This is a genomic window from Elusimicrobiota bacterium, assembly GCA_026388095.1.
In the GTDB taxonomy this organism is placed as follows: Bacteria; Elusimicrobiota; Elusimicrobia; order UBA1565; family UBA9628; genus UBA9628.
This window is the reverse complement of the sequence record JAPLKL010000052.1, coordinates 1-54,769: the sequence shown is the minus strand read 5'-3', so window position 1 is coordinate 54,769 and position 54,769 is coordinate 1. Positions and strand designations below refer to the sequence as shown.

58 protein-coding genes and 1 tRNA gene (1 of these 59 cut by a window edge) are annotated in these 54,769 nt (G+C 66.6%); 41 read left to right on the top strand and 18 right to left on the bottom strand.

What is annotated here, in order from left to right:
- The 3 genes in view from NTY77_14320 to NTY77_14310 are tightly spaced (each overlapping or abutting the next) and all read right to left on the bottom strand, a layout consistent with a single transcriptional unit that may run on beyond the window.
- Positions 1-53, bottom strand: the start of a protein-coding gene (locus NTY77_14320) for a succinate dehydrogenase/fumarate reductase iron-sulfur subunit (GenBank protein MCX5796665.1). It extends 751 nt beyond the left edge of the window; only the first 53 of its 804 coding nucleotides appear in the window; it begins with the start codon at positions 51-53; its stop codon lies off the left edge, out of view.
- On the bottom strand, positions 50-1,969 hold the full coding sequence (locus NTY77_14315) for a fumarate reductase/succinate dehydrogenase flavoprotein subunit (GenBank protein MCX5796664.1): 1,920 nt from the start codon (positions 1,967-1,969) through the stop codon (positions 50-52). Before NTY77_14315 ends, NTY77_14320 begins: the two co-directional genes overlap by 4 nt.
- A complete protein-coding gene (locus NTY77_14310; GenBank protein ID MCX5796663.1) occupies positions 1,966-2,622 on the bottom strand; it encodes a succinate dehydrogenase cytochrome b subunit in 657 nt (218 codons plus the stop codon). The genes NTY77_14315 and NTY77_14310 overlap by 4 nt, the downstream gene beginning before the upstream one ends.
- Positions 2,623-2,874: 252 nt before the next feature.
- Here NTY77_14310 and NTY77_14305 point away from each other — a divergent pair, with 252 nt between their 5' ends.
- The 3 genes from NTY77_14305 to nth are packed head-to-tail and all read left to right on the top strand — an operon-like array spanning position 2,875 to position 6,571.
- On the top strand, positions 2,875-4,407 hold the full coding sequence (locus tag NTY77_14305) for a hypothetical protein (GenBank protein MCX5796662.1): 1,533 nt from the start codon (positions 2,875-2,877) through the stop codon (positions 4,405-4,407).
- Positions 4,408-4,456: 49 nt separating this feature from the next.
- Positions 4,457-5,935, top strand: coding sequence for an MFS transporter (locus tag NTY77_14300; GenBank protein ID MCX5796661.1), 1,479 nt, complete (start codon positions 4,457-4,459; stop codon positions 5,933-5,935).
- A 3-nt stretch (positions 5,936-5,938) separates the two neighbouring features.
- A complete protein-coding gene (gene nth, locus NTY77_14295) occupies positions 5,939-6,571 on the top strand; it encodes an endonuclease III (protein ID MCX5796660.1) in 633 nt (210 codons plus the stop codon).
- Between the two features lie 6 nt (positions 6,572-6,577).
- Here the strand turns inward: nth and NTY77_14290 are convergent, their stop codons facing one another.
- Positions 6,578-7,150, bottom strand: a complete 573-nt coding sequence (locus tag NTY77_14290; protein MCX5796659.1) for a hypothetical protein — start codon at positions 7,148-7,150, stop codon at positions 6,578-6,580.
- A gap of 278 nt (positions 7,151-7,428) precedes the next feature.
- Here NTY77_14290 and NTY77_14285 point away from each other — a divergent pair, with 278 nt between their 5' ends.
- The 5 genes from NTY77_14285 to NTY77_14265 all read left to right on the top strand — a co-directional run bounded on the left by NTY77_14285 (position 7,429) and on the right by NTY77_14265 (position 11,221).
- Complete coding sequence (locus NTY77_14285; GenBank protein MCX5796658.1) at positions 7,429-8,118, top strand: hypothetical protein; 690 nt, start codon at positions 7,429-7,431, stop codon at positions 8,116-8,118.
- A 77-nt stretch (positions 8,119-8,195) separates the two neighbouring features.
- A complete protein-coding gene (locus tag NTY77_14280) occupies positions 8,196-8,909 on the top strand; it encodes a DUF3047 domain-containing protein (GenBank protein MCX5796657.1) in 714 nt (237 codons plus the stop codon).
- A gap of 72 nt (positions 8,910-8,981) precedes the next feature.
- Entirely contained in the window at positions 8,982-10,301 is a 1,320-nt protein-coding gene (locus NTY77_14275) for an NCS2 family nucleobase:cation symporter (protein MCX5796656.1), read from the top strand.
- A complete protein-coding gene (locus NTY77_14270; protein MCX5796655.1) occupies positions 10,294-10,731 on the top strand; it encodes a cyclic nucleotide-binding domain-containing protein in 438 nt (145 codons plus the stop codon). The genes NTY77_14275 and NTY77_14270 overlap by 8 nt, the downstream gene beginning before the upstream one ends.
- A 55-nt stretch (positions 10,732-10,786) precedes the next feature.
- Complete coding sequence (locus tag NTY77_14265; protein ID MCX5796654.1) at positions 10,787-11,221, top strand: cyclic nucleotide-binding domain-containing protein; 435 nt, start codon at positions 10,787-10,789, stop codon at positions 11,219-11,221.
- A gap of 43 nt (positions 11,222-11,264) precedes the next feature.
- Here the strand turns inward: NTY77_14265 and NTY77_14260 are convergent, their stop codons facing one another.
- The 8 genes from NTY77_14260 to NTY77_14225 form a co-directional block, all read right to left on the bottom strand.
- Positions 11,265-12,176 carry a HEAT repeat domain-containing protein gene (locus NTY77_14260; protein MCX5796653.1) on the bottom strand — a complete coding sequence of 304 codons (912 nt, stop codon included), beginning with the start codon at positions 12,174-12,176 and terminating at the stop codon, positions 11,265-11,267.
- A gap of 11 nt (positions 12,177-12,187) precedes the next feature.
- The gene (locus NTY77_14255; GenBank protein MCX5796652.1) at positions 12,188-12,802 is read right to left on the bottom strand and encodes a hypothetical protein; all 615 of its coding nucleotides are present in this window, start codon (positions 12,800-12,802) and stop codon (positions 12,188-12,190) included.
- Between the two features lie 93 nt (positions 12,803-12,895).
- A complete protein-coding gene (locus NTY77_14250; protein ID MCX5796651.1) occupies positions 12,896-13,621 on the bottom strand; it encodes a 4'-phosphopantetheinyl transferase superfamily protein in 726 nt (241 codons plus the stop codon).
- Positions 13,622-13,652: 31 nt separating this feature from the next.
- Positions 13,653-14,447, bottom strand: a complete 795-nt coding sequence (locus NTY77_14245; GenBank protein ID MCX5796650.1) for an alpha/beta hydrolase — start codon at positions 14,445-14,447, stop codon at positions 13,653-13,655.
- Positions 14,444-14,854, bottom strand: a complete 411-nt coding sequence (locus NTY77_14240; GenBank protein MCX5796649.1) for a secondary thiamine-phosphate synthase enzyme YjbQ — start codon at positions 14,852-14,854, stop codon at positions 14,444-14,446. Before NTY77_14240 ends, NTY77_14245 begins: the two co-directional genes overlap by 4 nt.
- Positions 14,855-14,856: 2 nt before the next feature.
- Positions 14,857-16,842 carry an N-acetylmuramoyl-L-alanine amidase gene (locus tag NTY77_14235; GenBank protein ID MCX5796648.1) on the bottom strand — a complete coding sequence of 662 codons (1,986 nt, stop codon included), beginning with the start codon at positions 16,840-16,842 and terminating at the stop codon, positions 14,857-14,859.
- A gap of 12 nt (positions 16,843-16,854) precedes the next feature.
- Complete coding sequence (locus tag NTY77_14230; GenBank protein MCX5796647.1) at positions 16,855-18,768, bottom strand: C39 family peptidase; 1,914 nt, start codon at positions 18,766-18,768, stop codon at positions 16,855-16,857.
- Positions 18,765-19,079 carry a ferredoxin family protein gene (locus NTY77_14225; protein ID MCX5796646.1) on the bottom strand — a complete coding sequence of 105 codons (315 nt, stop codon included), beginning with the start codon at positions 19,077-19,079 and terminating at the stop codon, positions 18,765-18,767. Before NTY77_14225 ends, NTY77_14230 begins: the two co-directional genes overlap by 4 nt.
- Positions 19,080-19,219: 140 nt before the next feature.
- Between NTY77_14225 and NTY77_14220 the strand changes: the two genes are divergently transcribed.
- Positions 19,220-19,432: a hypothetical protein gene (locus tag NTY77_14220; protein MCX5796645.1), complete on the top strand. Its 213-nt coding sequence runs from the start codon at positions 19,220-19,222 to the stop codon at positions 19,430-19,432.
- 84 nt (positions 19,433-19,516) lie between these two features.
- On the opposite strand, the gene NTY77_14215 is transcribed toward NTY77_14220, so the two are convergent.
- Entirely contained in the window at positions 19,517-20,359 is an 843-nt protein-coding gene (locus NTY77_14215; protein ID MCX5796644.1) for a hypothetical protein, read from the bottom strand.
- 83 nt (positions 20,360-20,442) lie between these two features.
- On the opposite strand from NTY77_14215, the gene gcvT reads away from it, so the two are divergent.
- The 12 genes from gcvT to NTY77_14155 all read left to right on the top strand — a co-directional run bounded on the left by gcvT (position 20,443) and on the right by NTY77_14155 (position 31,197).
- The gene (gcvT, locus tag NTY77_14210; protein MCX5796643.1) at positions 20,443-21,567 is read left to right on the top strand and encodes a glycine cleavage system aminomethyltransferase GcvT; all 1,125 of its coding nucleotides are present in this window, start codon (positions 20,443-20,445) and stop codon (positions 21,565-21,567) included.
- Positions 21,554-21,955: a glycine cleavage system protein GcvH gene (gcvH, locus tag NTY77_14205; protein MCX5796642.1), complete on the top strand. Its 402-nt coding sequence runs from the start codon at positions 21,554-21,556 to the stop codon at positions 21,953-21,955. The genes gcvT and gcvH overlap by 14 nt, the downstream gene beginning before the upstream one ends.
- On the top strand, positions 21,942-24,809 hold the full coding sequence (gene gcvP / locus NTY77_14200) for an aminomethyl-transferring glycine dehydrogenase (GenBank protein MCX5796641.1): 2,868 nt from the start codon (positions 21,942-21,944) through the stop codon (positions 24,807-24,809). Before gcvH ends, gcvP begins: the two co-directional genes overlap by 14 nt.
- Positions 24,810-24,835: 26 nt before the next feature.
- Positions 24,836-25,453: a hypothetical protein gene (locus NTY77_14195; protein ID MCX5796640.1), complete on the top strand. Its 618-nt coding sequence runs from the start codon at positions 24,836-24,838 to the stop codon at positions 25,451-25,453.
- Position 25,454: 1 nt separating this feature from the next.
- Positions 25,455-25,685 (top strand): Lrp/AsnC ligand binding domain-containing protein, encoded by a 231-nt coding sequence (locus NTY77_14190; protein ID MCX5796639.1) that lies wholly within the window; start codon positions 25,455-25,457, stop codon positions 25,683-25,685.
- Positions 25,685-26,929, top strand: coding sequence for a hypothetical protein (locus tag NTY77_14185; protein MCX5796638.1), 1,245 nt, complete (start codon positions 25,685-25,687; stop codon positions 26,927-26,929). Before NTY77_14190 ends, NTY77_14185 begins: the two co-directional genes overlap by 1 nt.
- Before the next feature lie 4 nt (positions 26,930-26,933).
- Positions 26,934-28,445, top strand: a complete 1,512-nt coding sequence (locus tag NTY77_14180; GenBank protein ID MCX5796637.1) for a glycosyltransferase family 39 protein — start codon at positions 26,934-26,936, stop codon at positions 28,443-28,445.
- Positions 28,446-28,515: 70 nt separating this feature from the next.
- Entirely contained in the window at positions 28,516-28,953 is a 438-nt protein-coding gene (locus NTY77_14175; protein MCX5796636.1) for a response regulator, read from the top strand.
- A gap of 1 nt (position 28,954) precedes the next feature.
- On the top strand, positions 28,955-29,425 hold the full coding sequence (locus tag NTY77_14170; GenBank protein MCX5796635.1) for a response regulator: 471 nt from the start codon (positions 28,955-28,957) through the stop codon (positions 29,423-29,425).
- The gene (locus NTY77_14165; GenBank protein MCX5796634.1) at positions 29,415-29,876 is read left to right on the top strand and encodes a hypothetical protein; all 462 of its coding nucleotides are present in this window, start codon (positions 29,415-29,417) and stop codon (positions 29,874-29,876) included. Before NTY77_14170 ends, NTY77_14165 begins: the two co-directional genes overlap by 11 nt.
- Entirely contained in the window at positions 29,873-30,610 is a 738-nt protein-coding gene (locus tag NTY77_14160; protein MCX5796633.1) for a hypothetical protein, read from the top strand. The genes NTY77_14165 and NTY77_14160 overlap by 4 nt, the downstream gene beginning before the upstream one ends.
- Complete coding sequence (locus NTY77_14155; GenBank protein ID MCX5796632.1) at positions 30,607-31,197, top strand: hypothetical protein; 591 nt, start codon at positions 30,607-30,609, stop codon at positions 31,195-31,197. The genes NTY77_14160 and NTY77_14155 overlap by 4 nt, the downstream gene beginning before the upstream one ends.
- A 4-nt stretch (positions 31,198-31,201) precedes the next feature.
- Here the strand turns inward: NTY77_14155 and NTY77_14150 are convergent, their stop codons facing one another.
- Together NTY77_14150 and NTY77_14145 are read right to left on the bottom strand one after the other, a co-directional pair.
- On the bottom strand, positions 31,202-31,822 hold the full coding sequence (locus NTY77_14150) for a hypothetical protein (GenBank protein ID MCX5796631.1): 621 nt from the start codon (positions 31,820-31,822) through the stop codon (positions 31,202-31,204).
- A gap of 52 nt (positions 31,823-31,874) precedes the next feature.
- Positions 31,875-32,522: a hypothetical protein gene (locus NTY77_14145; protein ID MCX5796630.1), complete on the bottom strand. Its 648-nt coding sequence runs from the start codon at positions 32,520-32,522 to the stop codon at positions 31,875-31,877.
- Between the two features lie 111 nt (positions 32,523-32,633).
- Here NTY77_14145 and NTY77_14140 point away from each other — a divergent pair, with 111 nt between their 5' ends.
- Genes NTY77_14140 through purB form a run of 4 tightly spaced genes read left to right on the top strand, consistent with a single transcriptional unit; the run spans position 32,634 to position 38,106 of the window.
- Positions 32,634-34,922: an AsmA family protein gene (locus NTY77_14140; protein ID MCX5796629.1), complete on the top strand. Its 2,289-nt coding sequence runs from the start codon at positions 32,634-32,636 to the stop codon at positions 34,920-34,922.
- A gap of 16 nt (positions 34,923-34,938) precedes the next feature.
- Entirely contained in the window at positions 34,939-35,538 is a 600-nt protein-coding gene (gene pyrE, locus NTY77_14135; protein ID MCX5796628.1) for an orotate phosphoribosyltransferase, read from the top strand.
- Between the two features lie 16 nt (positions 35,539-35,554).
- Entirely contained in the window at positions 35,555-36,799 is a 1,245-nt protein-coding gene (locus NTY77_14130) for an MFS transporter (GenBank protein ID MCX5796627.1), read from the top strand.
- Positions 36,796-38,106, top strand: a complete 1,311-nt coding sequence (gene purB / locus NTY77_14125; protein MCX5796626.1) for an adenylosuccinate lyase — start codon at positions 36,796-36,798, stop codon at positions 38,104-38,106. Before NTY77_14130 ends, purB begins: the two co-directional genes overlap by 4 nt.
- An 86-nt stretch (positions 38,107-38,192) precedes the next feature.
- Here purB and NTY77_14120 read toward each other — a convergent pair whose 3' ends face one another.
- On the bottom strand, positions 38,193-39,257 hold the full coding sequence (locus tag NTY77_14120; protein ID MCX5796625.1) for an OmpA family protein: 1,065 nt from the start codon (positions 39,255-39,257) through the stop codon (positions 38,193-38,195).
- A gap of 217 nt (positions 39,258-39,474) precedes the next feature.
- On the opposite strand from NTY77_14120, the gene NTY77_14115 reads away from it, so the two are divergent.
- From NTY77_14115 to NTY77_14105, 3 genes are read left to right on the top strand one after another with little or no spacing between them, the layout of a single operon-like run.
- Positions 39,475-40,296 (top strand): SAM-dependent chlorinase/fluorinase, encoded by an 822-nt coding sequence (locus NTY77_14115; protein ID MCX5796624.1) that lies wholly within the window; start codon positions 39,475-39,477, stop codon positions 40,294-40,296.
- Entirely contained in the window at positions 40,283-41,479 is a 1,197-nt protein-coding gene (locus NTY77_14110) for a class I SAM-dependent rRNA methyltransferase (GenBank protein ID MCX5796623.1), read from the top strand. Before NTY77_14115 ends, NTY77_14110 begins: the two co-directional genes overlap by 14 nt.
- Position 41,480: 1 nt before the next feature.
- Positions 41,481-42,809, top strand: a complete 1,329-nt coding sequence (locus tag NTY77_14105; GenBank protein MCX5796622.1) for a PD-(D/E)XK nuclease family protein — start codon at positions 41,481-41,483, stop codon at positions 42,807-42,809.
- Positions 42,810-42,812: 3 nt separating this feature from the next.
- Here the strand turns inward: NTY77_14105 and NTY77_14100 are convergent, their stop codons facing one another.
- On the bottom strand, positions 42,813-43,019 hold the full coding sequence (locus tag NTY77_14100) for a hypothetical protein (GenBank protein ID MCX5796621.1): 207 nt from the start codon (positions 43,017-43,019) through the stop codon (positions 42,813-42,815).
- A gap of 354 nt (positions 43,020-43,373) precedes the next feature.
- Here NTY77_14100 and NTY77_14095 point away from each other — a divergent pair, with 354 nt between their 5' ends.
- Positions 43,374-44,723, top strand: a complete 1,350-nt coding sequence (locus NTY77_14095; GenBank protein ID MCX5796620.1) for a S8 family peptidase — start codon at positions 43,374-43,376, stop codon at positions 44,721-44,723.
- Positions 44,724-44,787: 64 nt separating this feature from the next.
- On the opposite strand, the gene NTY77_14090 is transcribed toward NTY77_14095, so the two are convergent.
- Positions 44,788-44,863, bottom strand: a tRNA-Phe gene (locus tag NTY77_14090).
- Between the two features lie 66 nt (positions 44,864-44,929).
- Here NTY77_14090 and NTY77_14085 point away from each other — a divergent pair.
- From NTY77_14085 to NTY77_14030, 12 genes are all read left to right on the top strand, one after another.
- The gene (locus tag NTY77_14085; GenBank protein MCX5796619.1) at positions 44,930-45,532 is read left to right on the top strand and encodes an ATP-dependent Clp protease proteolytic subunit; all 603 of its coding nucleotides are present in this window, start codon (positions 44,930-44,932) and stop codon (positions 45,530-45,532) included.
- A gap of 112 nt (positions 45,533-45,644) precedes the next feature.
- A complete protein-coding gene (hrcA, locus tag NTY77_14080) occupies positions 45,645-46,748 on the top strand; it encodes a heat-inducible transcriptional repressor HrcA (protein ID MCX5796618.1) in 1,104 nt (367 codons plus the stop codon).
- Complete coding sequence (locus NTY77_14075) at positions 46,741-47,289, top strand: nucleotide exchange factor GrpE (protein ID MCX5796617.1); 549 nt, start codon at positions 46,741-46,743, stop codon at positions 47,287-47,289. Before hrcA ends, NTY77_14075 begins: the two co-directional genes overlap by 8 nt.
- A 9-nt stretch (positions 47,290-47,298) precedes the next feature.
- The gene (gene dnaK / locus NTY77_14070; GenBank protein MCX5796616.1) at positions 47,299-49,170 is read left to right on the top strand and encodes a molecular chaperone DnaK; all 1,872 of its coding nucleotides are present in this window, start codon (positions 47,299-47,301) and stop codon (positions 49,168-49,170) included.
- A 9-nt stretch (positions 49,171-49,179) separates the two neighbouring features.
- Positions 49,180-50,325 carry a molecular chaperone DnaJ gene (gene dnaJ / locus NTY77_14065; protein MCX5796615.1) on the top strand — a complete coding sequence of 382 codons (1,146 nt, stop codon included), beginning with the start codon at positions 49,180-49,182 and terminating at the stop codon, positions 50,323-50,325.
- 65 nt (positions 50,326-50,390) lie between these two features.
- Positions 50,391-51,194 (top strand): 16S rRNA (uracil(1498)-N(3))-methyltransferase, encoded by an 804-nt coding sequence (locus tag NTY77_14060; GenBank protein ID MCX5796614.1) that lies wholly within the window; start codon positions 50,391-50,393, stop codon positions 51,192-51,194.
- Between the two features lie 242 nt (positions 51,195-51,436).
- A complete protein-coding gene (locus NTY77_14055; protein MCX5796613.1) occupies positions 51,437-52,048 on the top strand; it encodes a hypothetical protein in 612 nt (203 codons plus the stop codon).
- Complete coding sequence (locus NTY77_14050) at positions 52,045-52,521, top strand: hypothetical protein (protein ID MCX5796612.1); 477 nt, start codon at positions 52,045-52,047, stop codon at positions 52,519-52,521. The genes NTY77_14055 and NTY77_14050 overlap by 4 nt, the downstream gene beginning before the upstream one ends.
- Positions 52,518-53,723 (top strand): radical SAM protein, encoded by a 1,206-nt coding sequence (locus NTY77_14045; GenBank protein MCX5796611.1) that lies wholly within the window; start codon positions 52,518-52,520, stop codon positions 53,721-53,723. The genes NTY77_14050 and NTY77_14045 overlap by 4 nt, the downstream gene beginning before the upstream one ends.
- Before the next feature lie 34 nt (positions 53,724-53,757).
- Positions 53,758-54,099 carry a histidine triad nucleotide-binding protein gene (locus NTY77_14040; protein ID MCX5796610.1) on the top strand — a complete coding sequence of 114 codons (342 nt, stop codon included), beginning with the start codon at positions 53,758-53,760 and terminating at the stop codon, positions 54,097-54,099.
- Between the two features lie 33 nt (positions 54,100-54,132).
- Positions 54,133-54,333 (top strand): 30S ribosomal protein S21, encoded by a 201-nt coding sequence (gene rpsU / locus NTY77_14035; protein ID MCX5796609.1) that lies wholly within the window; start codon positions 54,133-54,135, stop codon positions 54,331-54,333.
- A gap of 109 nt (positions 54,334-54,442) precedes the next feature.
- On the top strand, positions 54,443-54,769 hold a 327-nt coding region (locus tag NTY77_14030; GenBank protein ID MCX5796608.1), incomplete at its 3' end, for a CHC2 zinc finger domain-containing protein.

The window sequence follows — 54,769 nt, the reverse complement described above, 5'->3', positions numbered from 1 at the left end:
TTCTGGCGCCAGACCTTTAAGGTCACATCCATGGTGGTCTCTTGAGTGGTCATGCGTAGTTCCTCTGGGACGGCACGATGTCCTTGAATTCGAGCTTCTCCCGGTTCTGGACCGGCGGCTGGCCCTCGCCCGCGTACTCCCAGACCGCCGCGTGGCTGAAGTCGGCGTCGTCGCGCCTGGCCTCGCCCTCCGGGGTCTGCGACTCCTCCCGGAAATGGCCGCCGCAGGATTCGCGGCGCTCCAGCGCGTCGCGCACCAGGAGCTCCGAGAACTCCAGGTAGACGGCCACTCGGTTGGCCCGCTCGTAAGTCTGGTTGAAGTCCTCTCCCGAGCCGGTCACGATGACGTTCTTCCAGAACTCCTCGCGGATAGCCGGGATCTTGGCCAGGGCCTCCTTCAGGCCCTTCTCGTTGCGGGCCATGCCGCAATTGTTCCACATCAGTTTCCCGAGTTCCTTATGGAAACTGACCGCGGTGCGCTTGCCCTTGATGGAGAGGAGCTTCTTCTGGCGCTCCTGGGCGGCCTGCTCCGCGTCGCGGAAGGCCTGGTGGCTGGTGTCCACCTTCGGGAGCTTGGTCGAGCCGAGGAAGCCTCCCAAGGTGTAGGGGATGATGAAGTAGCCGTCGGCCAGGCCTTGCATCAGGGCCGAGGCGCCCAAGCGGTTGGCCCCGTGGTCCGAGAAGTTCGCCTCCCCCAGGCAGAACAGGCCCGGGACCGTGGTCATCAGGTTGTAGTCCACCCACAAGCCGCCCATCGCATAGTGCACGGCGGGATAGATGCGCATGGGGACCTGGTAGGGATTCTCCGCCGTGAGGTGGTGGTACATGTCGAAGAGGTTCCCGTACTTCTCCGCGATCTTGGGCTGGCCCTGGCGCTTGATGGCGTCGGCGAAGTCCAGGTAGACCGCCAGGCCGGTGCGGCCCACGCCGCGGCCGTCGTCGATCATCTGCTTGGCCGCGCGCGAGGCCACGTCCCTGGGCACCAGGTTGCCGAAGGTCGGGTACTTGCGCTCCAGGTAGTAGTCGCGCTCGTCCTCCGGGATCTGGCCGGGAGCCCGGTTGTCGCCCTTCTTCTTGGGCACCCAGACCCGGCCGTCGTTGCGCAGGCTCTCGCTCATGAGGGTCAGCTTGGACTGGTGCTCGCCGGACTGCGGGATGCAGGTCGGGTGGATCTGCGTGAAGCACGGATTGGCGAAGCCCGCGCCTTTCTTATAGGCGGTCCAAGCCGCGCCCACGTTGCAGGAGTTGGCGTTGGTGGAGAGGTAGAAGGTGTTGCCGTAGCCGCCCGTGCACAGGAGCACCGCGTGGCCGGCGTAGGACTCGAATTTGCCGTTGAGCAGGTTGCGGACCACGATGCCGCGCGCCACGCCGTCGACGACGACCAGCTCCACCATCTCGCGCCGCGGGAACATCTTGACCTGGCCCTTGCCCACCTGGCGCATGAGCGCGGAGTAGGCTCCCAGCAGGAGCTGCTGGCCGGTCTGGCCTCGGGCGTAGAACGTCCGGGAGACCTGGGCCCCGCCGAAGGAGCGGTTGTCCAAGGACCCGCCGTAGTCGCGCGCGAAGGGCACGCCCTGGGCCACGCACTGGTCGATGATGGAATTCGAGACCTGGGCCAGGCGGTAGACATTGGCCTCGCGGGCGCGGTAGTCGCCGCCTTTGACCGTGTCGTAGAAGAGCCGCCAGACCGAGTCGCCGTCGTTGGGGTAGTTCTTGGCCGCGTTGATGCCGCCCTGGGCGGCGATGGAATGGGCGCGCCGGGGGCTGTCCTGGATGCAGAACACCTTGACGTTGTAGCCCATCTCGGCCAAGGAGGCGGCGGCCGAGGCCCCGGCCAGGCCGGTGCCGACCACCAGGACGTCGAACTTGCGCTTGTTGGCCGGGTTGACGAGCTTGAGGTCGAAGCGGTATTTGTCCCACTTCTGGGCGACCGGCCCGTCCGGGATCCTGGCGTCGAGTTTGAGGCTCATCGTGCACCTCCGAGGAAACAGGCCCATATCGGTATGGCGGCGAAGGCTCCCGCGACCACGATGGCGAAGAGGACCCCGACGATCTTGATCAAGGGCGTGTACTTGGGATGGTCGAGGCCCAAGGTCTGGAAGGCGCTCCAGAAGCCGTGGCTGAGGTGCAGGCCCAGCCCGGCCAGGGCCAGCACGTAGAAGGCCGCCATCCAGGGATTGGCGAAGAACTCCATGACGCGCTGGAAGAGCTCCTCGTCCCGGAAGGCGCTGCGCCAGCCGTACTTGAAGGTGGCCACATGGACGATCAGGAAGAGCGCGACCATGATGGCCGTGTAGAGCATGGTGATGGAGCCGATGGTGCGGCCGCCCTTGGACACGCTCATCTCATAGGCCACGGGGCGGGCCTGCCAGTTCTGCCAGCGCGCGTAGAGGGTCACGATGGCGTGGACCAGGCCGATGGCCAGCAGTCCCAGCTCGGCCAGGGGTGTGAGCGGGTTGGTCTGCAGGAAATGGGCATAGGCGTTGAACTGCGGCATGCCCCAGAACAGGATGAGGTTGCCGCAGAGGTGCGGGACCAGGAAGCCGACCAGGCAGAGTCCGGCCAAGCCGACCGTGACCTTCTTGCCCATGGACGAGTTGAGGAAGTCGAAGAGCCAGCGCATCGCGTTTTGTTCTCCTTGCCGCCCACCGGGCGGCACATGATTCTATAAAGTGCCGTGTCCGTCCGCCGTGACCGACGTCATCATCCGCGTCCGACCTGCGTCTTGTCTTCGGATTCTATAATTATTAGAAACTCTAATACAATCACCCCCGGCCGGGGCGGGAAAAGACCCAGACGGGCTAGGCCCAATACCTTCTCGGGAAATGCCTTTTAGACCTAGGCTTTTCCCCAGGGGAGAGCTAGACTAGTGGCGATGAACCTCGTTGCTCGGCGCCTCGGGCCGGCGGCTCTCGCCTTGGTCCTGGCTTTGCCGGCCTCGGCCGTGCAGGTCGAGATGCACATCGCCCCCCGCGCGGCCGGCTATGGAGTCTACGCTCTTCCCGCCCTGTCTCCGAGCCTGAGCGCTCCGTCCTTGAGCTTGGCCGCGCCTTCCTTGCTCCCGCCTTCGGCTGCGGCCTTGGCCCCGACCCCGATCCCGGTCTTGACGCCCGCGATCGTCGCGCTGGCGCCGGCCGCGGCCCCGGCTGTCGCCGCGCCCGCCACTCTGACCGAGACCCTGCAGCAGGGGCTGGACCAGTACGGCAAGGCGCAGGCGGCGGACCCGTCCGGCGCCGCCGGAGCCTCCGTCATCCAGGGGCTCTACGAAGGCCGGAACGATTCCCAGGGGCTGAAGTCCCTGGACAGCGGAGTCCTGGTCAACGACGAAGGCGTGGGCGTCTTCGGCAAGGCCGCGGCTTACTATAAAGAGATCCAGCGCACCGTTGAGAAGCTCAAGGGCCGGGTGGAGCTGGGCGAGAGCCTGGACGTGATGGACGACGCCTACGGAGACGTCTGGTCCAAGCTCAAGGCCGTGGAGGCCATCGCCCAGAGCCGCAACGTGGAGGAGCATAACACCCACCTCGATGAGAGCCTGGTCTGGGTGGACGGGGTCATGAGGGACCACGGCCGCAACGTGGCCATCCAGACGCACCGGGTCTATTTCCACCACAGCGCCAACCCGCAGTCGGAGATCGCCGAGGGCACCCGCCGGGTGGACAAGTACCTCGACGACGCCCTCAAGCAGTTCTCCAGCCACGGCCGGGCCGAGAAGGCCATGGGGGTCTTCGACGAGGTGATCCTGGCCTTCGACACGCGGGGCTACCAGGAGATCAAGGAGCATCTGCAGCGCCGCGAGGCCGAAGTGGCCAAGGCTTCGGGCGGGCGCTACCGCTTCGTGTATCTCGACGACCTGGTCAAGCCCCCGGCGAGCCCCGAGGCCATGCGCGCGGACCTCAACGTCCTCACCGAGAAGTACCGCGGCAAGGGCCTCGACAAGATCATCGAAGGCGTCATCTACAGCCGCTACGTGGGCCTGCTCTTGGAGCTGAAGACCTTGGAGCATTACCTCGACGCAGGCTATAAGATCCTGCAGAGCGGCCGGGAGCTCTTCGACGAGCGGGGAATGTACGTGACCGAGCTCGACGCGGTGGTCCAGGGGCCGGACGGCAAGGTCTCGGTGGTGGAGGCCAAGTCCGCCCGGGTCGCGCTTTCTCCCGAGGACGTGCTGCGGGAGAAGGTGCTCGCCAAGCTCGACTGCTACACGAAGAACCGGGCCCTGCTCGAGAAGTTCGTCGGCTCCAAGTTCGACGAGGTGGTCTTCTCATTCGACGTGGGGCGCCAGCCCTACCTTGCCGAGTACCTGAAGGGCCGTGAGGCCGAGCTGTCCAAGAGATACGGCGTCGCGGTGCGGTTCCTGTTCCTGCAGACCGGCCCGGCGCAGGGCGCCAAGGGCAAGCACCGCAAGTAGCGAAAATTGCTAACATCCCCTTCGTCGTGAACCACGCGAAGGGGGTCTGATGGCTGAACCGCAAGGCGCTCCCACGTCCTTCCTCGGCAAGTTCCTGGTCCTCAAGGGCGCGGTCCGCGAGCTCTGGATCATATTCGGCGCCAAGGTCCTGGCCATCCTCGCCTACGGCATCATGAACTCCACCTTGGTGCTGTGGCTCTCCTCGGACCTGGGCTACTCCGACACCAACGCGGGCTTCATCGTCACCGCCTGGTCCACGGCCATGACCCTGTTCACGGTGATGGTGGGCTCGCTGGTGGACGCCATCGGCCTGCGCAAGGCCTTCCTGCTGGGCTTTGTCGTGTGCATCCTGTCGCGCGGCACCATGACCTTCATGACGGCCCGGCACGCCGTGCTCATCCTGGGCCTCCTGCCTCTGGCTTTGGGCGAGGCCCTGATGACCCCGGTGATGGTGGCCGCGGTGCGGCGCTACTCCACCACGGCCCAGCGCTCCATCTCATTCTCCGTCTTCTACGCCATGATGAACGTGGGCTTCCTCATCGGCAGCCTGCTCTTCGATTACCTGCGCAAGGGCCTGGGAGAATACGGGACCTACCTGGTGCCCGTGCTGGGCGCGCATCTGAGCACCTACCGTACGCTTTTCTTGATCAGCTTCCTGATGACCATCCCGAACCTGCTCATCATGTACTTCGGATTGCGCGAGGGGGTGGAAGCCACGGACGAGGGGGTCAAGATCACCCCGGACCAGCCGCGGTATCCGGGCGAGAACGTGTTCAAGGCCCTCGGCCTGATGGCCCGCGACGCTTTCCGCGACACGGTGCGCATATTCGCCGGGCTCTGGAAGCAGCCCGCCTTCTACCAGTTCCTGGCCTTCATATCCCTGGTCGTGGGCGTGCGCCTGGTCCTGCTGCACATGTACTACACCTATCCCAAGTTCGGCATCCGCGAGTTGGGCGCGGGCGCGCCCATCGGCCGTCTGTGGGCGCTGAACTCCATCGTGGTCATCATCCTGGTGCCCATCGTGGGCGCCTTGAGCCAGAGGATCTCGGCCTACCGCATGGTGCTCTTCGGCACCGCGCTGACCGCAAGTTCCGTCTTCCTGATGGCCATGCCCCCCGTCTGGTGGCAGCCCTTGGCGGACGGCCTGCCCGGGCACCTCATCGCGCAGAGCTGGCTGGGCGTGCCGGGGCCGGTGAACCCTTACTACGTCATGATCTTCGTCTACGTGATCATCTATTCCGTGGGCGAGGTGTTCTGGACCCCGCGGCTCTACGAGTACACGGCCGCCATCGCGCCCAAGGGGCAGGAAGCCTCGTACATGTCGCTCTCCTTCCTGCCTTTCTTTCTGGCCAAGCTGCTGGCCGGCTCGCTCTCCGGCATCCTGCTGACGCGCTATTGCCCGGCGACCGGACCGCGGCACTCGGAGACCCTGTGGCTCATCATCGCCCTCATGGCCGTGATCACCCCCATCGGGCTGGTGGTCCTGCGCCGCTTCATCCAGGTCCACGAAGCGGGCCGGGACGAATAGGCGATGAAGCCGAGCGAGTGCGTGTCGGCCGTCATCAAGGGCCTGCGCCGGCTCTATCCGGACGCGCACTGCGAGCTGGACCACAAGACTCCCTTGGAGCTGTTGGTCGCGACCATCCTCTCCGCCCAGTGCACGGACAAGCGGGTCAATGTGGTGACCAAGACCCTTTTCAAGAAGTACCGCACGGCGGCGGATTACGCGCGGGCCGACACCGTTGAATTGGAGGGGCTCGTCCGATCCACGGGCTTCTTCCGCTCCAAGGCCAAGTCCATCCAGGAGACGGCGAAGATCCTCGTGGCCGAGCACGGCGGCAAGGTTCCGGACACCATGGAAGAGCTGCTGCAACTGCGCGGTGTGGCGCGCAAGACGGCCAACGTGATCCTGGGCACTGCCTACGGGCGAGCCTGCGGCATCGTGGTGGACACGCACATGAAGCGCGTCTCGTTCCGGCTGGGTCTGACCGATGAGACCGACCCGGAGAAGGTCGAGCAGGATCTCATGAAGCTCGTTCCTAAGAAGGACTGGATCTTCTTCAGCCAAGCCATGGTCTGGCACGGCCGCCGGGTGTGCTTCGCGCGCAACCCGGACTGCCCGGGCTGCGCCCTGAACGTCCTCTGCCCCAGACGCGGGGTCTGAAGCGGCCTACTTCGGAGCGACGGCCCTCAGGATCCCTTTGATGTGCTCTTCCATCAGTGCCGTGGTCACGAACCTCTTGGGCTCCTTGACGAACGCGTAGCACCCGAACTCCCGGATGCTGGCATGCGATTCCACGGCCAAAGCGTAGCCCATCGCATACCGGGAGCCCTCATCGTCTCTCTTGACCGATATGCTTTCACCCGCTCGCAGGAGGAACTGCTGTCCCCCGGAGCCCTGATCCTTCTTGATCGCGAGCTCGCAGAATGATTCGCCGTAGATGGGCTCATCATTGTCTCCGGTGATGACCGCCGCTTCCTGGGTGGAAAGGATCTTGCCGTGATGGAAGACCACCGAGACGTTCTCAGCGGGCAGGACGATATCCCGCAGCGCGAGCAGGCGGGTGCCGGCGGGCAGCTTGTTCAATCTCCGGTCATTCTCTCGGGAGTAGGCGGGAGCGCTCTCTTGGCTCTGGGCGACGACTTCCGGGACGATCCCTTCGGCCTCCTGCGCATCCTTGACGCTCAGGTCGCGGAACTCGCCTGAATTCGGGGCGTCTTTCAAGTCGGAGGGGACGTTCAAATGATTTCTATGCGCCACCGCCAAATATAGGGCCGGTATCAGGACCAGACTTAGGCCCAGGATCGCTTTCGTTCTCATAAACCCTCCCACAGAAGAAATAGTATCCCCAGAAGCGGAATCTGTCAAGGAGGGATTTGATCAGCTCTTATTCCTAGCTATCCGGCTCCGGTATTGGGTCATTCGGTAATCATGCCTTAGGCCTTAATCCGGACAGTCGTTGCCCCACTCGACCCAGGCCCAGGAACGTTCGGGTTGTTACAATCCCATATATGCTCAAGATGACCAGACGGGTGCTGTGCGCGGCCGTGGCATTGGGGGGACTGAATGCGATCGCCCAGCCGGCCCGGGCATTCAAGGTCGTGCATCACCAGCAGATAACGACCGGGGTCCTCACGGAGCTGGGGTTCGACGCGGCTTCCGTCTCGGTCGTGAATGCGAGCAACGCCAAGACGGACACGGGCAAGGAATCCTTGGTCGATGAAGCGCATTTCGACAACGAGTCTTTGGCGCAGGGCTCCCGGAGGCTGCGCGACCTGCGCGACGGCATCGTCGCCGCCCTCGCCAACCGCGACCGCAAGACCGCTCTGGACGACCTCGGCCGCGCGCTCCACACAGCCCAGGATTTCTTCTCGCATTCGAATTTTGTGGAGAGCAACGGCGACGACGCCGCCGTGGATCTGCTGACCCTGCAGGACCCTGCGCAGGACCTCCCCTGCGACCAAAAGACGCACAAAGGTGGATTGACCACCGGCTACTACCCCATAGACCACTGTCCTCCGCTGAAATGCACCCATCAGGATCTGAACAAGGATACTCCGAACCGGAAGGGATTCGACCGCGCCGTGGCCATGGCGGCGCGGGAAAGTCGGCACTATGTGGAGGCCGTGCTGGAATCGATCCGCCTCCAGACCTGGCCGAACGAAGGACAGGGCCAGGCGATGGTCCAGTTCTTGAAGAGCGCCCAATAGATTTTGTGAAAGGGAAAGCGCTGGGCTTGGCCATGGTCCTGATTCCGTCCTTCTGTCTGGGGGCTGGGAGCGGCAGCTTGGCCAGCGCCGTCAATTCGGGAAGCGCTTTCCAGCAACTGCAGTCCGGCGTCCCTGCGGCGAACCTGGCAGTGATCCCTGATGTCGTGGGGCGGCCGGTGGCCGCGGGCGTGGCCGCTGAAATGGCCATGCTCCTCGGGTTCGATGGTTCTGTCGGCAGCGACGGGGTGCCGGCGCCCTGGCAGCTCAAGGTGAAGGTCGGGATTGCCGAGGTGAAAAACATCCTTGAGAACGGCGAGAAGGCGCTGCACCTCGTATGCAAGGACTCGTCATTCGCGGTCGAGAGACAGATCAACGTCAATGTGGCCGATTATCGCAGGCTGGCCTGGAAATGGAAGGCCGTGCATCTCCCGCCCCAAGGAGACCTGAGGAACAAAGGAGCCAATGATCAGGGCCTGCAGCTATTGCTCGCCTTCGCGGGCCGCAAGACGCTCAGCTATGTCTGGGACTCGAATGCCCCCGAGGGGACGGTGTCGGACGAATCCATAGGCTGGCCCGTCAACATGAAGATAAAAGTGATGTCCGTCAAGACCGGGGCTGCCGACGAAGGCAAATGGATCACTTTCAGCAGGAACGTCTACGATGATTATAGGACCATTTTCGGCGAAGCGCCCGGGGCCGTGCAGGGAGTACGGGTCCAGTCCAATACCCAATATACCCATTCCGTGGCCGAGGGCTATGTTGGGAACATCGTTTTCAGCAGGATCGAATAGCTCTACCGCGCCGCCGGTTGTTGTATGATAGCGTGTATCCCGGCGAGGGCCGCTCGGCCCCAATGAGGAACCATGGAAAACAGACCGCTCTATATGCCGGAGGACCGCATCCCCTTGGCCAGGCTCATCCCCATGGGCCTGCAGCACGTGGTGGCCATGTTCGGGGCCACGGTGCTGGCGCCCATCATCATGGGCTTCAACCCTCAGGTGGCGCTGTTCTTCTCGGGAATCGGAACCCTGATCTTCGTTTTCGTGACGCGCTTCAAGGTCCCGAGCTATCTGGGTTCTTCATTCGCTTTCATCGGGCCGGTGCTGGCCGTGACCGGCGGCAAGCCGGAGAACATCCCGTTCGCGCTCTGCGGCATCGCCGCCGCGGCTCTGCTCTACGGCATGGCGGCGGTGGTCACCATGAAGTGGGGCTCGGGCTGGGTGGACCGGCTGATGCCTCCGGTGGTGACGGGCACGGTGGTCGCCATCATCGGCTTGAACCTGGCGTCCTCCGCGGTGGCCAACTCCTTGAACGAGAGCTTCGCCATCCGGGGTATGGACGACCTGGTGCGCCTCTCCATCGCGGGCGTCACCTTCCTGACCGCGGCTTTAGTCTCGGTGTATCTCAAGGGCTTCATCCGGCTCCTGCCCATCCTGACCGGGGTCTTGGTGGGCTACGGTCTGACCGCCTCCTTGGGCCGGCTGGACCCGGCAGCTTTAGCCGCCATCCACAGCGCCTCTTGGATAGGCCTGCCGCCTTTCCAGACCCCGGCCTGGAGCTGGAACGCGGTCTTGGTCATCGCCCCTATCTTCGTGGTGCTGGTGGCTGAGAACAAGGGGCATATCGCGGCGATATCCACCTGCATCGACCGGGACCTGAGCCCGCACCTGGGTCGGGCTTATCTGGGCGACGCTCTGGCCAGCCTGGTCTCGGCCTTGGGCGGGGGGACTCCCCAGACGACTTACGCTGAGAACATGGGCGTGATGGCGATCACGCGCGTGTTCAGCGTGTCCAATTTCATCATGGCGGCCTGCATCGCCATGGTCTTGGGCGTGAGCCCGAAGTTCGGCGCCGTGATCCAGTCCATACCGGCCCCGGTCTTGGGCGGGGTGACTTTGGTGCTCTACGGCTTGATCACGATCATGGGCGCCAAGATCTGGGTGGACGCCAAGGTGGATTTCTGCCGGCAGAAGAACCTCATCGTGGCCGGCTCCTCCATCATCGTGGCCACCGGCCTGGGCATCAAGGGGTTCTCAGTGGGGGGGCTCAACATCGCGGGCATCGCCTTCGGCACGGTCCTGGCTTTGGCGCTCAACTGGCTGATGTCATTGGGCGAGCCGTCTGCGGAGACGGCCTGCACGCCTTGCGAGCATGCCGCGGGGGGAGGATGCGATCATGGCTGACAAGCTCAATCTCAATGGCGAAACGCTCGCGATGCTGCGAGAGGCTTTCCATCTGGCGGAGCTCTCACCGGAGATAAAGGCCGACGAAGTCTTGAGGCTCTTTCCCAACAGCGGCCTCTTCGCATACGTCCCTGACGAGCATATCATCGAGCAGGACGAGGCGGGAAAGGACCTCTACGTCCTGTGCTCCGGCCAGGTGGTCATCACGAAGATCTTCGGCGGCGCCGGGATCACCTTGGCTACCTTGGAGCCGGGGGCCGTCTTCGGCGAGATGGCCCTGCTGCGCGACGGCATACGCGTGGCCACCGCCGTGGCCCGGGCCCAATGCCAGGTCTTCCGCATCGTCGCCCGGGATGTGGAGACCGTGCTCAAGAGCCATCCCCGCCTGGGGACCATGCTCCAGGAGCTCGCCGCCAAGCGCTCCCAGTAATCCTCGCCGGCCGGGGGGCTATGGTATAATCCGAAGTGGTGCGGAGGATACCAGCATGGCTCTTAAGCTCGATCTTGACAACAACGCGGTCGCGATCCTGCGGCAGGCTTTCCGCCTGGCGGGACTCTCCCCGGAGATAAAGGCGGACGAAGTCTCAACCGTCTTCCCCAACAGCGGCCTCCTCGCCTACTCCCCCGACGAGCACATCATCGAGCAGGATGATACGGGAAAGGACTTCTACATCCTGTGCTCGGGGCAGGTCGCCGTCACGAAGACCTTCGGCAGCGCCGGGGTCACCTTGGCTACCCTGGAGCCGGGGGCCATCTTCGGCGAGATGGCCCTGCTGCGCGACGGTATCCGCGTAGCCAGCGCCGTGGCCCAGGGGCAGTGCCGGGTTTTCTGCATCGTCGCCCAGGATATGGAGACCGTGCTCAAGAGCCATCCCCAGGTGTGGACCAGGCTCCAGGAGCTCTCCGCCCAGCGTTCCTAGTAGACCCCGCCGGTTTGTGAAGTTTGTGAGGGTCTGACCCCGGCTATTCGTTCTCTATGGGGCTGACGTAGACGTGGCCGTTGACGTGCGTGCCGATGTGGAAATAGGACCGCATGAACAGGTCGTCGTTGCCCAGCGCCTTGATCGCCGCCACGCGGATGCCGGAGTCGGACTCGCGGCTCATGTCTTTGAGCGCGTCCTGCACGTCCCACTGGTTCCTCGCCGCGTAGAGCGCGTAGATGGCCGTGACGCGCAGACCCTGGTCCAGCCTGCGGTCCTTGGCCAGGCCGAACACCAGGTCCCTGGCCTCGGAGCGGTTCATGGCCAGGAACAGGCTCTTGACCGCCTCGACTCGGATGTCCGCGTCTTCCGAATCGGACTTGGCGATGTCCTTGAGCGTGTCGAGCACCTCCGCGGTCCCCGTGCAGTCGAACAGAGCCCAGATCGCGGCCTTGCGCACCGCGGGCTCCCGTTCGCTGCGGGCCGCGTCGCGCACCGCGTCGCGGATGTCGGAGAAGGAGAAGGCGGACTGGTAAAGGGCCTTATAGGCCATCTCGCGCACCGCAGTCGCGCGGTCGCGGCGCGCCAGGTCCAGAAGCTTGTCGCGCGTCTCGTTGAGGTTCGTGACCCAGAACAGAGTCCGCACCGCCTCGCGCCGCACGCCCACGTCCTCGCGCGTGTCGCCGGCCAGCTCGAAGACCCGGTCGCGAACATCCGTGTTGATGCCCTGCTCGAAGCGCGCGGTCTTGAGCGCCTCCTTGCGCACCTCGGGGTCGCGGTCTTTGAGCATGTCCAGGAGATCGTCGTGGTCGATGGCGGCCGCCAGACTCCGCGCGGAGACCTTGGTCTCCTGCAGGATGCCCTGGAACGCGGAAGAGAACTGAGCGTCGCTCAGGGGCGCCGGACCGGAGGCCCAGGCCGGGCACAGCGCTGCTGCGAGCAGGAAAGCCATCATAGGTTGCACCTCTATTTGGCCTGCGGCGGAAGGGAATTGAGCACGCACAGGGCCGCGCCCAGAGACGCCAGGGTCGGCTCGTCGAACTCGTTGAGGTCCACGCTGCCCGTCACCCACAGGCTCCGGCCCATGCCCGAGACGTTCAGGTTCAGGCCCATCTGCCCCCAGAGGCTGAAGCCCCCGCCGGCGTAAGGCGTGGCCTGCAGCCAGATGTTCTTGTGGTTCACCCAGCCGTTGATCGAGTAGCTGCTGCCCGAGCGGTTGATGGACAGATTCACCATGCTGCCGCTCAAAGTGTAGCCTTGGCGGGGATCCTGGCTGCTGTACGGGGAGGCGCTCAGGTAAAGGTACTGGCCGCCCGCATTGCCGTTGAAGGAGAAATAGGCGTTGCCGCTCTTGCTCCCGTTGAGGTTGATGCGCAGGGACATGTCGCGCACGTCGTAGAACGGGTCGTTGGAGTCCACGTTCATGCTCACGGAGGTCCAGCGGGGGGAGGCGGCCTTGATGGCGGCCAGGCCCTCGGACAGGGCCGGGGTCAGGAGATCGGTCTTGGCTTGCTCCAGGCCTCCAGCCAAGGCCGGAGCGCCGAGCAGCGCGACCAAAGCCGAGCAAAGCATGGTTCTCATCATTGTCCCTCCACTATGGGGGAATTGTAGTACCTTGGGGCCTACCCTGTCTAGGTCCTGCGGGCCTAGTCCGGGCTGGGTCGAAAGGCCCAGCTATTTCCTGAGGCAGAGCGCGGCCGCGGCCGCCAGGGCCGAGACCGCGGCGAGGGCCCAGGCGGCCCACGGCCGGTCCTGTCCCGGCAGGACGACGACGGCGGCCGCCAGCTGCGCCGTGTGCGTCAGGCTGACGGCGTGAGGCAGGCGCGCCGGGCCGCGGGCGGAGCGCCGCTGGAAGAAGGTCCGTCCCGACTCTTCCCGGACCACCTCGATGTCGCCGAAGGGCTCGGCGCTCAGGAGAGGGTCGCATTTGCGCAGGGCTTCCTTGGCCGCCCAGCGGGCGGCCAAGTGCATGCGAGGGTCTTTCTGGGCCGCGCAGTAGGCGCGCTCCGCCTCGGTGAAGTTCCGCACGTAGAAATCATGCGTGCGGTAGTCCGGCGCCTCGGGCAGGGATTCCACCAGCTCCAAATCGATGCCGCAGCGGAGTCCTTGAGCCGCCGCCCCCTCCGGAAGGGGGACGGGCGAGGGCTGCGGAGCGGCGGCGGGAAGATCGACCGGCGCCTCTGGCCCGGCCCGGACCATCTGTTCCAACTCCGCGAAGTCCTTGGCCAGGGCCGCCCGCATGCAGTCCACGCCCAGATTGCGACGTATGGAGGCTACGAGCACCGCTTTCTTGAGCGAGCTCGAGAAAGCCGGACTTTGCAGCGAGAAGGTCGGGCCGACCTGGCCCGGGTCGACCTTGGCCATCTCGGCGACTATCGTCCTGAGGTCCTTGGCGGCCATGGAGGTGAGGGGGATTATAACAAAATCCCTCTCAGCGCAGAGGCGAGAGAAAATCGGCGATAGCCTTCTCGTAAGCCGGGCCCGTGTCCAGGAACCCGTCGTTATGTCCGCCCCTCATCGCGAGGAAGGCCTTGGGTCCGGGCGCGGCCTCGTAGAGGCGGCGTCCCATGGCGAAAGGCACGATGTCGTCGTCCGGGCTGTGCATGACCAGCAACGGACAGGACAGCCTGGGGATCTTGGACAAGGTGTCATAGCGGAAGCGCACGATCAGCTGCGCGGGCAGGAAAGGGAAGATCCGCCGGCACATATCCACCACCGAGGTGAAGGTGCTCTCCAGCACCAGGCCTGCGGCGCGGCGGCGCAGAGCCAGCTCCAGCGCCACGGCTCCCCCCAAGGATTCGCCGTGGATCACGATGCGGCCGGCCGGGACCTGCTTCTCCTCGGCCAGCCAGCGGTAGGCCGCTTCCGCGTCCAGGTAGGTCCCCTGCTCGTCGGGCCTGCCGGAACTGCGGCCGTAGCCCCGATAGTCGAAAAGGAGCACCGAGGCTCCGGCGCGGCGCAGGGCTCCCAGCTTGTCCAGGCGATGGCTGATGTTGCCCGCGTTGCCGTGGCAGAAGACCACGACCGGACTCTCCGACGCTAAAGGCACGAACCAGCCATGGACAGACGTCCCATCCGCGGCCATGAGGCGCAGGTCCTCGAAGGCCAGCCCGAGGGCGCCCGGGTCGGCTTCCATGTCCCGGCTCGGGAAGAATAGGTTGATGCGCTCGAACCAGCGCAGGCCCAGCCAGAGCAGGGGGATGGCGATGAGCCACCAGAACGTCATTCGCCGATGACCTTGACCACGACCCGCTTGCGCCGCCGGCCGTCGAACTCGGCGTAGAAGACCTGCTCCCACGGACCCAGGTCCAGCCGGCCCTTGGTCACGGGCAGGACGACCTGATGCCCGGTCAAAGTCCGCTTGAGGTGGGCGTCGCCGTTGTCCTCCCCCGTCTCATGATGGCGGTAGTCAGCCGCCGGGGCCAGGCGCTCCAGGAACTCCATAAGGTCTTCCTTGAGCCCGGGCTCCTCGTCGTTGACCCAGATGCCCGAGGTGATGTGCATGGCGCTGACCAGGCAGAAGCCTTCCTGGACCTGGCTCGCGGCGACGATCTCCGCGACGCGGCCCGTGATGTTGACGAGCTCCCTGCGCTTGGGGGTCTCGAAGAAGAGGTATTCGGTCTTGGAGCGCATGTTCAGCGGGGCGCTTTGGCGCCGGAGGCGGGTTCGGAGAGCAGCTCGTCGAGCGCGGCCCGCTGCCGCTGATGCTTCGTCGCGGGAGCCGGGGCCTTCTTGGCCGAAGGCCGCCGCGGCTTCTTGCCGTTCTTCCCGGCCTTGGGCAGAGACTTGGCCGGCGGTATCGGAGGTTCCGCCGGTCCCGTCCGGACGGATTTCCTTACGGACGGGGCTCGGGGCTGCTTGGCCCGTTGCGCGCCTAGGTAGGACTCCAGGCCGCCCGCGATGGCCTCGGCCAGTCTGCCGCGGAAGGCCGGGTCGCTGAGCAGTTCCTCCTGGGACGGGATGATCATGTAGGCGTTCTCGATCAGGATGGCCGGCATGGCGGAAAGGCGCGCCACGAGGAGATTCCCATAGCGCAGTTCCTCTCCCGGCAGGGGAGAACGCTCCTGGTAGGACCGGTACATGGCGCTGGCCAGGGCCAGGCTGTGGGGATGGTAATAGAACACCGAGTAGCCCCGCGGCCGGGCGAAGGGATTCTCCCCGTCGCCCAGCGCGTTGTTGTGGATGCTGATGAAGATATCTCCCTTGCGCTCCACGGCCAAGCGCGGCCGCTCGGCCAGCCCCACCTCGTCGTCGCTGGCCCGCGTCAGGACGGGCAGGGCCCCCCGCTTGGCCAGGACCGCGGCCGCGGCCTGCGCGATAGCGAGGTTGGCGTCCATCTCCCGGGTGCCCAGAGGCCCGGTCGCCCCGGTGGCCGAGGGCATGTGGCCGGGGTCGAGGATGATGGTGAGGCCCTTGAGCGGGGAGGCTGGAGCCGGCGCCAAGGCCGGGGCGCGGCGCAGGTCGAGCCTCAGCGAGGAGCCTTCATAGGAGGCCTGCCAGCCCCAGAGGGTCATGGCCGGGTTGAGGCGGATGAGGACCGCCACCACGCCCGTGGCCTCCTGCTTCCAGCGCACCTCCTCCACGAATCGGTCGTCGGAATCGTAGACGATCCAGTTGGTGTGTCCCACGCAGTTGTACAGGCGCAGGGTCAAGGTGGAGGGGTCGTCGCCTTCGTCCACCGTGAAGGCGACGCGCTCGCTGAGCGCCAGGCGCACCGAAGCGCCGTGGTCCGAGGCGTAGGTGTGGATGGCGTCGGCCACGGCCCGAAGCGGGGGAGTCCCGGCCGGCAGCAGATCCACGTCCTTGGCGTCGATCCAGCCCTCCAAGGCGGGGCTCAGGCTCACCCGCAGCTCCGAGCCCTGGCGGCCGGTCGTGACCAGGCGGGTGCCCGCCGGAGGGAAGGCCATATAGCCGGCCCCCGGCCCGGTGCGCAGCACGGCGCTGCCCTTGACGACCGCGATGGCGGGCGGTCCCGAGGTCACGGCGGCCTGACCGCGGCTGAGGGCCCGCGCCGAGGACCAGCCGTCCTTGAGCCGGCATTCGACCGCGGCCGGCCCGGACTCGGAGCCGGGGGCGACGGCCTGCTGCCCCTCGTAGGTCCCGGGGCCGGTCTCGCGCAGCTCCTGCCAGGGCCGATCGGCCAGGCGGCAGCGTGCCGCATGGCCCGGGCTGGCCCGCATCCGGAAGGTCAGCCAGTCGCCCGGGCGCAGGCCCACGTCCGACCTGGGCCAGAGGGAATCCGGGTCCACGGCGAGGGGCTTGGCCGGCAGCGGCTGCGGGGGGGGGCCCACGAGGATGCTGCGGAGGAAGGTCGTGGCGCCGCTCTGCAGGTTGAGGGTGCAGCGGAAGGTGAAGGTCCCCGGGCTGACCGGCAGCCAAGCCAGGAACGCGCCATTGGGATGCACCGCGACGGTCGTGCCGTTGATGAGGAAGGGCGCCGTGGGATCCGACACCGAGCCGAGGATGAACTCGCCTTCCGCCAGCGGCATGCTCAGTCCTTCAGGGGGGGACACCACGACGATGGGAGCGGTGGGGCGCTCCGGGTAGAGGGCCCCGGCGGCCGCCGGGGCGCAACGGCCCAGCGGCGCGAGCAGGCAGAGGGCCAGGACGAGCCAAGACATGCGGCTATTCTACTAAAAGTAGGAACCGAAGAAGACGCGCCGGCGCCGCGGGCGGGGGAAGGTGATGTCCTTCACCAGCCGCCCGGATTCGAGGGCCGAGAGCGGCATCCCGAAACGCTCGGCGAAGGTGCAGCGCAGCACTCGGCCGGCCGTCCAGCGGGCTTCGATGAGTCCGTCGCCGCCCGTGTAGATCAGCACATGAGTGATCTTCCGGGAGTCGGCGCCGGCGCTCAGGAAGACGAGGTCGCCGGGCCGCAGACCCCGGCGAGTCACGGCTTTGCTGCGCAGGCGCTGTTCGTGCGCGTTGTGCGGCAGGTCGAGCCCGCAGACCCGGTAGGCCAAGCAGGCCAGTCCCGAACAGTCCACTCCGATGGACGGCTCCTCCTGCACGCCCGAGCGGCCGCCCCAATAGTAGCGGGTCCCCAGGAAGAGCTCCGCGGTCTGCAGGATCAGCGGGCGGCGCGCCTGGCCCGCCGGAATCGGCGCGGCGGCGAGGGCGTCGGTCGCCACGTCGGCCGTGCTGCCGTCTAGAAGCCTGACCCGCGCCGCGCCTCCGGCCTCGCCGAGGCGCCGCAGGCGGGTGCCCACGGAGAGAGTGAGCAGCCCGGCCGGGGTCTTCAGGATGGCTTGCCGCGTGCGCACCACCGCGTCCGCCGAGACCGGCGCGGCGGCGGTCAGCTCCGCGGCCCTCATCCAGCCCGTGCAGCCGAGCCAGCGGCCCTTGCGGCCGGGATGGGCCGGCTCCTCGGCCTGGACCTTGACCCAGGCGCCTTCCGCCGCGAGCACGGTGATCCGCTCTCCGTAGATGAGCTGGGAATGGTGGTCCAGGGCCAGCAGATCCAGGCCGCTCGTGCGGCGCGGCTGCGGCGCGTCCCAGAGGTCCGCCGCGGGAACGCCCACGGTCAGGCAGCGCCTCCGGACCCGGGGGCTGACGAGATAGGTGAGACCCCGCTTGTTGACGCGCCAAGCCCGGTGGAACTCCCGGCGGCCATAGACCCGGCTGGTGCGCCGGGCCGTGCGGCCGGCCGGGTCCATGACGATGACGTCCCCGCTCCGGGTGAAGCCCGTCACGACCATGAGGTGTCCTTTGGTCTGGCGGATCGGGGCTCTGGGCAGCTCCCCGGGCCCGAAAGTCAGACTCACCACGACCGGCCGTCCGGAGGCGATCTCCGCGGCCAGGTCGTCGAGGCTGTCCAGCCGCGCCACCAGGCCGTCGAGGCCCAGGGCGCCGGCCGCCGCCATGTTGAAGGTCCAGTTCCCGAAGTCTCCGGTGCTCCGGTCGCGCACCCGCTCGGCCATGTCCACCGTCTTGCGCAGCACCCCCCAATACTCCAGGACCGTGGACAAAGAGGTCGGGCTGCAGATGTCATGCCGGTAGGCCTCGGGCGCGGTGAACTGGGAACGGCCCCGGACCTTGAGCCGGCGGATCCAAGGGCCCGCGTGGAAGGGCGGCGGCTCGGCCGGGGCTCCGGGCGCGGAGACCGTCAGCGCGGCTTGGCGCAAGACCACGGGGCGTCCCGGCGCGGCCAGGAGCCTCAGCCGGTAGCGCAGGGCGCAGGCCGGCGACTTGAGCTTGAGGGTGTCGGCCGCTACCAGGCCTTGCGCGTCCTCCTGGGGTCCGGGTGAGCGCAGCTCCAGACGCCGGGCGGGCAGGCCCAGGGCCGTGCCCAGAGAGTACCAGGAGGACCAGGCTGCCTCCTGCCGAACTTGGACCTCCAACCCGAGGCGGGAGCCCGGGGGCAGGTCCGCATTCCAGGACCCGACCACGTCGTCGAAGGGAGCGGGAGCCTCCAGGACCGAAGACTCGATCCAGGCCCTGGCGCGCCGGGTCCGGAACACGCCCTGCGCGAAAGGCAGCCGCTCGCACCCCTCGCTGGAGTAGGCGGCAGCATCTCCCGGCGTGCGCAGGACCCAGGTGTGGTTCACCGGACCAGCTTGTGGCCGGGCTTGCGCGGCGGCTCGTCGGCCGGCCTGGGAGTGAGAGGGGGGTTCTTCTTGAACTGGGGCGCCAGCTCGGCGTTGATCTTCGTCCAAGCGGGCTCGGCATCCACCGTCCCGACGATGGCGCCGATGGGGCATTCCGGGGTGCAGACATCGCAATCGATGCAGGCTTCCGGATCGATGGCCATGAAAGGCTCGTCTTTAAAGATGCCCGGGTGTATGGCGTCGACCGGACAGACCCCGGCGCAGCGCGCATAGGTCTCCCCCAGGCATATCCCGGTGATAACATGTGCCATATTTAGAGATTACTTCTTTGCCGAGAGCGCGTCAACGGCTGGCCCCTTTCGATAAAAAATCAATAAAAATAGGAGAAACCTCTTGACAGCCGGGCTTTCGGGCCCTAAACTACTACTACGAATGTGATTGGGGGACTCATATGAAGAGACTGATGGCTGCGGCGTTCTTCGTCATGTTGATGGGGGCCATAAGCTGCTCCAGCGACCCATGCCAGCAGAGCGGCGGGTGCGGGGGATCTTCTTCCTCGAGCAGCTCCAACTGCAATTCCAACACATCGACCGGGCTTAACTGCTCCTCCGGCTACCACCAAGTGGGCACCGGCTCCAGCGCGTACTGCGTCAGGAACCAGTAGTCGGTCGCCGGCGGGCTAGGAGCATCGGGGCTGCGGCTCCGTCCAGAGACCCTCTCCCTACTATGGGGGAGGGTCCCTTTTATTTCAGCGGCGGCCGCTGGGGGCAGCGCCCTGCTGCTGCTGCTGCAGGGCCTTCTGCACGTTCGGGTCCTGCATCGCGCCCTGCAGGCCCGGGTTGCCCTGCATGATCTGCCCCATGACCTGTTTCTCGTCGACCTTGCCTCCTTCCAAGATGGGGGCGGTCAGGACCGGAGGCAGGCCCAAAGCGGACACCGCGTTGGAGACCACGGTCTTGACGGAGTTGTCCTCTTTGACCAGGCTCATTGCGGAGGAGGTCACGTCGCCAGGCGCCTTCACGATGCCTTCCTTGACGAAGGACTGCACGGCCGGGTCGGCGGCGTACTTCACCAGCAACTTCGCGAAGTTCTTGGACTGGGCCGTCCCGTGCAGGAACGCGACCGGATCATGGTCGCGCATGTAGTCGTCGTTGAGCTTCTTGAGGTCCGGATAGCCCATCCAGTCCCGGCCCAGCTTGGAGATGCTCGGATAGCGCTTGGTGTAGGAGATGGCCAGGGCCTGGACCATGCCTTCCGCCTTGCGGCAGGCCGCGGTGAAGCTGTCCGCGGCCTTTTGGGCGATGGCCTTGGCCGTGTTCCCGCCTCCGACCCCGAAGCGCATCTTGCCCAGGTCTTCGGTCTGGAACATGGTCCGGTCGGTCTGCGCAGCGCTTCCCGGCAGCGCCTGGGCGGAGGACGGCGCCGGGCGGCTCTCCTGGGTCTTGGAGATGTCGAACCCCGCGATATCCGCCGCGGGCTTCTCCTTCTGCGTAAGCTGGTAGATCATGACGCCCACGGCCGACCCGGCGACAGCCAGCACCGCCAGGACGGCTATGCCTTTGCTGCTGCGGCGAGGAGCCTCTTCTTCCATACTGTGATTATTGCAGGTGGGTCAGGGATAGTCAAGGGTCAGCTGGTTGGCAAGGGCTCGCGGCAATTTGCTATTTTTAGCCTATGACCTCGACCACCACTGCCCGCAGGACCCCGCTCTACGAGACCCACAAGAAATACGGCGGCCGCATCGTCGACTTCCACGGCTGGGAGCTGCCTGTCCAATACGAAGGCATATTAAAGGAACACCAGACCGTGCGCAATGGCGTCGGCCTCTTCGACGTCTCCCACATGGGGCAGATCTGGGTCCGCGGGCCCCAGGCCCTGGAGTTCCTCCAGAAGACCAACACCAACGACATCGCCCGCCTAGGCCCCGGCCAGGCCATCTACTCCCACATGCCTAACCCGGATGGGGGCATCGTGGACGACCTCATCATCTCGAGCCTGGGCAAGGACAAGTACTTCCTCGTGGTCAACGCCGCCACCCTGGAGAACGACTTCGCCTGGCTGCAGAAGCAGGCCCAGGGCTTCCAGGTCCAGCTCGCCAACGTCAGCGACGACTACGGCATGATCGCCGTGCAAGGCCCCAAGGCCCTGGAGCTGGTGGCCAAGGAATGGCCCGCAGTGGCCAAGCTTCCGGGGCGGTTCACCGCGGTCGAGTCCGACGTCCTGGGTCAGCCCGGCATCGTGACCCGCACCGGCTACACCGGAGAGGAAGGCTGCGAGTTCATCGTCCCGGCGGCGCTCACGGCCCAGCTCTGGGAGCGCCTCATGAGCCTCGGCGCGCCGTTGGGCGTCAAGCCCTGCGGGCTCGGCTGCCGCGACACTCTGCGCCTGGAGGCCGGCTACCTGCTCTACGGCTCGGACGTGGACATGGAGCACTCCAGCTACGAAGCCTCCTACGGCTGGGTCGTCAAGCTCGACAAGGGGGATTTCATCGGGAAGAAGCATTTCGCCAAGCAGAAGGCCGAAGGCCTCAAGCGCAAGCTTTTCGGCATCAGGCTCTGCGAGCGCGGCGTGCCCCGGCCCGGCAACGCCGTCTTCGTGGACGGCAAGCCCGCCGGGACCCTCACCAGCGCCACATTCTCGCCCACCCTCAGCGTCGGGATCGGGATGGGCTATTTGGACCGGCCCGACCTCAAACCCGGCGCCCAGGCCGCAGTCGAGATCCATGGCCGTCAAGTCCCGGCCGAGGTCGTGCGCATGCCTTTCTACGTCTCAAAGGAGCTCAAAAATGCCAAAGCCTGAGAACTGCCGCTTCACCAAGACCCACGAGTGGATCTGCCTCGAAGGCGGGGCCGCGGTCGTCGGCGTCACGGACCACGCCCAGCACGAGATCACCGATATCGTCTTCGTCGAGCCCCCCAAGCCCGGCCGCCAGCTGAAGGCCGCCGAGGCCTGCTGCGTCGTCGAATCGGTCAAGGCCGCCTTCGACATCTACGCGCCCGTGGCCGGCGAGGTCACCGCGGCCAACGAGGCCGTGACCAAGGACCCCGCCGTGGTCAACCGCTCCCCGATGGAACAGGGCTGGCTGTTCAAGATGAAGCCCACTTTGGCCGGCGAGATCAACAAGCTCATGGATTGGAACGCGTACCAGGCCTTCCTCAATACGGCCGAAGCCCATGCCGGCCACTGAGGCCAAGGCCGTGGCGGTCCCGCCGGCGGATTGCTTCGCCCGGCGACATCTCGGCCCGAGCCAGCAGGACACGGCCGAGATGCTCAAGCTCCTGGGCTACGCGACCCTTGAGAAGCTGGCCGACGCCGCGGTGCCCGCGGAGATCCGCCTCAAGCGGCCCCTGCACCTCCCGGACGCTTTGCTCGAGCCCGAGGCCCTCGTCGAGCTCAAGGCCATAGCTGGCCGCAACCAGGTCTGGCGCTCCTGCCTCGGCATGGGCTATCAGGACGCGGTGACACCGCCTGCCATCCAGCGCAACATCTTCGAGAACCCCGGCTGGTACACCGCCTACACCCCTTACCAGGCCGAGATCGCCCAGGGCCGCCTCGAAGCTTTGCTCAACTTCCAGACCATGATCTGCGAGCTCACGGGCCTGGAGGTCGCCAACGCCTCTCTCCTGGATGAGGCCACGGCCGCGGCCGAGGCGCTGTCCATGAGCAAGGCCCTGGCCGCGGACCCCGAGGCCAAGGCCTTCTTCGTCTCCGAAGGCTGCCATCCCCAGACCATAGCCGTGGTCAAGACCCGCGCCGCGGCCGTCGGCGTGGAGGTCATCGTCGGCGACCACGACCAGTTCGTCTTCGGGCAGAAGGTCTGCGGCGTCCTGCTGCAGTATCCCCAGACCGACGGCAAGGTCTGCGACTACGCCTCTTTCGTCGAGCGCGCCCACAAGGCCGGCGCCCTGGTCGTCGTGGCCGCCGACCCGATGTGCCTCGCGCTCCTCAAGGCCCCGGGCGAGTTCGGCGCGGATATCGCCGTGGGCTCGGTGCAGCGCTTCGGCCTGCCCCTGGGCTGCGGCGGTCCCCACGCCGCGTACATGGCCTGCCGCGACGCGTACAAGCGGCATATGCCGGGACGGATCATCGGGGTCTCCAAGGACGCCCAAGGCCGTCCCGCCCTGCGCTTGGCCTTGCAGACCCGCGAGCAGCACATCCGCCGCGAAAAGGCCACCAGCAACATCTGCACCGCGCAGGTGCTCCTGGCCGTGGCCGCCTCGTTCTATGCCGTGTATCACGGCCCCGAAGGCCTCAAGCGCATCGCGGGCCGTCTGCGCGCCCTGGCTGCCCTTTTGGCCGAGGGCTCCCGCCGCCTGGGCTGGAAGCTCTCCACAGAACCCTTCTTCGACACCGTGCGCCTCAGCGCGGACCCCAAGAAGGTCCAGGCCGCGGTCGCGGCGGCGCGCCTGGAGCGCATCAACCTGCGCCAGCTCGACGACTCCACTTTGGTCATCGCCCTCGGCGAGACCATCTCGGAGGGAGACGTCGAGGAGATCCTCGAGGCCCTCAACGGCGGCAAGAAGACCGGCTTCTCCCTCGGCGAGCTGCAGGCCGAGGCCGCTCTGCCCGCGGCCCTGGCCCGCCAGAGCCCGTTCCTCACGCAGAAGGTCTTCAACAGCTACCACTGCGAGCATGAGCTGCTGCGCTACATCAAGCGCCTGGAATCCAAGGACCTGTCCTTGACGACCTCCATGATCCCGCTGGGCTCCTGCACCATGAAGCTCAACGCGGCCTCGGAGATGATCCCCATCACCTGGCCCGAGTTCGGGGCCATCCACCCCTACGCCCCGGCCGAGCAGGCCGAAGGCTACCGCAAGCTCATCAAGGACCTGGAAGCCTGGCTCTGCGAGATCACCGGCTTCTACGCCGTGTCCTTCCAGCCCAACTCCGGCGCGCAGGGCGAGTTCACCGGCCTGCTGGTCATCCGGAAGTACCACGAAGACCACGGACAGGGCCTGCGCAAGACCTGCCTCATCCCGGTCTCGGCCCACGGCACCAACCCCGCCTCGGCCGCTCTGGCCGGCATGGACATCGTGCCCGTGGCTTGCACGGCCGAGGGCGACATCGACCTGGCGGACCTCAAGGCCAAGGCCGAGGCCCACGCCGCCACCTTGGCCGCCATCATGGTCACCTATCCCTCCACGCACGGCGTCTTCGAGGCCGGCATCCAGTCGCTCTGCAATATCGTCCACAAGAACGGGGGCCTGGTCTACATGGACGGCGCCAACATGAACGCGCAGGTCGGCCTCTGCCGTCCCGCGGACATCGGCGCGGACGTCTGCCACTTGAACCTCCACAAGACTTTCGCCAGCCCGCACGGCGGCGGCGGCCCGGGCATGGGCCCCATCGCCGTGTCCAAGGCGCTGGCCCCGCACCTGCCGCGCGCGCCTTTGGCCCCGGAGGGGGGGACCGGCATCGGGCCTGTCTCGGCGGCGCCCTTCAGCTCCGCCTCCATCCTGCCCATCGCCTGGTCCTACATCGCGCAGATGGGGCCGCAGGGCCTGGCCGACGCCTCGCGCGTCGCCATCCTCAACGCCAACTACGTGGCCCAGAGGCTCGCCGACGCCTACCCGGTCCTCTACAAGGGCCGCACGGGCCTGGTGGCCCACGAGTGCATCATCGACCTGCGCCAGCTCAAGGCCGCTGACATCACCGTAGACGACGTGGCCAAGAGGCTCATGGACTACGGCTTCCACGCGCCCACCGTGTCTTGGCCGGTCTCGGGTACGATGATGGTCGAGCCGACCGAGAGCGAGTCCAAAGCCGAGCTCGACCGCTTCTGCGCGGCCATGCTCGCCATCCGCGCCGAGGTCCGCGAGATCGAGGCCGGGAAGGCCGACCGGGCCGACAACCCGCTCAAGAACGCCCCGCACACGGCCGCGGCGGTGTGCGCGGACTCCTGGAGCCATCCCTACTCCCGGGAGAAGGCGGCCTATCCGGCGCCTTGGCTGCGCGAGCATAAGTTCTGGCCGGCCGTGGGCCGCGTCGACAACGCCTTCGGCGACCGCAATTTCTGTTGCATCTCGCCACGCGAGTCCTAGGCCCGGTCCTCGACGCCCCTCATCAGATGGCGCTTGATGAGGCGACGCTGGTCCTATGCCCGGAGGGCAGCGTCGTACTGCGCTTCTTCCGCTGGGCCGGCCCGGCTTTGACCTTCGGCTATAGCCAGAACTGGGCCACGGCCTCGGCCGCCGCGCAGGCCGCGGGCATCCCGACCTCCCAGACGGTGCGGCGGGCCACGGGCGGAGGCATCGTCTTCCACGACGGGGACCTGACTTTCTCCATGGTCTTCCCCTGGCCACGCCTGAGTCCTCCCCTGCGCGTCTACGAGGGCATCCATCGCGGGGTGCTGGGGGGATTGCAGGGGCTGGGGCTGGAGGCGGTCATGGCGCAAACGCCCGCGGCTCAGCGCCAGAGCCGCTGCTTCGCCGGCCCCGAGGCTTTCGACATCGTCGACGGTAGCGGCCGCAAGCTGCTGGGCGGCGCCCTGCGCCGCCGGCTCGGGCGAGGACTCTATCAAGGCTCTCTGCGGGCGGCTGGCCGGGAAGGCCTCGAGGCGGCGATGGGAGAGGGACTCGCCCGCGAGTGGGGGCCGCTGACTTTCAGCGTGGATGGGTCATGGCTGGCGGCGGCCGAGGCCCTCGCGGAGAAGTACGCGTCTGATTCTTGGAACAGGAGGAGATGACATGAAAGCATTCGTTCTCTGCAAGCTGGCGCCGGGCAAGGAGCAGAAGGCCATCCAGAGCATCCGGGCCGTGCCCGGGGTGACGGACGTGTTCATGGTCTTCGGCGGCTGGGACTGCATCCTCTCCGCCGACGCGGACACCATGGACAAGCTCTGCGGCCTGGTGGTGAGCAAGGTGCGGGGAGTCGAGGGCGTAGACGCCACCGAGACCTTGGTCACGACCAATCTCTAGTGCCATCCGGCTCCCCGCCGGTCCCCGCCAGCGGGGCCTGGGCCAGGCTCGAACATTGGGCCCGCGGGCATCCGCGGCCCTGCTGGGCCGGGCTATTCCTGCTCGCCCTGGCGTTCCGAGTCTCGTTCCTGGCTCTGGCCAGCGCGGTCTCCGGTCTGCCCTGGCGCGACTTGGCCCTCTACTATGACGGGCATGTCTACCTGCTCATCTCCAAGTCCTATCCGCAGCTCTACGTCGGCATCCATGAGATATTCCCGGCCTTCAGGAATTCCGAGTATTTCACCGGCTGGTTCCCATTCTATCCGCTCCTCATCCGTCTGGCCGCCCTCGTGATCCGGGACAGCCGGGTCAGCGCCCTGGCCGTTTCCCAGGTCGCGGCCGCCCTCTCCGTGGTGCTGCTCTATCGCTTAGCCTGCGCCCGGAGCTCCCGGCCCCTGCTGGCCGCGGCGCTGTTCATCTTCTTCCCGCCGACATGGGTGCTGACCGGGAGCTTGAATTTCGTGGAACCCGTGTTCGTATGCCTCTTCCTGGCCGCGTTCGACCGGTTCCTGGCCGAGGATATGGTCTGGGCCGTGGTCTTCGCGTCTTTGGTCATGGTCACTCAGAAATCCGGCTTCCTGATCCTGTTCGTTATGGGCGCCGTCCTGGTCGGGAGGCACGGCCTGCGCGGGCTGAGGATGTTCCTGCCTTTTCTGGCCAGCGTCCTGCCCTTGGCCCTCATGCAGGGCTACCTGGGCCTGCGCTTCCACGAACCCTGGATCAATCTGCGCGTGCAGAGGGAGATCTTCGGAGGTCCCCTGCTGCAGCTGCCCGGCCTGGCCTTGGCGCGCGGCCTGTTCGCCTCGGAGTGGCCTTTCCCGGGGCCGGTCCGGCTTCGCCAGGGGCTTTTGGCGGCCTCCGTCGGATTCTATGCGGCGGTCCTGGCCGCATCCTGGGTCCGCCTGCGGTCGAGTCAATGGGCCCTGGTGTGCTGGCTCGGGATCGTCCTGGCCTTCAATCTCTGCTTGGCCGGGCCGTGGGCCTGCTACGGTTTTGCGCGGTTCATGACCCTGGCTGCGCCGGCCGCGCTCTTGTTGGCGGTCGAGCTCCCGGATCCGGCGACTCGCCTGCCGGGACTGGCCTTGTGCGCGACGGCGGGGGCCGCGGCCCTCTTGATCGGGACTTGGGACCTGCTCGGGTCCTTGGCCTTGATCCGCCGGGCCTGGCCTGCGGGCTACTTCGAATCCTTGGCGACCTACCTCTGAGCCCATGTCCGGCGAGCGCAGGCGCGACATCCTCGTCGTGGCGGTCTTTACATTGCTCATCATGGCGCCGTTCTGGGCCAAGGCCTATCACATCGATGAACCGTTCTTCCTGGACTTGGCGGGGCAGATCCTGCGCCGGCCTTGGGGGCCGCTGCCCGGGGGAGCCGCCAGCGACATCGGCGCCACCCCTTGGCCCCGGATCAATAACAATCCACCGCTGCTGCTCTACCTCCTGGCCGGGGCGCTTCGTGCGACGGGCGGCGGCGAACTGCCCATGCGCATGGCTTTCTTCCCGCTGGACCTGGTCGCGGCCCTGTCGCTCTATCTGCTGGCGGCGCGCTTCCTGGCCAGGCCCCTATGGCCCACGCTCATCGTGCTGTCTTCTCCCGCCTATCTCATCAACATGAATCATCTCATGACCGAGAAGCTGGCCGCGGCTTTCGGGTTCGCCGCGCTCTACGCCTTGGTGCGCGGATGCGACGAGGATAGTCCCGGCTGGCTGGTGGCCTCGGCCTTGCTCTTGGACGCGGCCCTCCTGTCCAAATACCTCGCGGTCTTCCTGCTGCCGGTCGCCGCCTTCTTCCTTTGGAGCCGGGGCGCGTCCGCGCGCCGCATCGCCGGCTACTGCGGTCTGGCGCTGCTGGGGTTGGGCGGCTTCCTGGTCCGCGACCTGGCCACCGGCGGCGCGGTCCTGCGCGGGGTCGGCGCCGTCTCCGGCGGGGCGGCGCACTCCTTCTGGTCCCACTGGTCTCATCGGACCCGGTCTTTTTTGGCCTGCGCCGGGGGCTGCTCCGCTGGCGCGCTGGCCTGGCCGCTCCTGGCCGAGCCGGGCTCGCGGCGCCGGACCGCGCTATGGGCCGCGGCTGCGGCTGTGGCCGCGGCGTTGTTCTCGCCGTGGCTCGATCTGGCGCCCGGGGTGAGGTTCGGTGACCGGCTCATGGGCGCGTTCTTCGCGTGGGGCGCGGTGTGCTCCTTCGCGCAGGTCTTGGGCCCCGGCTCCGGGCGCGCGCGGGGGGGGGGCCTCTGGGCGGCCTGGCTGGTTTCGGCGGGCGCCGTGGCCTTCTCGTATTGGAGCATCATGGCGAGGACCGTCTTGTTCCTCCTGCCGCCGATGGTCTTCGCCGGGGCGGCCGGTCTTGAGTCGCGCCTGCCCCGGCGAGTCCTGGCGCGGCTCTATGGCGCCACCCTCGCCGTGACGCTTTCCCTGGCCCTGGCTGTGGCCTGGGTCGATTGGCGGTATGCGGGGGCGCAGAAAGCCATGGCCGCAGAGGTCGCCGCGCGCTACCTGACGCGCGGGGACGTCGTGGTGTCCTCCCGCACCAACCTCCGTCTGGCGCCGCCGCGCCGGCCGCTCTTGAGCAATGTCCTCACCTTGAGGGTGGACTGCGCCTTGCCCCTGCGCCTGATCAGCGGCTGGGGGGGCGAGGGCGGGTTCTACTCCAGCATCTCCGGGTTCCTGCCTTTCACCTTCAGCCGGGAACCCCTGGAGGAGTTCGTCATCATCGAGGTCCTCTGACTTCGCGCGTCGTGCGGCGTCCCGTCCAACTCGCTTGAACGACCGGATTCCAAATGGTTTAATTGCTGCCATGACCGATGGGGAAGGCCTAGCCAAGAGTTCCGACAAACTTGTCATGATCGTCGATGACGACGAGAGCGTCCGGGACCTGCTCGAGTTCGTGGTCAAGAAGGAAGGTTTCCGCGTCGAGACGGCGGGCGACGGGGAGGAGGGCCTCAACAAGATCCAGGCCTTGCTGCCGGACGTCATCCTCTTGGACCTCATGCTGCCCCGCTACGGCGGCTTCGAGGTGCTGCGCCAGCTGCAGAGCGGCGAGACCGCGAGGATACCCATCCTCATCATCACCGGCCGTTCCACCGACCGGACCACGGTGGAGATGATACGCCAGGAATCCAACGTCATCGACTTCATGGAGAAGCCTCTCAAGCCCGTGGTCCTGGCCATGGCCCTGCACAGGATTCTCAAGACCCACCCCCCGGAATTCAGCGGCGCCGCCGGCGGAGCTTGAGATGGAAAACGAGGAAGGCCGGCCCGAACCAGTCCTCAGCGACCCCAAGGAGAAGCTCATACTCCTGGTGGACGACGACGAGGACGTGCTCGACATCCTCGAGCACGTGGCGCGCCAGGAAGGGTTCCGGACCGATCGGGCCGTGGACGGACCGGAGGCCCTGCGCAAGGCCGAGGCCCTCATGCCGGACCTCATCCTGCTGGACTTCATGCTGCCGGGCAAGGGCGGCTACGAGGTGCTCAGGGAACTGCAGGCGACCGGCAACGGCGGCATCCCGATCATCGTCATCACCGGGAGGAATCTGGACGAGAATCAGGTCGCCATGGTCCGCCGGGAGCCGAACGTCAAGGAATTCCTCATCAAGCCCATGCGCCCGGCGGCCCTCTCCGCCCTCATCCACAGCATACTCCAGACCCGCCCTCCGGCCATCGACCGCACCGCCCGCGGGCGCCCCATGACCGGTGGGTTCTGAGCTGCGCCGCAGGCTGCTGACCCTCCTGACCTGCGTGCTGGCCGTCTACGGAATGGCCTATGCCGACGTCTGGCTGCGCGCCCGATCGGCCTATCTGGAGGGTGAGAAGTATCTGGAATGGGACCGCCGTCCCGAGCTCAAGGCGGCTCACCTCGACCGGATGCTGGCCGAGAGGCAGGCGCGCCTCCAGGGCGAGCGGCAGGTCGGCCGCATCACCCCGGCCGAACTCGATGCGCGGCTGGCCCTGGCGCGCTTCGAGCGCGACGAGGCCATGAAGGAAAGCTCGCTCAAGTACGCCTATGTCTGGTTCCGGACCGGCGTCGAGCTTTTCTCGCCGCCCGAGAGCCGCTGGGTGATCCGCTGCCGGCGGCAGATGGCGGCGGCCAAGGAGCTCTGGAGAAAAGAGCTCGACGCCAAGAAAATCTCCCACCAGGATCACATGCTGGAGTGATCCGCCTCATCCTAGGCTTGGCCCTGCTGCCGACCGCGGCCTTGACGGTCTTCGCCGCGGCGCAGTCTTTGGGCGCGGTCTTCGCGCACGCGCCCTCGGCTTGGCCCTTCCTGGCGGGCGCCGGAGCCGCCGCCGGGCTGTGGCTGCTGGGGCTGGCGGCGCAGAGCCGGGGCCGGGCCGCCGGGGCGCGGGCCTTGAGGGCCCTGCGCTGGGTCTATGTGCTCGGGCATGAGTTCACCCATGTCCTGGCCGCTTGGTCCATAGGCGCTGAGGTGCACGGCATGGAGGTCCGCAGCGACGGCGGGCACGTGGACCTCTCTCGGTCCGGCGCCTTCATCTCGCTGGCGCCCTATTGCGTGCCCATCTACACGGTCCTGGTGGTGGTCGGCTACCGGCTGCTCCAGTGGCTGGCCCCGGGCCGCCTGGGGCTGGAAGGATTCCTGGCCCTCATGGGCGCGACCTTGGCGGGACACCTGCTCATGACCGCCGAGTGCCTCTGGCAGCGGCGGCAGCCGGACTTGGCCGTCGCGGGAGGCTTGGTCTTCTCCTTGGCTGTCATCGCGCTCTGCAACGGACTGGTCGTCATGGCGCTGACCAAGGCGCTTTTCCCGCGGGCCGTGGCCGTGGCCGGGCCCCTGCGGCAAGTCCTGCACCTTTCGGCCGATTTCTGGGCCGGGAGCTACCGGTCCCTCAAATGGTTCGTTGGTCCGATACGGAAAGGCTACCGCCCATGACCGACTTGAGAAGGGAGTTGGGGCGCAAGGCCTTCCACATGCTTTCGCTCGTCTATCTGGCCGCCTACCATCTCATCGGCTGCCCGCGGGTGCTCGTCCTCCTGGCCGCCTGGCTGGGCCTGGTGACCTGCGTGGAGACCGGCCGGTTCCTTTCCGAGCGGCTCAACCGGGTCCTGACCGGGTTCTTCCAGGGCATGATCCGTGACACCGAGCACCGCTCCTACTCCGGCATCTTCCACACCACGGCGGGCTGTCTGGCCACGTTCCTCATCGCCGGCGGCCGGCCCCGCGTGGTGACTGCGGCATTGCTGTGTCTGGCTTTGGGCGACGCGGCCGCGGCCTTGGCCGGCAAAGCTTGGGGCCGCCACCGCCTGCCGGGTTCGGCCAAGACGGTCGAAGGCAGCCTGGCCTGCCTGCTGGTCTGTCTGGGAGTCGGCTGGGCGGCCGGCCTCGGGGCTGCGGCCGCGACGGGCGCGGCGCTCGCGGCGACCATCGTGGAATTGCTGCCCACCACACGGTTCTTCAACGACAACTTGTGGATGCCCGTGGCCGCGGCCGCCGCGGCTATGCTCCTGGGCGCCGGCTGAGGCGCTAGGGCCTTTTCTCCGAAAGGGGAGCCGGGCTGAACAGCAGCCGCTCCATATACGGCGAGGATTTCCCGGAGAGTGAGAGCTCGAGCGTGCTGGCGTAGAACCGGTTCGCCTCATCCGGCGTCCTGCGGCCCAGGACGATCTCATCGGCCAGGTTCAGCGTCAAGAGGATGCTCTCCTCGCTGGCGCCGCGCGCCGAGAGCTCGGTCCCGTCCGTGGAGACCCGGAGCTTGCCGTTCAAGGACGCCAGCTGCCCGCGGAGTTCGGGCAGGACAGGGTAGGAGATGGTCTGTTCCAGGTTCGGGGCTCCGACATCCGAATCATAGTACGGCGTGATGTCCCAGACCCGGATCTTCCGCCAGACGCCTTTGTCGTTCCAGACCAGCTCGGCGTGCTTGACCTGGTCGGGCGGCCCGTAAGTCTGCATGAGCTTGGCCGCCTGCAGCCGGGAATAGCTGGACCAGTTCTCGATGACGGAATCAGCGAAGTCGCGGCGCGATTCCGGAGAACGCAGAGACACCGTCGCGCAGGCCGCGCTCATTGCGGCCAGCAGCGCGGCGGCCAGGGCCAGAACCGGGCGCGAGCTTTTTGTCATGGCGGCCACCTCCCCTTTGGTGTCCATCAGGGATAGTATGGCTGCAGCGGGTCAAGTCCTCGTCAAGCGCAGGGGCGGGTCAGGACTGGCTGAGGGACAGGCAGACGGCCGGTCCGGCGGGCAGGACGACCCGGATGAGGTCGGAGCCGGGCGCCGCATCCGCGACGCCGCAGCCCACGCGGGTGAACACCCATTGGCGGCTCTGCGAGACCTCGACGCCGAGCAGGGCCGGGTCGAGCATCTTGTCCAGGATGGTGTGGCGCTGGCGCAGGGCCGCCAGCTCCCTCTGGAGGAACCAGTCCCAGGACGCGGAATGCGGGTAGGTCTTGCGCTCGTAGCGGGAGGCGTCTTCCACCGTGCCCCGGTCGACCCATTGGAGCCAGTTGCGGGCCCGCGGGTCCAGGGATGAGTCCGAACTGAGTTCCTGGGTGTGGTAGAGGATCGCGACGGGCCGTTGGGGCGACCGGGCATCGAAGAGGAGATGCCCATGGTCGAAATCATCCTCGATCCCCAGACGCCGGAAGCTCTTGAGATACTGCTCGTCGACGAAGCGCTGGAGGAGGGATTGGAACTCCATAGGGCCGAAAGACGGGCGGAACCCCCAACTGCCGGATCTTGCTGCGTTGGGGAACTGGACCGCCGCAGGCGCGGCGCTACGGGGCTGGGCTGAGACGGCGACCGCGCCGCAGAGCCCCAGGCTCAAGATCGATGCCCAGATGAGTTGCATGAAATTATCCCGATAATATAACAGACGGACCCATTCCGCGCAAGTGCGGAATTGTTACAGAGGCGGGGACCGGGCGCGACGGCGCATTTGGTAGAATGACCGGCGAGTCCTATGGGCCGGAAAGGCAAAGGCGGTTTCTTCTACTATTCCTGGAAGGGCTTGGGTTATCTCGTCCATGCCGTGCTCCGGGGTCTGGGGCTCTGCCTGCTGTTCGCCGTGCTGTTGGCGGCGACCGCCTATCTGGGCCTGCGCGCCGCTTTCAACGAGGAGCGTGTGCGCTCGGTCTTCGTGGACCAGCTGCAGGACCTCCTGCACCGTCCAGTCCAGATCGACAAGGTGCTCCTGGCTCCGCACGGGGTCAAGCTCAAAGGGCTGCGCGTGGTGGAGCGGCTGGACATGCCGGGCCAGTACCTGCTGACCAGCGAGACGGTCCTGGTGACGGTGAAGCTCTCGGCCCTGCTGCAGCGCCGTCTGGAGCTCGACCAAGTCAGGCTGGTCGCGCCCTCGATCCAGCTCGTGCGCGACGCGTCCGGGAATTGGAACCTGGCCGACATCTTCACCTCCACGCACGCCGCGCGGGCCATGCCCCTGGGCCGCTTCTCGCTGCCCCTCTCCTTGGCCGCCGAGCATACCAAGATAGACCAGGGGCTGATCACGGTCGAGGACCGGCTCAAGGACAGCAGATACCGCTTCGAGAACGTCGGCTTGGCGGTCTCCCGGTTCGCCCTGGACCGGCCTTTTTCCTTCGCGGCCGCCTGCGATAATTCCAGCAGCTTCCGCGGCCGCACCGTCAAGAACCGTTTGGCCGTCGAGGGCGAGGCGTCCTTGGCTGGTCTCGATTGGGGCCAGGCTTACCTGCGCGCCAAGCGCGTCGCTCTCACGGTGGACGGCCTCGAGGTCCGCGGCTCGGGCGTCGCCACCGGGCTGCCGCCGTCGGACCTGGACCTGGCGGTGTCTTTGCCGGCCCTCGGGCCCGAGGAGTGGCGGCGGCTCCTGGGGCGGGAGCTGGACTTGAGGCTGCCCGCGAGCCGCTGGCAGCTGCGCGCCGCCTTCCCGGCCGCGAGGCGTCTGCGCGTGCGGCGTTTGCGCGTGGACGCTCCCCCGTTCTCCGCCAGCGCCATGGGCTTGGTGGATTTCAGCTCGGCGACCCTCAAGGCCGAGGTCAGCGTGGCGCAGTTCCCGTTGAGCCAGGCCGGCGACGCCTATCCGCCCTGGCGGCGCCTAGGCCTCAAGGGGATCCTCAGCGGGTACATCGGCGTGGCCGGCCCTTGGGGCCGGCTGGAGGTCCGCAAGGGCAGCCTCAAGGTCAACCGCGCCGCGGGACGCTTCCGGGATTTTTCGATCGACGGGGGGGATGTCTCGCTGGTGGCATCGGAGGGCCTCGATGACGTCTCGCTCTCGGTGGCGGGCGGCGAGGGGCGCTTCTACTCCCATCCTTTCTCGGGACTCTCCGTCGCAGCCAGCCTCAAGAAGGACGACCTGCGGCTGGACCGTCTGGCCCTGCGCTTCCTCGACTCCAGGGTCTCCCTCAAGGCCAGGGTGCGCGACCTCAAGGACCCCAAGGAGGTGGCGATCCAAGGCTCGGTGGATCGGGTGCGCTGGGAGGAGGCCCAGGCTCTGATCAGCGAGATCGCGGCCAAGGTTTCCACGCACACGGCGCAAGCCGGCGGTATCGGAAGCCCCGCCGGCACCGGCGCGTCCGCGAACCGGCCGCGGACCTGGTTGCGCACCTTCAAGTACGCCATCCCCAGGAATTTCCCGGACACGGTCGGGCAGATCACCATCGGCTCCGTGGCGCACAAGAACTTCGCCTTCAACAACGTGGACCTGCTCTGGGACATCCGCGGCGTGTCTCCCTCCCTCAAGCGCGTCAGCGGCGACGTGCGGGTGAGCTTCGGCCCGGGCCGGGTCGGCGACATCCCGGCGGTACAGGCCTCCAATAATTTTCTTAGAATAGTATTCCTCCCGTTCATTTACATGCATAAGATGAACAAGCTTTCCATCTTCAGCACGGCCACGGCTTATCCCAAAAGCCTGGACTTCTCGCGCATCGAAGGGGAGTACGGGCTGCGCCAGGGGGTGGTCACCACTCGCCTGTTCTACGTGGATAGCCCGCAGATGGTCGCCTTTGCGGACGGCGTCGCGGATTTCGGCAAAGAGACTGTGGACATGAACATCAGGACCCGGCTGACCAGCTACAGCGCGACCCTGCCGGAGTGGTGGCAGGACGAGAAGGGCCGGGCGGCCATCGCCTTCCGGGTCAAGGGAGAACTCAGCCTGCCCGATCTGGAGCCGCGCCTGAGCAAGATGGCGAGCGACGAGATCGAGCAGGCCGTGGGACAGGCGCGAGCCAAGGCCAAGAAGCGCTACGCCGCGCTGGACAAGCTCCGGCAATTGTGAATCGCAGGGAGGGACCATGGGCGCACTGAACAAGATGGACGTGCTGGGGCTGCTGCAGGAGCACGGCGCGGTGGTGAGCGGTCATTTCCAGCTGGCCTCCGGCCTGCACAGTCCGGTCTACGTGCAGACCGCCTTGGTCCTGCAGTACCCGCACGTGGCCCAGCGCATCGCCAAGGCCCTGGCCGCCAAGTTCCTCCAGGACATCGACGTGGTCATCGCCCCCAACATGGTCTCCGTGGTCCTGGCCCAGGAGGTGGCGCGCGCCAAGAGGTGCCGGGCGATCTTCACGGAGCGCATCGGCGGCATGATGGCCCTGCGCCGCGACTTCCGCATCGAGCGCGACGAGCGCGTCCTGATCGTCCAGGACGTCCTGACCACCGGCCGCCTGACGGCCGAGATCGTGGTCCTGGTCCAGGCCTACGGCGGCAAGGTCGTGGGCGTGGGCGGCGTAGTCGACCGCTCCGTCAAGGGCTTGGCGCTCTGCGTGCCCGTGCGAACCTTGATCTCCTATCCGCTCCAGGTCTTCGCCCCGGATTCGTGCCCGCAGTGCGCAGACGGGGTGGCGCTGACCGACGCGAGCCGGAATCCGGCGGTCGGCCCGGTCGAGGGGGAATGATGCGTAGCGCCCCGAGATGAGCGCGCCCGTCCGGGCTCGCCTCTGGGCGCTCCTGGTATGCCAATGCGTCCTGGTCGCGGGTCTGGCCCTCTCCTATCCCTTCTTCGCTTTGTACCTGCACCGAGTCCGGGGCCTGCCCATGGGCTGGGTCGGGGCGGCCCTGTCCTTGATGCTGGCGGGCACGGCCGTGGGCCAGGTCCTGGCCGGGGAGCTCTCGGACATCATGGGCTCCAAGCGGGTGATGGAGGCCTCGGTCGCGTCGCGCGCCGCGATGGTGGCACTGATGTCCTGGGCCATGGCCCGGGAGGCTCCCGTAGGCGCCCTCATCGCCCTGCACGTGCTGGCCGGCTTCTGCGGGAGCTTCTATGACTCGGCGGTGCGCTGCTGGATCGCCTCCGCCCTTCCGCCCCACGAAAGGCTGCTCGGCTATGGGAAGCTGCGCGTGGCCATCAATCTGGGCTGGGCTCTGGGCCCGGCCTGTGGAGGGGTGATGGCGGAGCACTCCTATCCCCTGCTCTTCGCGGCTTCCGGCGTAGCCTGCCTGGCCTGCCTGGGCCTGGTGCATTGGACCGTCACCAGCATGCCGCGGCTGCGGCCGGAGAGCCGCTTCTCCTGGCGCGAGCTCTGGAGCGTGGCCGCGGACCGGCGCTTCCTGAGGCTCTGCGGCTACGGCCTGCTCATCGCGGCCGTCATGGCCCAGCTCACCGTCGGCTTGGCCGTGCATTCGGTGCGCTATGTGGGGCTGAGCGAGGCCCAGGTGGGACTGCTCTTCACCCTCAACGGCGCGCTCGTGGTCCTGACCCAGACTCCCATCTCGCGGAGCCTGCGCGCCGTGCGTCTGAGCGCGATGCTGACCGCGGGCTGTCTCCTCTACGCGGCCGGCTATTGCTGGGCGGGCTTCGCGACCGGCTTCGCGCTCATGGCCGCGGCCATGACGGTCGTGACCTTGGGCGAGGTCACGGTCTCGCCCGCGCTGCAGACCCTGGCGGCCAACCTGGCGCCCGAGAAGCTCAAAGGGCGCTATCTCGGATTCCAGGGCTTGGCGCTGCAATCGGGGGCGGCCTGCGGGCCCCTCCTCGGCGGGCTCGGGCTGCAGGTCCTCAGCCCCCGCTGGAGCCCGGCGCCGTGGCTCATCATCGCGGCCTTGGCAGCGCTCGCCGCCTTCGGTTTCAAGAGGTTCGGCAAGGAGCTGCGTCCGGATGAGGACGGCCTGCACGAGGCGGGCCTGCACAGCGAAGGATTGATGGAGGTCTTGACATGATCGAACGGTACTCCCGCGACGAGATGGCGCGCATCTGGGCCGAGGACAACCGGCTCAAGATCATGCTGCGCGTCGAGGAAGCGTTCCTGGAGGTCCTGGCCCCGCAAAAGGGCATCCCGGCGGCCGAGCTCAAGGCTTTCAAGGCCGCGACGCATCACGGGCTCCATGAGCAGGTGGTGGCCCTGGAGGCGAAATCCGGGCATGAGGTGATCGCCTTGCTCGCGGCCGTGAGCGCGCAGATCAAGGATTCGGCCCCGGCCTTGAACCGCTACCTGCACTACGGCCTGACCTCCTCGGACATCTTGGACACGGCCCTGGCCCTGCAGTTGCGGGAAGCCGCTGACCTGCTGCTCAAGGACTGGGAGGAGGTCGCCGGCCGTCTGCGCACTCTGTCGCGCGCGCATGCCCAGACCTGGATGGTGGGCCGCACGCACGGCGTGCACGCGGAACCCATCTCCTTCGGGGTGAAGCTGGCGGGCTGGCACGCGGAGGCCCTGCGCAGCATGGAGCGCCTGCGCCGCGCGCGCGAGGCCGTAAGCTTCGGCAAGCTCTCCGGCGCGGTGGGGTGCTTCACCCAGGTGGGGCCGGAACTGGAGCTCAAGGCCTTGGGCAAGCTGGGGCTAAAGCCCGAGCCGGTGGCGACCCAGGTGGTGCCCCGCGACCGGCACGCGGAGCATTTCCACGCTTTGGTGCTCTCCGCCGCGGCCATCGAGCGCTTCGCCCTCGAGATCCGGCATCTGCAGCGCACCGAGGTCCTGGAGGTCGAGGAGCCTTTCGGCAAGGGGCAGAAAGGCTCCTCGGCCATGCCGCACAAGCGCAACCCGATCCTGTGCGAGAACCTCTGCGGCCTCTCCAGGCTCATCCGCACCTACGAGTCTGCCGTGGTGGAGAACATCGTCTTATGGCATGAGCGCGACATCAGCCATTCCTCGGTCGAGCGCGTGGTTCTGCCGGATGCGCACATCGCGCTGGACTTCATGCTGGCGCGGTTCAAGAAGGTGCTCGACGGGCTGCAGGTCTACCCCGAGCGGATGAAGGAGAACATGGACCGCTCGCTCGGCCTGGTCTTCTCCCAGACGGTCCTGCTGCGGCTGGTGGACGCCGGGCTCTCGCGCGAGGAAGCCTACGAGCTCGTGCAGCGCAACGCGCTGAAGACCTGGAAGACGCGCGAGCCGTTCCTCAAGGCTCTGGAGGGGGACGCGGCGGTCACCAAGACGCTCTCCAAGAAGGAGCTGGCCGCCTGCTTCGACCTCAATGCTTATAAGGGCGCGGTCAAAGAGCTCTTGGCCCGCGGGGGCGTGACGTGACGAATGATGCCGCGGTCGAAGGGCTCGGTTGGGGTACATCCACGTAGGGGGTCGTGGGCCTTCCCTGAAGCGCTCATCGGAGCCTGCTAGATCCCGGTAAAGGTGGCGATGACGCGCCGGTTCTGGGCGCGCCCCGCCCGGGTCTTGTTGTCCGCGATCGGCTTGGTCCGGCCGTAACCCTTGGCCTGGATCCGGTCCCTGGGCGCGCCGTAGCGGGAGACCATCGTCCAACGCACAGCGTCGGCGCGCCGCTGCGAAAGGACCATGTTGGATTCCGGGGTGCCTTCTTGATTGTCCGTGTACCCTTCGATCTCGGCCCGGGCCTCCGGGTTGGCCTTGAGGAGCTCGGCGGCCTGGATCAGCTTCTCGATGTACTGGGGCTTGATCACGGACATGTTCGGGTCGAAGTGGATGAGCAGGTCTACGGAGACCGGCTCAGCCTGGGCCGGAGGCACGACGATGGGAGCCGACGCCGGGGTCGGAGCCGGCGCGGGGATCTCGGGCGCGGGAGCCGGCGCGGCCGCGACGACCGGAGCCGGAGCGAAGATCTCCGGCGCGGGAGCCGGGGCCAACTCGGGCGCGGCCGCGCGCGCCAGCTCAGAGGAACGGCCAGCACCGAACCAGAAGGACAAGCTCGCGCCGAAGAGCATGGCGTGGAGCTCATGATTCGTGTTATGACTCGCGCCCGACTTGTACCAGCCCAAGAGATAGTCCATGAAGCCGCCGACCGCGACGTTGTTGTGCACGAAATAGTCCACGCCCACGCCGAGCTTGTTGGCGAAGGTGGTCTCCCGGCCCTGCTCGTTGCGGCGGACGTCCGCGCCGCCCAGGCCGAGGTGGATATTGGGGTTCAAGGGAGATCCGGGGTTGAAGTTGTAGTAGACGTTGACCAGGACGGGCTGGACCCTGATGCCGCCCTTGCCAAAGCCCAGGTTGTCATAGGAGAAGCCCAAGCCCAGGTTCTTGTCTACGCCGTAGCGCAGGAAGCCGCCCACGAGAGGCCCGATGGTCGCATGCTGGCTCACCCAGGCCGTGCCCACGGGGACGCCTGCGCCCACGCCGCCGCCCGCGGCGAAGCGGCCGGTGAGGTCCTCGGCACCCAGAGGCGCGGCGCCAAGGATGGTCAGCATCACGGCGGCCAAGAATCTCATGAACAGCTCCTTGAGCAGGGAATCACAACGGCTCCATTCTCTATCTTTTCCGGTCGCTGTGTCCAGAACCTCCGGCTGATGAGTTCCACTCAGCGTAGCCACGGCCCTGCCTCGACGCGACCCGCCTGATGTTTCCTGCCCGGTCCTGACGCCCACTCCGGCGGCGGTTTGCTATTATAGCGTTTGGTGCGCCAGCCCCCCATGGGGGGTGGCAGGGATGGTTGCTTACGATAATTCCCTCATATGTTGTCCGGAAGCCCGCTTATCTCTACTACAATCCGGGGGTCCCATCGTACTGCTGAGTGACTTCGGCCATCACGACCCCTATGTGGGGGTCATGAAGGGCGTCATCCTGTCCTTCTGCCCCAAGGCCGTCATCGTCGACCTCTGCCATGAGATACCACCGCAGGACGTCAAGACGGCAGCCTTCTGGCTGCGCGTGAGCGTGCCGTATTTCCCTAAGGGCAGCCTCTTTGTCTGCGTGGTGGACCCGGGTGTGGGCTCACAGCGCCGCATCCTGTGCGCGCGCACGGCCAGGCACCAGTTCTTGGCTCCGGACAACGGCCTCCTAAGCTGGGTTAAGGACCCCCTTGTCGAGATCCGCTCCGTTGAGAACAAGAAGCTCTGGCTGCCCACAGTCAGCGCAACCTTTCATGGCCGCGACATCTTCGCCCCTGTGGCTGGGAGGCTGGCCGCAGGCTTGAAGACGAGCCGGCTCGGGCCGAAGGTCGCGAACATCCAGCGCTTGCCTTTCCCTCGGCCCCGGCGGGACAAGCAGGGCGTCAACGGCGAAATCCTCATCATCGACCGCTTCGGCAACGCCGTCACGAACCTATCAGCGAAGGATGTGGCCTCATCTGAAACCCTTTCTTTCAAAGGCCGGCGCCTGCCCCTGCGCAGCCACTACGCCGAGGCCAAGCCGAAGGAAGCCCTCGCCCTCATCGGCTCCTCCGGCTACCTGGAGCTTTCCATCCGCAACGGAGATTTCAGCCGCGCCCGCAAGGCCCGGCCAGGAGACCAAGTCCATGCCCGAAACTGAGACCCTCGTCGCCGTGAAGCTCAAGCCGGGCCAGGAGGACCGCCTCCGGGGCGGACACCTCTGGGTCTTCTCCAACGAGATCGCACAGGTCGAAGGCAAGGCCGAGCCCGGTAGCCTCGCCCAGGTCTTCACCGCCGGGGGGGAATGCCTCGGCGTCGCCTTCTACAACCCCAACAGCCTCATCGCCGCGCGCATGCTCAGCGCAAAAGTCGAGGCCATAGACGCCGCCTTCTTCCACAAGCGCTTCGCCGCGGCCTTGGCCTACCGCCAGAAGACCCTCCCGGGCGAGACCTCCTTCCGCCTGGCCTTCGGCGAGTCCGACGGGCTGCCCGGCCTGGTCGCGGACCGCTACGGAGACATCATCGTCCTGCAGGTCTTCTCAGCGGGCATGGAGGCGAGGCTGCCCCTCATCGAAGCGGCCTTGAAGGAGCTCCTCGACCCCCGCGGCATCTTCCTTAAGAACGACCACCGCCAGCGCCAGCTCGAGGGCCTGCCCGGCGAGTGCCGCCTGCTCTCCGGGACCGTGCCCGAGCGCGTGGCCATCAACGAGGGCGGACTGCGCTTCTGGGTCCCCATCGGAGCCGGCCAGAAGACCGGCCACTATTTCGACCAGCGCGAGAACCGGGCCTTCCTGCGGCCCCACTTCTCCGGCCGCACGGTCCTGGACCTCTACTGCTACACCGGCGCCTTCGCGATCAACGCGGCCAAGTCCGGGGCCAAGGCCGTCCTGGCCGTGGACAGCTCCGGCCCGGCCGTGGCGCTCGCCAAAGAGAACGCCGAGGTCAACGGGGTCTCGGAGCTCCTCACCTGCGACGAAGCCGACGCCGAGGTGGTCCTGGAGAGCTTCGTGGCGGGCCGCCAGCCTTTCCGGCCGGACCTGATCCTGCTTGACCCGCCCAGCCTGGTGCCCTCCAAGAAGCACCTCGCCAAGGCCCTGCGCACCTACGCCAAGCTCAACAGCCTCGCGCTCAAGGCCCTGGCTCCCGGGGGCCTGCTGGCCACCTCGACCTGCTCGCATCACGTGGACCGCGAGTCCTTCGTGGGGATGCTCCGCCATGCCCAGGCCAAGGCGCGCAAGCCGGCGAGGCTCGCGGCCCTGCGGGGCCAGGCCGCGGACCATCCGGTGCTTCTGGCCATGCCCGAGACCGAGTACCTGCACTTCGCTCTGCTCGAGGTCCTCTAGGTTGAAGCGCAAGCCCGCCGGCGAGCCTCAGGGCGATGACGGCACCCCCTCGCTGCCTGGGATGGGACCGGCTGCCAAGGGGGCTGCCGAGCCCGTCGCGCACATCGAGTCCGACATCTCGCGCAAGTTCTCGCCCTCCAAGCTCGACACCTACAAGGAGTGCCCGCGCCGCTACCGCTTCCGCTACGTGGACGGCTTGCGGCGCCGGGTCGAGACGGCCGAGACCCTCCTGGGCTCCTGCGTGCACAAGGCCCTGGAGGGGCTCTACGCCGGCATCATCCATGGCCGCGTGTCTTCCTTGGATGAGACGCTGGCCGCCTTCGACCAGGCCTGGGCCGCCGGCTGGTCGGACGCGGTACTCAACCGGCGCAAGGAGTACGGCCCGGAGCATCATCAGGCCGCGGGCCGCGACTGCATACGCAATTACTTCAAGGCCTATTCTCCGTTCCAGCAGGACGCCACCTTGGCCGTGGAGAAGAGGCTGGGGTTCTCCTTGCGCGCGGATGGGGAGGATTTTCGGATCGAAGGTCTGGTGGACCGCCTGGCCAAAGTCGCGCCGGGCGTCTACGAGGTCCACGACTACAAGACCACCGCCAACCTCCCCGGGCAGGCCGATCTCGACGAGGACTGGCAGCTCGCCATCTACGACATCGCGGTGCGGGAGAACTGGCCCGATGCGCGCGAGGTCGCTCTGGTGTGGCACTTCGTGCGCTTCGGCCAGACCATGCGATCGGCGCGCACCGCGGAGCAGCGCGAGGGGCTCCGGGGGGAGATCGCCAAGCTCATCGGACGGATCAAGCACGACCATCGCTTCCTGCCCAGGCGCAGCGCGCTGTGCGACTGGTGCGAGTACCGGGACATCTGCCCCATCTGGAAGGCGGCCCCGAGCGACGGGACCGCCCTAGCCAGGGAGTACGCGGTCCAGGACGGCAAGCGGCGGGATCTGCGCGAGAAGCTGCATGACCTCGAGGTCCAGTCGCGGCAACTCGAGGAAGACATCGTCAAGTTCGCCGCCGCGCACGACGCCGAGAGGCTGTCCTGCCCGGAGGGGGACGTCTTCGTCACCCAGAAGGACGACTACCACGTCCCGACTCGGACCCATGCGCCCGAGCTCTACGCGGCCATAGAGGCCCGTCTTAAGGAGACGCCGCTATGGAAGCAGGCCGCGCACATCGACCTGCACAGGCTTTTGCAGGGCTATGAGCGCGGGGAGTGGGACGCCGCGGGCGCCAAGCTCATCGAGGACATCATCTCCGACTGCGCCCACATCAAGCGCATCACGAAGGCGGTGGTGCGCTTCCATCACAAGAAGGAGGAGGAGCCTGACTGAGTCTTACGGCTCCAGCGGTTCCGTTTTGTCCTTCGTGTCCACGCCCAACTGCGCCGCGAGGCTGGAGAAGTCCATCTTCTGCCGGTCGTACTGGGCCTCCAACTCCTGCCAGCCGCGGTCGAACTCGAGCGGCGTGTCCTCGCCGGTCTTGCCGCCGCCTCCGGCCTTCGTGCGCTTGACCGTCTTCCTCTTCGCAGTGATCTTCTTCATGTCGTCCTCGCCAAAAGTATAGACCTCGCAGTCCGTTTCGTCAATACCCCTTCGCGCCGCTCCTGGCGGGGAGAGCGTCCCTTGGACCTTTATAAAGGAGGCGGTCCCGGCGCTCCGAAACTCCGCCAAGTCCATCGGGCTCAAGCCCTGCGAAGATGGCGCGGGCGTGATCGTCGCCGCTCTCCTCGCGTTCGATTCTTTGCCGTGCTTTAATCATCCCTCGACGGAGAAGATCGTCCTTAAAGGCCCAGTACCGCCCCAGGCCTTAGGACCTAGCATATAGGCCTTTGGTCCTATCTCGCTCTGGGCCTGTGGGCCCATGTCCAATATGGGCCTTTAGCCTATAACTATGGCATGCACAAGCTTGAGACGCTCTCCGGGAAGGGGGACAGCACCATGAGGATCATGAGCATCGCGATCGTCGCGCTCTTTACCCTGATCACGCTCGGCAGCCCGGCCTCGGCGCGGGCCGAGGGCAATCAGAGGGTGATCATCACCATGAAGGCCAAGTCCACGGCCGACGCGCATCAGAAGGTGCTGCAGGCGCTGGGCAGCATGGCCTCCTACAAGATCACCTCCAACGGCAACTCCGCCGACGAGTTCGTGGCCTTGGTGGCCGAGGTCCCGGCCGCCGTGGCCGCGAAGCTGGGCAAGGGCTCCTCCGCCGCGGCCAAGCGCGACGTCATGAACCTCATCCCCGGCGTGGCGGCCGGCGACGTCCTCGATGTGGAAGCGGACTTCACCACCAAGTGGATCGAAGCCATGCCCTCCTTCCAGGGTCTGGCCTTCCCGAGCATGGAAGCGACCATGGGCGCTTTGCCCAAGCTCAATCTGACCAGCAGCCGGGCCGGCATGACCATGGCCGCGCTGCGGCCCGAGATCCCTTGGGGCGTGGAGCGAGTGCGGGCCCCGGCTGCCTGGGACTACACCCAGGGCGCGAAGGTGCGCGTGGCCGTGGTCGACACCGGCATCTACACCGAGCACTCGGACCTCAAGGGCAAGGTGGACGGCGGCTATGACGCCTTCACCAAGACCGAGCTCAAGGCCAACTACCAGGACCAGAACGGCCACGGCACCCATGTGGCCGGCACCATCGCCGCCACCAAGGACGGCAAGGGCGTGGTCGGCGTGGCCCCCAAGGCCCGGCTCTACGCGGTGCGCGTGCTCGATGCGGACGGCAGCGGCTCGATCTCCGGCATCGTCGACGGCATCATCTGGTGCGCCAACAACCACATCCAGGTGGCCAACATGAGCCTGGGCTCGGACAAACCCAGCCCGACTTTGCAGCGGGCCCTGCGCTACGCCAAGGCCATGGGCGTGGTCGTGGTGGCCGCGGCAGGCAATTCCGGCGGCGCGGTGGGCTATCCCGCGGCCTATCCGGAGACCATCGCGGTGGCGGCCAGCGACTCCAGCGACAAGATCGCCTCGTTCTCCAGCCGCGGGCCGGAAGTCAAGTTCATCGCCCCGGGCGTCAGCATCGTCTCCTCGGCCATGGACGGCGGCTTCGCCAACTTCAACGGGACCTCCATGGCCGCTCCCCACGTGACCGGCCTGGCGGCTCTGGCGGTGGCGCAGGGCTGGGTGGGCCTCGACGGCCCGGACGGCGTCTTCGAGCAGCTCAAGAAGGCCGCCAAGAAGCTCCCCGGCCTCACCCCCGAGGAGCAGGGCAACGGGATGATCGACGCGGGCCTGCTCACGCGCTGAGCCCCGACCGGATCCTAAGAGAAAGAGCCCCCGGCCCTGCGGCCGGGGGCTCTGCTCCGTAAAGTGGTGGCCAGGGACAGGATCGAACTGTCGACACCTGCTTTTTCAGAGCAGTGCTCTACCAACTGAGCTACCTGGCCAGCCTGGAGAAAATACCAAATTTCCACCCGCTTGAGTAGGGGAGAGAAAAAAGGTTAAATCTCGACATGAACCTCATCCCCCAAGTCATCGAAAGGGCCAACCAGGGCTCGGTCATCGGCTACGACATATACTCGCGCCTGCTCAAGGACCGCATCATCTTCGTGGGCGGCTACGAGGGCGAGTTCACCACGGATTCGGCCAACGTGCTCATCGCCCAGCTCCTCTACCTCGAATCCGACGACAACTCCAAGGACATCAACCTCTACATCAACTCCCCCGGCGGCATGGTGACGGCGGGCCTGGCCGTCTATGACACCATGCAGTACATCAAGTCGCCCATCACGACCATCTGCATGGGCATGGCCATGTCCTTCGGCGCGGTCATCCTGGCCGCGGGCAGCAAGGGCAAGCGCTTCGCCCTGCCTCAGTCGCGCATCATGATCCACCAGCCTCTGGTGGGGGGCATCTCCGGGCAGGCCACGGACATCATCGTGGAGGCCAAGGAGATGGCCTACACCCGCAAGGTGCTCGAACAGATCGTGGCCAAGCACACCGGCCAGACCGTGGAGCGGGTCACCAAGGACATGGAGCGCAACTTCTACATGTCGGCCGAAGAGGCCAAGGCCTACGGGATCATCGACGAAGTCATCCCCGGGGCCAAGCTCTAGGCCGCTGGTCTAAGTTGGCAGTCCCCTCCTGAACTTGACAGTTCTGGCCTTTTGGCCTATAATGTTAGCAGTCAGACAATCTGATTGCTAATTTAGAAATCGGAACCCAGCCATGCGCCAACTCAAGCCCGAAGTCGTGGAGCAGCGCAAGAAGGACCTGCTGCAGTGGGTCATCCACTACTACATCAAGAACTCCCGTCCGGTCTCGTCTTCCCTTATAGCCGAAGAGGCCGGCATGGGCCTCTCCCCGGCCACCATCCGCAACATCCTTCAGGAGCTCGAGGACGAAGGCTTCCTGCACCAGCCCCACACCTCCTCCGGCCGCCAGCCCACCGACAAGGGCTACCGCTTCTTCGTGGACTACATCATCGACGTGCAGAGGCTGGCCTCGGGCGAGAAGGAGAGCATCGAGCGCCAGTACCGCGACCGCGTCGAAGAGCTCGACACCTTGCTCTCCGAGACCTCCAAGCTCCTCTCCAAAGTCTCGCGCGGGGCCGGCTTGGTGCTCTCGCCGCAGATGCGCGACCAGCGCCTGCGCCGCCTGGAGCTCATCCCGCTGACCGGCAAGAACGTCTTGGCCATCCTGGTGACCGAGGCCGGCCTGGTGCGGCACTGGCCCATCCGGCTCGACTTCGCGCCCACGGCGCGGCAGATCAACGTCCTCAACCGCTTCCTCAACGACACCATCCGGGGCTGCAGCATCAAGGACGCCCAGTCTTTGGTCTTGTCCCATCTGCAGAAGATGGGACACGAGTTCCAGGAGCTCACGGTCCTGGCCGACGAGCTCCTGCGCGAGGTGGGCCACATCATCACGCCCGAGGCGCTCTACGTGGAGGGGGCGGACAACATCCTCTCCTACGCGGAGGACATCGGGGACATCTCCATGGTGCAGTCGCTCATGCGGGTCTTCAACGAGAAGCGCCGGCTGACCGGCCTTTTGGAGCATGAGCTCGGACTCAAGCCGGGTCTTCAGAAGGGGGTGGCGGAGCGCCCCAGGCCCCACGTCAGCATCGGCGCGGAGAGCGGCCTGCCCGAGCTCCGGGATCTCAGCCTGGTGACCACCACCTACAAATACCATGACCGTGTGGTCGGCGTGCTGGGCATCCTGGGCTCCAAGCGCATGGAGTACTCGCGCATGATGAGCCTGGTGGATTATCTGGGCGACATGGTCTCGCGCCAGATGGCGAGCTGGGAGAAGGAGGACCGCGGTGAGTAAGAAGCACGCTGAGGCCAAGCCGGAGGCGCAGCCGGTCCCGGAGGTCCCGCCGCAGGCGGAACCCGCGGCCGAGAAGCCGGCCGAGCCGGACTACCTCGACCAGCTCCTGCGTCTCAAGGCTGAGTTCGAGAACTACCGCAAGCGGGTGGACCGTGAGAAGCCCGAATACATCAAGCTGGGCAAGACTTCGATCCTGTCCCAACTGCTCCCCCTTTACGACCTTCTGCAGAAGGTCCATCTGGAGGTGCGGGCTTCGCACATCGACACGCCCTTGGCCAAAGGGATGGAGGGCATATTCAAGGAGTTCGACAAGCTCTTCCGCGAGGAAGGGGTGTCGGCGATGGACCCCTTGAACAAGCCCTTCGACGCGCTCCAGCAAGAGGTCTTCGGCACGGTGGACCGCGAGGACGCGGCCGAGGGGACCGTGGTGGACGTGCTGCAGAACGGTTTTCTGTTGCAGGACCGGGTCCTGCGCACCGCCAAGGTGCGCATCGCCCGCAAGCCCAGGAAGGAAGACGGCCCGGCGACGGCCGGGGCATAGGAGAAGAATATGAGCAAAATCATCGGGATCGATCTCGGGACTTCGAACACGGCCGCGGCGGTGATGGAGGGCGGCAAAGCCACCATCATCCCGTCGGCTGAAGGGACGTCGGCGGGCGGCAAGGCCTTCCCGTCCTACGTCGCCTTCGCCAAGGACGGCCAGCTCCTGGTGGGCGAGCCCGCCCGCCGGCAAGCCGTGGCCAATCCGGAAGGCACCTTCATGGCCTTCAAGCGCAAGATGGGCACCGACCACAAGTACCAGGCTCCGGACGGCAAGACCTACACCCCGCAGCAGCTCTCGGGCTTCCTGCTCCAGAAGGTCAAGCGCGACGTCGAGGCTTTCCTGGGCGACAAGGTGGAGAAGGCGGTGATCACGGTGCCGGCCTACTTCAACGACAACCAGCGCCAAGCGACGAAAGACGCCGGCACCATCGCCGGCCTGGAGGTCGTGCGCATCGTCAACGAGCCCACGGCCGCCTGCCTGGCCTACGGACTGGACAAGAAAGGCAAGGATGAGAAGATCATGGTCTTCGACCTGGGCGGCGGGACCCTGGACGTGACCATCATGGACTTCGGCGCCGGCGTCTTCGAGGTCATCTCGACCTCGGGCGACACCCAGCTGGGCGGCACGGACATGGACAACACGCTCATCGACTTCATCGCCAACGAGTTCAAGAAGGAGACCGGCGCGGACGTGCGCAAGGACCCCATGTCCATGCAGCGCATGCGCGAGGGGGCCGAGAAGGCCAAGATCGAGCTCTCCACGGTCATGGAGACCGAGCTCAACATGCCCTACCTCACCGCCGTCGACAACGTCCCCAAGCATCTGGCCATGAAGCTCACCCGGGCCAAGCTCGAGGGGCTCGTCGAACCCATCGTCAAGCGCTGCAAGACTTCCATCGACCGGGCCCTGACCGACGCCAAGCTCAAGGCCCACGACGTCACCCGCATCATCATGGTCGGCGGACCCACCCGCATGCCCATCGTGGTCAAGTTCGTGGAAGACTACGTGGGCAAGAAAGTCGAGCGCGGCGTCGACCCCATGGAGTGCGTGGCCAACGGCGCAGCGGTGCAGGCGGCGGTGCTGACCGGAGAGATCAAGGACGTGCTGCTGCTGGACGTGACGCCCCTGACCTTGGGCATCGAGACCCTGGGCGGGGTCATGACGCCCTTGATCGAGCGCAACACCACCATCCCCGTCGAGAAATCAAACATCTTCTCCACGGCCTCGGACAACCAGCCCGCGGTCACCGTGAACGTGCTTCAGGGCGAGCGGCCCAAGGCCTCGGATAACGTGCCTTTGGGCAAGTTCGACCTGGACGGCATCCCGCCCGCGCCGCGGGGCATGCCCCAGATCAAGGTCAGCTTCTCCATCGACGCCAACGGCATCCTGAGCGTGCGCGCCGAGGACCTGGGCACCAAGAAGACCCAGCACATCACCATCACCGCGCCCAACAAGCTCAACAAGGAAGAGGTGGAGAAGTTCGTCAAGCAGGCCGAGCAGTTCGCCGAGGAGGACAAGAAGTTCAAGGAGAAGGTGGCGGCCAAGAACGAGGCGGACGGGCTCCTCGCCGCGTCCGAGAAGGCCCTGCGCGACCACGGCGACAAGGTCTCCCAGGAGGACCGCACCAACATCGAGCGCGGCGTCTCCGACCTCAAGGAAGCCCTGAAGGGCGACGACACGGAGCGCATCAACAAGGCCAAGGAGGCGCTGGTGAAGGCCTCCCACAAGCTGGCCGAGGAGATCTACAAGGCCGAGGCCGAAAAGGCCAAGGCCGCGGGCGGCAACGGCGACCAGGCCAAGGCCGGGGCCAAGGAAGAGAAGGGCGGCGACAACGTGGTCGACGCCGAGGTCGTGGACGAGAAGGAAAAGAAGGACTAGGGGATACGCGTGGCTGAGGACTTCTACAACCTGCTCGGGGTGGCGCGCAACGCCTCGGAGGCCGAGATCAAGTCGGCCTACCGCAAGCTCGCCATGAAGTACCATCCGGACCGCAACCCGGGCAACAAGGAGGCGGAGGACAGGTTCCGCAAGATCAACTCCGCCTACGAGGCCCTCTCCGACCCCAAGAAGCGGCAGGTCTACGACCAGTACGGCGAGGCGGGACTCTCCGGCGCCGGGGGCTTCCCGGGAGGCTTTCCCGGCGGGGAGGCCTTCGCGGGCGGCGGCGTGGACATGAACGAGGTCTTCGGCGACGTGTTCGAGCAGCTCTTCGGCGGCGGGGGCGGCGGCCGCGGCGGCCGAGGCGGACCTCGGCGCGGCGCGGACCTCAAATACGAGATCGACGTCTCTCTGGAGGACGCTTTCAAGGGCATGAGGTTCCCGCTGCATTTCGACCGCGTGGAGTCGTGCCCGGTCTGCCGCGGCACGGGCGCCAAGGACGGCTCGTCTTTGAAGCGCTGCGCGACCTGCCGGGGCATGGGGCGGGTGCAGTTCTCGCAGGGCTTCTTCTCCATGACCCAGACCTGCCCGGACTGCGGGGGGGAGGGCCAGCGCGTGGAGAACCCCTGCCGGGAGTGCCGCGGCACCGGCCGGACCCGCAAGCGCGCGGAGCTCACGGTCAAGATCCCGCCGGGCATCTACGACGGGGCCACCCTGCGCATCGCCGGGGAGGGCGAGGCGGGCGGCCGGGGCGCTCTGCCCGGAGACCTCTTCGTCCTGGTGCGCCTAAAGCCGGACCCCCGCTTCGAGCGCGAGGAGGACGATCTCAAGCTCCATGCCAACCTGGACATCGCCCAGGCCGCTTTGGGTACGACCCTTTCGGTGCCGACCTTGGACGGCGAGCCCACGCACATCCGCGTGGCCCCGGGCACCCAGCACGGCGCCGTCCTGCGCGTGCGCGAGAAGGGGATGCCCAAGCTGCACGGCCGGGGCCGGGGCGACCTGCTGGTCTCGGTGCGCGTGACCGTGCCGCAGGGCTTGAGCGCCCGGCAGAAGGAACTCCTCGAGGAGTTCGCGCGCAGCCTGCACGGCGAGCATGGCCCGGCCGGCGGCAAGGGCGACGAAGGGATCTTCAAGAAAATCTTCGGCGAATAGTCCGGGGACAATACTCAATTCCCAAGAGATAAGTATTGTGTCCCCGAATTTTATATAACAGCCTCATGCCTCAGTTTTTCCTGCCGCCAGAAGCTCTGAAGGACAAGACCTTCCGCCTCACCGGCCCTGAGGCGTACCACATCACCAAGGTCCTGCGGTATCAGCCCGGGCAATCCGTGGTGCTTTTCGATGGGAAAGGGGGGCGCTACGAGGCCGTCATCAAGGCCATTGAGAAGGACGGGTCCGTCTCCGGGTCATTGACCGGGACCCTGCACGGCACGGAGGACCGCAAGCCGGTCGAGATCCGCCTCTACCAGGGGCTGCTCAAAGCCAGCCATTGGGACTGGGTGCTGGAGAAGGGCACCGAGCTGGGGGTGGCGGTCTTCATCCCGGTGACCACGCCGCGCACCGTGGTCCTGCTGCATGAGGCCGAGCGGGTCAAGGCCAAGGCCGAGCGCTGGGGCCGGGTCGTGATGGCCGCGGCCAAGCAATGCGGCCGGGCCGACCTCCCGGCGGTGCGGGAGCCGGTCCAGTTCCGCGACGCGGTCAAGGCCTGCCTGCGCCAGCCTGATGAAGAGACCGCGCCCGGGCCCAAGACGCTGACGATGCTGGCCTGGGAGGGGCTCAACGGCGCCACGGCCTGCGAGACCATCCGCTTGAGCCTGCGGGAGGCCGACCAAAGCCGGGGCGCGGAGAAGATGACGGTCAACCTTTTCATCGGGCCGGAGGGGGGCTTCACCGAGGAAGAGGTGGAACTGGCCGAGAGCATGGGCGCGGCCATCTTCGGTCTGGGCCCGCGGACCTTGCGGGCGGAGACCGCCGCCCTGGCCGCCGTCGCCCTCATCCAGTACGAGTTCGGCAGCCTCTGAGAGCGGCAGCGGGGACTCAGGACATGAAGTCCTCCCTGCGCACCTTCGGGAAGGGGATGCAGTCTGCTGCGGCGGGAACGTCAGTTTCTGTTGCGCCTCAAGCTCGATCGCGTAAAGATCAGGCGCGGAAAACCTAGCGTCCTCTTGAGGTAACTCCTTGCTTAGGCGAAGGGGAGGCCGTGTTCTTGACAATTCCTGGGGAAGCTGATAGACTGGTGTTAAGAGGGTGATAAGAGGTTATTATGTACACATGGATATCACAGCGACGTTTCTCGTCGCGGACTGCGCGGACAGTGGAGCGGACCAGGTACCTTGAGTCTCTTAGAGGCGACCTGGAAAGAGCGATTCGACACTATTTTGAGCGGGATCCCCGAGGCGAGCAGGTGACGCTCGCTTGCCTCGCGGCAGTCGGGAAGGAGGAGGCGCAGAATATCGCGCGTCATAACGGCAGGACTCTCGACGGGGTCAAGCAGGACATCGGGCTCTACGTCGCCATCTTGCTAGGCGACCTATTCCAACTTGAAGGAGTCGAGACCTACCGCGATGGAAAGACTTTACGGAACGCCACAAGATCACGGCCGCCACGATGGAATGAACTGGCGTGGGTTTCGAAATACACGCCTCATCGACTCAATCCCAAGGTTTGGGCGGCTAAGGCGGATCGTGTGCAGACTCCCGTACGCATCGTTGAGAAAGAGGACGACCGAGACGCCCTGCGGTTCTGGCTCGCCCAACCTCCCGAGGCCCGGATCAACGCCATGGAGTTCCTCAGGCGGCAGGTCTTCCTGGTAACTGGCCGCAAAACTCTTCCGCATCTGGCGCACGCGATTCGATTGAGGGACGCCTACGCATGAGCGACGTCAACCCTGACTTCTCGGATTTCGTCGCCGCGCTCAACCGGAATCACGTCGAATTTGTGATTGTGGGCGCCTTTTCCCTGGCCTTCCTGGGATATCCAAGAGCGACCGGCGACATCGATCTTTGGATCAGGCCGACCGCTTCCAACGCGGAGGCCTTGTTGCGGGCGCTCGAGGGCTTCGGCTTCAAGTCTCTCGGCATAGCTAGAGACGATATCCTCTCCGGCAAGATCATCCAACTGGGCTATCCCCCGGTCCGTATCGACCTGCTCACGAAACTGGACGGCGTCAGGGCGGAAGAAATCTGGGTCAAACGCCAGGAAGGACCTTTCGGCGAGCACGCCGTCTTCTATCTTGATAAGGACACTTTCTTGAAGAACAAGCGCGCGTCTGGTCGCCCGAAGGACCTTGTCGATCTGGAACTCTTCGATGAGCCGCCGAAACCGAAGGGCAAACGGAGGGGGCCGTGAAAATATGGTCGCGCACCTTCGGCTGCCGGGTCAACCAGGCCGAGAGCGAAGAGCTGCGCGCGCGCCTGGCCGCGGCCGGCTGCTCCCCGGCGCACAGCCTGGCCGAAGCCGAGCTCTGCGTCGTCAACACCTGCACCGTCACGCGCGACGCGGACCGCGAAGCGCTCAAGTTCCTGCGGCGGGCTAGCCGAGAGAACCCCCGGGCGCGGCTCTTGGTGACCGGCTGCCTGGCCCGGCGCTCGCCAGACGAGATCCGGGCGGCCGCCCCGCACGCTGAGATCGCGGCAGACCTCGAGCAACTCGCCCTGCCGCGGGCTTCGGGGCTGCTCCCGGAGCGCGCCCGCGCCTTGCTCAAGGTCCAGGACGGCTGCGACGGCTCCTGCTCCTACTGCGTGGTGCCCAAGGTGCGGCCGACCCTGCGCAGCCTTGCGCTGGAGGAGGTCGTGGCCCGGGTCCGGGGGCTCGTGGCCGCCGGCGTCCCGGAGATCGTGCTCTGCGGCATCCGGCTGGGGCGCTATAGCCAAGGGGGAGTCGGGCTCGCCGGCCTGCTCAAGAGGCTCCTGCTAATCCCCGGCGCCTTCCGCCTGCGCCTCTCATCGCTGGAGTTCCAGGAGGCCGACGACGCGCTGGCCGTGCTCATGGCCGAGTCGTCCTGCCGCCTCTGCCCCCACCTCCATCTGCCCCTGCAGTCCGGCTGCGAAGCCACCTTGCGGCGCATGAACCGGCCCTACAGCGCGGCCGCCTTCGCCCGCCGCGTCGCGGCCCTGCGCCGCCGGGTCCCGACTCTGGCGCTGTTCACGGACATCATCACGGGCTTCCCCGGCGAGACCGAGGCCGAGTCCGGCGCGAGCCTGGCCTTCGTTCGCGGGCTGGGCCTGCGCGGCCTGCACGTGTTCCGCTATTCAGCCCGGGAGGGGACTCCCGCCGCGTCTTTGCCGGGCCAAGTCCCCGCCGCCGCGGCCCGGGAGCGCCTGGACCAGTGGCTGGGGCTCGACCGCGACCTGCGGCAGCGCCACGCCCGGGAGGCCGTGGGCCAGGAGCGCGTCGCGGTGCCCCTAAAGACCGGAAGGGAAGCCGTCACCGAGGATTTCCTGACCGTCCGGCTCGACCGGAACCCTGGTCCGGGGCTTTGGCGGGTCGATGTGGGGGGGGCAGAAGGCGGGATGGCCCAGGCGTTGGTCCTGGCCCTTGCGAAGGATTGAGAATACCGCTATAATCTATGACTTTCCGGTATTCATGGCAGACTGCATCTTCTGTAAGATAATCGCGCGGCAGATACCCTCTCAACTCGTATACGAAGACGATCAGGCCGTCGCCTTCAAGGACCTCGCCCCGCAAGCGCCCACTCATGTCCTCATCGTGCCCAGAAAGCACGTCGCGGGCTTGAGCGCCTGCGCAGACTCCGACCAGGCCCTGCTGGGGCATCTGCAGCGCGTGGCCGCGGCCGTGGCCGAGAAGGCCGGCGTCGCCTCGGGCTACCGTCTCGTGACCAACAACGGGCGCAGCGCCGGGCAGTCCGTGGACCATTTGCACTATCATCTGCTGGGCGGCCGCTCCATGCAGTGGCCCCCCGGATGAGAATCTCGAAAGACAAGGTGGTGAGTCCCTAAAATGGTTTTCGTCAAACTGCGTGAGGGTGAGGCCGTCGAGGAAGCCCTTAGGCGTTTCAAACGCGAATGCGAGCGCAACGGCATCCTGCGGGAGATCAAGAGGCGCGAGCACTACGTCTCCCCCAGCGTCAAGCGCAAGCTCAAGGCCGCTGAAGCGCGCCGCAAGATGCGTCGGGCCAGGCGCCGGCGTCCCAGCGTCTGAGCGCCCGCGAGTTCCACCGAGAGTTCCCGGAACCGTCCATACCCACACGGCTGGGCCGTGTGGGTATGGGCCGCCGGTCTGATTTATGGCTTTGATCCCTGAAGACGCCTTGGAAAGCATCCGCTCCCGCGTAGACATCGTCGAGCTGGTCAAGGACTACGTCCCGCAGTTGGCGCGTGCGGGGCGCAGCTTCAAGGCCCGCTGCCCGTTCCATCAGGAGCGCACCCCCTCGTTCATCGTCACGCCCGAACGGCAGACCTTCCACTGTTTCGGCTGCGGCGCCGGCGGCGACGTATTCGCCTTCCTGATGAAGATGGAGTCCCTGAGCTTCACCGAGGCGGCGGAGAAGCTCGCGGGGCGCGCCGGCGTGAAGATCGTCAAGAGCGAGGAGGCCCTGGGCCCGGCCGAGCAGGAGCGCCTGAAGATCAGGGAGCTC

Excerpts from the sequence above, each read along its gene's own strand:
- NTY77_14225 (MCX5796646.1), bottom strand. The coding sequence starts at position 19,079 with ATGGCACATGTTATCACCGGGATATGCCTGGGGGAGACCTATGCGCGC.
- nth (MCX5796660.1), top strand. The coding sequence starts at position 5,939 with ATGAAGCCGAGCGAGTGCGTGTCGGCCGTCATCAAGGGCCTGCGCCGG.
- rpsU (MCX5796609.1), top strand. The coding sequence starts at position 54,133 with ATGGTTTTCGTCAAACTGCGTGAGGGTGAGGCCGTCGAGGAAGCCCTT.
- NTY77_14150 (MCX5796631.1), bottom strand. The coding sequence starts at position 31,822 with ATGGACACCAAAGGGGAGGTGGCCGCCATGACAAAAAGCTCGCGCCCG.
- NTY77_14275 (MCX5796656.1), top strand. The coding sequence starts at position 8,982 with ATGGAAAACAGACCGCTCTATATGCCGGAGGACCGCATCCCCTTGGCC.
- NTY77_14175 (MCX5796636.1), top strand. The coding sequence starts at position 28,516 with ATGACCGATGGGGAAGGCCTAGCCAAGAGTTCCGACAAACTTGTCATG.
- NTY77_14245 (MCX5796650.1), bottom strand. The coding sequence starts at position 14,447 with ATGACGTTCTGGTGGCTCATCGCCATCCCCCTGCTCTGGCTGGGCCTG.
- gcvH (MCX5796642.1), top strand. The coding sequence starts at position 21,554 with ATGCCAAAGCCTGAGAACTGCCGCTTCACCAAGACCCACGAGTGGATC.
- NTY77_14260 (MCX5796653.1), bottom strand. The coding sequence starts at position 12,176 with ATGATGGCTTTCCTGCTCGCAGCAGCGCTGTGCCCGGCCTGGGCCTCC.
- NTY77_14195 (MCX5796640.1), top strand. The coding sequence starts at position 24,836 with ATGGCGCTTGATGAGGCGACGCTGGTCCTATGCCCGGAGGGCAGCGTC.
- gcvP (MCX5796641.1), top strand. The coding sequence starts at position 21,942 with ATGCCGGCCACTGAGGCCAAGGCCGTGGCGGTCCCGCCGGCGGATTGC.
- NTY77_14110 (MCX5796623.1), top strand. The coding sequence starts at position 40,283 with ATGCCCGAAACTGAGACCCTCGTCGCCGTGAAGCTCAAGCCGGGCCAG.
- NTY77_14120 (MCX5796625.1), bottom strand. The coding sequence starts at position 39,257 with ATGAGATTCTTGGCCGCCGTGATGCTGACCATCCTTGGCGCCGCGCCT.
- NTY77_14060 (MCX5796614.1), top strand. The coding sequence starts at position 50,391 with ATGCCTCAGTTTTTCCTGCCGCCAGAAGCTCTGAAGGACAAGACCTTC.
- NTY77_14255 (MCX5796652.1), bottom strand. The coding sequence starts at position 12,802 with ATGAGAACCATGCTTTGCTCGGCTTTGGTCGCGCTGCTCGGCGCTCCG.
- hrcA (MCX5796618.1), top strand. The coding sequence starts at position 45,645 with ATGCGCCAACTCAAGCCCGAAGTCGTGGAGCAGCGCAAGAAGGACCTG.
- NTY77_14190 (MCX5796639.1), top strand. The coding sequence starts at position 25,455 with ATGAAAGCATTCGTTCTCTGCAAGCTGGCGCCGGGCAAGGAGCAGAAG.
- NTY77_14050 (MCX5796612.1), top strand. The coding sequence starts at position 52,045 with ATGAGCGACGTCAACCCTGACTTCTCGGATTTCGTCGCCGCGCTCAAC.
- NTY77_14265 (MCX5796654.1), top strand. The coding sequence starts at position 10,787 with ATGGCTCTTAAGCTCGATCTTGACAACAACGCGGTCGCGATCCTGCGG.
- NTY77_14285 (MCX5796658.1), top strand. The coding sequence starts at position 7,429 with ATGACCAGACGGGTGCTGTGCGCGGCCGTGGCATTGGGGGGACTGAAT.
- NTY77_14235 (MCX5796648.1), bottom strand. The coding sequence starts at position 16,842 with ATGTCTTGGCTCGTCCTGGCCCTCTGCCTGCTCGCGCCGCTGGGCCGT.
- NTY77_14310 (MCX5796663.1), bottom strand. The coding sequence starts at position 2,622 with ATGCGCTGGCTCTTCGACTTCCTCAACTCGTCCATGGGCAAGAAGGTC.
- NTY77_14055 (MCX5796613.1), top strand. The coding sequence starts at position 51,437 with ATGTACACATGGATATCACAGCGACGTTTCTCGTCGCGGACTGCGCGG.
- NTY77_14130 (MCX5796627.1), top strand. The coding sequence starts at position 35,555 with ATGAGCGCGCCCGTCCGGGCTCGCCTCTGGGCGCTCCTGGTATGCCAA.
- NTY77_14300 (MCX5796661.1), top strand. The coding sequence starts at position 4,457 with ATGGCTGAACCGCAAGGCGCTCCCACGTCCTTCCTCGGCAAGTTCCTG.
- NTY77_14145 (MCX5796630.1), bottom strand. The coding sequence starts at position 32,522 with ATGCAACTCATCTGGGCATCGATCTTGAGCCTGGGGCTCTGCGGCGCG.
- NTY77_14140 (MCX5796629.1), top strand. The coding sequence starts at position 32,634 with ATGGGCCGGAAAGGCAAAGGCGGTTTCTTCTACTATTCCTGGAAGGGC.
- NTY77_14095 (MCX5796620.1), top strand. The coding sequence starts at position 43,374 with ATGCACAAGCTTGAGACGCTCTCCGGGAAGGGGGACAGCACCATGAGG.
- NTY77_14040 (MCX5796610.1), top strand. The coding sequence starts at position 53,758 with ATGGCAGACTGCATCTTCTGTAAGATAATCGCGCGGCAGATACCCTCT.
- NTY77_14100 (MCX5796621.1), bottom strand. The coding sequence starts at position 43,019 with ATGAAGAAGATCACTGCGAAGAGGAAGACGGTCAAGCGCACGAAGGCC.
- pyrE (MCX5796628.1), top strand. The coding sequence starts at position 34,939 with ATGGGCGCACTGAACAAGATGGACGTGCTGGGGCTGCTGCAGGAGCAC.
- NTY77_14220 (MCX5796645.1), top strand. The coding sequence starts at position 19,220 with ATGAAGAGACTGATGGCTGCGGCGTTCTTCGTCATGTTGATGGGGGCC.
- NTY77_14085 (MCX5796619.1), top strand. The coding sequence starts at position 44,930 with ATGAACCTCATCCCCCAAGTCATCGAAAGGGCCAACCAGGGCTCGGTC.
- NTY77_14215 (MCX5796644.1), bottom strand. The coding sequence starts at position 20,359 with ATGGAAGAAGAGGCTCCTCGCCGCAGCAGCAAAGGCATAGCCGTCCTG.
- NTY77_14250 (MCX5796651.1), bottom strand. The coding sequence starts at position 13,621 with ATGGCCGCCAAGGACCTCAGGACGATAGTCGCCGAGATGGCCAAGGTC.
- NTY77_14305 (MCX5796662.1), top strand. The coding sequence starts at position 2,875 with ATGAACCTCGTTGCTCGGCGCCTCGGGCCGGCGGCTCTCGCCTTGGTC.
- NTY77_14270 (MCX5796655.1), top strand. The coding sequence starts at position 10,294 with ATGGCTGACAAGCTCAATCTCAATGGCGAAACGCTCGCGATGCTGCGA.
- NTY77_14115 (MCX5796624.1), top strand. The coding sequence starts at position 39,475 with ATGGTTGCTTACGATAATTCCCTCATATGTTGTCCGGAAGCCCGCTTA.
- purB (MCX5796626.1), top strand. The coding sequence starts at position 36,796 with ATGATCGAACGGTACTCCCGCGACGAGATGGCGCGCATCTGGGCCGAG.
- NTY77_14240 (MCX5796649.1), bottom strand. The coding sequence starts at position 14,854 with ATGCGCTCCAAGACCGAATACCTCTTCTTCGAGACCCCCAAGCGCAGG.
- NTY77_14155 (MCX5796632.1), top strand. The coding sequence starts at position 30,607 with ATGACCGACTTGAGAAGGGAGTTGGGGCGCAAGGCCTTCCACATGCTT.
- gcvT (MCX5796643.1), top strand. The coding sequence starts at position 20,443 with ATGACCTCGACCACCACTGCCCGCAGGACCCCGCTCTACGAGACCCAC.
- NTY77_14170 (MCX5796635.1), top strand. The coding sequence starts at position 28,955 with ATGGAAAACGAGGAAGGCCGGCCCGAACCAGTCCTCAGCGACCCCAAG.
- dnaK (MCX5796616.1), top strand. The coding sequence starts at position 47,299 with ATGAGCAAAATCATCGGGATCGATCTCGGGACTTCGAACACGGCCGCG.
- NTY77_14315 (MCX5796664.1), bottom strand. The coding sequence starts at position 1,969 with ATGAGCCTCAAACTCGACGCCAGGATCCCGGACGGGCCGGTCGCCCAG.
- NTY77_14180 (MCX5796637.1), top strand. The coding sequence starts at position 26,934 with ATGTCCGGCGAGCGCAGGCGCGACATCCTCGTCGTGGCGGTCTTTACA.